The organism is Aquamicrobium ahrensii, assembly GCF_040545755.1.
GTDB classification, from domain to species: Bacteria; Pseudomonadota; Alphaproteobacteria; order Rhizobiales; family Rhizobiaceae; genus Mesorhizobium; species Mesorhizobium ahrensii.
Genome location: NZ_JBEPMN010000009.1, coordinates 1 through 54,927, shown reverse-complemented (window position 1 = coordinate 54,927; position 54,927 = coordinate 1). Strand labels below are relative to the sequence as shown.

Here is a 54,927-nt window from a genome sequence, read left to right as displayed (position 1 = left end):
GGATCGCGGTGTCTTCACGCCCTCGCCGGACGAGATGATGGTGCTCGGTCTTTCGGCCAAGGAGCTGGTGGTGCGAATGGCGCGGCTGCGTATCGCCGATGGAACGCCGCTGGCCATCGAGCGCGCCTGTCTGTCGGCCAGCATGCTGCCTGACCCCGAGCGCATCGGCGCTTCGCTCTATGCGGCGCTGGGCGAGACGGGCTATCGCCCGGTGCGGGCGATGCAGCGCATTTCGGCCGCCAATCTGAGCGGGCAGGATGCGGAATTGCTGAAGGTTCCGGTCGGGGCCGCTGGCCTGCGCATCGAACGCATCTCCTATCTTGCCAGTGGCAGGGTGGTGGAATTCACCCGCTCGATCTATCGCGGCGATGCCTATGATTTCGTGGCGGAGCTGCGCCTGAGCGGCCCTGCGGACGACAGTGGAGCGAATGCATGATGAGGGCCAGGACCCATATGCGAACCGAGATCGAGGAGATACCGCAGGCCGTCGCCCGTTTCCTCGACCGGTCGGACAGCGTGCTTGAAGACGTGGGGCAGGATTTGCGCCGTCGAGCGCCGGGCTTCGTCGTCACCGTGGCGCGCGGTTCGTCAGCGCATGCCGCGACCTATCTGAAATATGCGGTGGAACTGACCGCCGGATTGGCGGTTGCTCCGATCGGGCCTTCCATCGCCTCGATCTATGGAGCGAGGCTGCGTCTCGACCGCGCGGCATGCCTGGCGGTGTCGCAGTCGGGCAAGAGCCCCGACATCGTGGCTCTGGCGGAAAGCGCAGCGGAGCAGGGGGCGGTCACCATCGCCCTCACCAACACGGCGGGTTCGCCGCTGACGGGCGTTTGCGACCACGCCATCGATATCATGGCGGGGCCGGAACTGAGCGTCGCCGCTACAAAGACCTTCGTCAGTTCGGCCGTGGCGGGACTGGCCCTGATGGCGCACGCCGCCGGCGACGAAACGCTTCTGGCTGCGCTTCAGCAACTGCCAAAGTCGCTGGAGCAGGCGGTCGCCTGTGACTGGAGCGCCCTGATCGAGCCGTTCGACAGGCAAAGCTCCCTGTTCATCCTCGGGCGCGGTCCATCGAGCGCCATGGCCAGCGAAGCTGCGCTGAAGTTCAAGGAAACCTGCGGCGTCCATGCCGAAGCCTACAGCGCGGCCGAGGTGATGCACGGGCCGATGGCTATGGTCGGCCCCGGCTTCCCGGTCCTGGCGCTGGCTGCGCGCGACGCCGCCGAGCCGTCGCTGGTCGAGGCGGTCGATGCGCTGGCGGACAAGCAGGCCGCCGCCTTCGCGACCAGTGAGCGGGTGACGAGGGCCGCGCGGTTGCCGTTCGTTTCCACCGGCCACCCGCTGACCGACCCGCTGCCGCTGATTGTGTCGTTCTATGCATTCGTGGAGGCTTTCGCCCGGCACAAGGGCCTCAATCCCGATACGCCCCGCAATCTGCAAAAGGTGACGGAGACGATATGAGCGAACGTTTCGCCCTTTCCGGAGCCAGGATTTTCGACGGCGAGAGCTGGCATGACGAGGCGGCTCTCATTGTAGCCCATGGCGAGATCGAGGCGACTGTGCCGGTCGCTTCCATTCCAGCCGATGTGAAGCGGGTGGATGCCGGCTGCGCCATGCTGGCTCCGGGTTTCATTGACCTGCAGGTCAATGGCGGCGGCGGGGTGATGCTCAACGACCATCCGGACCTCGCCTCCATCGAAACCATCTGCGCCGCTCATGCGCCGTTCGGCACCACGGCCCTGCTGCCCACCCTGATCACCGACACACCGCAGATCACCGCAGCGGCCTTGGAGGCGGGCCGGCAGGCGGCCGCGAAGAAGGTTCCCGGTTTCCTCGGCCTGCATCTGGAAGGCCCGCATCTGTCGCTGGCTCGCAAGGGTGCGCATGATCCGAACCTGATCCGCAAGATGGAGGACGCAGATCTGGAGGCGCTGGTGGGGGCGGTTGACGCCATGCCGGTGCTGCTGACCACGATTGCGCCGGAATCGGTCAGCTCCGGGCAGGTGGAGGCGCTGGCGAAGGCGGGCGTCATCGTCAGCCTCGGCCATTCCGACACCACCTATGCGACGGCCAGCGCCTATGCGAAGGCCGGGGCCACCATAGCCACGCATCTCTTCAACGCCATGAGCCCGCTTGGCAGCCGGGAACCCGGACTTGCCGGCGCGGCCATCGACACGGGCGCTTTGTTCGCCGGGCTGATCGCCGATGGCGTCCATGTCGATCCGGCCACCATGGGTATTGCCTTGCGCGCCAAGCGCGGTCCGGCGAAGGTCTTCCTGGTTACAGACGCCATGGCGACGATCGGCACGCACATGTCCTCGTTCACGCTGAACGGACGCACCATCTACCGCAAGGATGGCAGCCTGCGGCTTGGAGACGGCACGCTGGCCGGCGCCGATCTCGACATGATCTCCGCCGTGCGCTTCATGCACCGCACCATCGGCCTCGAACTGGGTGAAGCCTTGCGCATGGCCTCGACCTATCCGGCGGAAGCGGTCGGGCAGGCGCAGCGCCTCGGCGGGCTGGCGAAGGGCATGCGCGCCAACATCGTCGCCCTGTCCGCCGATCTTGACGTGAGTTCCGTGTGGATCGACGGGGTGCGGGCGTTCAGGGCCTGAGGCGCAAGCCGATTTTACAAGACCGGGGCGCAAGCCGATACAAGACCGGGGCGCAAGCCGATTGGACGAGGCCGGAGCGCGAGCTTATTTGCGGGCCGCGTCCGCCGCCTGCCGGATCGCCTCGATATTGGCGCGGTAAGCGTCCACCGTGCCGCCCTTGAACACGGCCGCGCCCGCCACCAGCACGTTCGCGCCGGCGGCGGCCACCAGCGGTGCGGTTTCCGGCGTGACGCCGCCGTCGATCTGGATGTCGATGGGACGCTCGCCGATCATCGCCTTGACGCGCTTCACCTTCTCCACCACGGCCGGAATGAAGGCCTGCCCGCCGAAACCGGGATTGACGGTCATCAGCAGGATGAGGTCGAGCCGGTCGAGCACATATTCGATGACGTTTTCCGGAGTGCCGGGGTTGAGCGATACGCCGGCCTTCTTGCCGAGATTGCGAATGGTCTGCAGCGAGCGGTCGAGATGCGGACCGGCTTCGGCATGGACGGTGATGCCGTCGCAGCCGGCCTCGGCGAAGGCGGCCAGATAGGGATCGACCGGCGCGATCATCAGATGGGCGTCGAAATAGGCGTCGGTGCGGTTGCGGATGGCCTTGATGATGGGCGCGCCGAAGGTGATGTTAGGCACGAAATGGCCGTCCATCACGTCGAGATGCACCCAGTCCGCGCCGGCTTCGACGATGGCCTCGACCTCGTCGCCGAGCTTTGAGAAATCCGACGACAGAACCGACGGTGCGATCAGGGTCCTTGCGCTCATTCCTTGCACTCCTGCCTGTTGGGTCGAGCCCGAAAATTCTGACCTGCCTATAGCATCGGAACAGGAACGGGAAACCGCTTTTTGAATTTATCCGCGCTTGTTGCGGTCAAATCGCTGCACGGCCTACACAATGCCCAAATCCTGCCATAAGGCTTCGCGCATCGAGATTCGGAGGCGGGATTGTCGAGGTTGGTCGCAGCAGCGCGCTTTTGTGGTGTCGCCGGCATTGGCGTTATGCTGGCGGGGTGCGGCAACTCCCTGACCGAACGTCAGGATCAGGCGGTCGCCTCGGCGCTGCCCTATGACAGCGTGCCCTGCGAGACGCTTTTCATGCATCGTGACGCGCTGGCGGCCCAGTACGGCTTGCCGCAGAACGCCAGGCCCGTTTTCGTCAGGCAGCCCTATGGAATGGGACCGCTGACGCCGGATGTCCGGTCCGAGCGCCGCCGCAAGACCGAGGCCGCGCGCGGCGAGATCGACGCCATGAACCGCTCACTGACGCGCCGCAAATGCGCGGCGCCAACAACAGCGTTTTCTGCTCCCGTCGCGCCTCAATAGCCGGCTTCGCGGTCGATCAGGTTTTCCAGCTCCTCGCCCCGCTCATAGGCGGCCATCTGTTCCAGCATCACCGGCACCAGGTGTCGGGGGTCCGAGGTTGCTGCCGCATGCGGGGTGACGAACACTTTCGGATGGTTCCACAACGGACTGGTTTTCGGCAGCGGCTCGATCTCGAACACGTCGAGGCTCGCTTCCTTGAGCGTTCCGTCGTCGAGCGCGCGCAGAATGTCGGCTTCCTTCTGCAACCGCCCCCGTCCGGCATTGATGAGCACCGAACCGCCCAGCGCGTTGCGCCTGCGCAACTCCTTGAGAAGCTTGTAGTCGATGACGCCGGTCGTCGCCTTCGTCAGCGGCAGGAGGACCACCAGAATGTCGGTGGCGTTGAGGAAAGGCGTCAGTCCCTCCTCGCCCGCATAGGTGTTCACGCCGTCCATTTCGCGCGCCGAGCGTGACCAGCCATTGATGTGAAAACCGAGCGCCATGAGCGCGCTGGCGGCCGCACGCCCCAGATGGCCGAAACCCATGATGCCGACCGAGACGTCGCCGGCGTTACGCTGGTCGATGTCGTGCCAGGCGCGCAGACGCTGCTGCTCGCGATACTGCCGGCCCTGACGATGATGGTCGAGCACGCGCCACACGACATATTCGACCATGTGTCTTGTCAAATCTTCCGCGACCACCCGCACCACCGGAATGTCGGTGGGGATGGTCGCGTCCTCCATGATGTGGTCGACGCCGGCGCCGACCGAGAAGATAACCTTCAGGTTCGGCAGCCCGACAAGCAGGTTTGGCTTCTGCTTCCAAACCACCGCGTAGGTGATGGACGGATCGACGCCAGCCTCGCGCTCCACCGTTACATCCCTTTCGTTGCCGATCAGCTCTTGCCAGCGCTGGGGCTGGAACGCGTTGACCGCAAGCAGAACGCGGCCCTTTCCTGGGTTGCTCAAGATATCCTCCTCGCAATCATTCCGAAACCACGCCTTCGGGAGCGGTTTCGATCCGGAAGGCGGCCGAGATCAGCGCCTTCGTGTAGTCGGTCTGCGGTGCTTCGAAGATCTGCGTCGACGGGCCGGCTTCCACCACCTTGCCGTTGCGCATGACGATCACCTCATTGGCGAGCGCGCGCACCACCTTCAGGTCGTGGCTGATGAACATATAGGCGAGGTTGTGCTTCGCCTGCAGGTCTCGCAGCAGGTCCACCACCTGCGCCTGCACGCTCATGTCGAGCGCCGAGGTCGGCTCGTCCAGCATGACGAAACGCGGCTTCAGGACCATGGCGCGGGCAATTGCGATGCGCTGGCGCTGGCCTCCCGAAAACTCGTGCGGGTAGCGAAAGCGCGTCTCGGGATCGAGGCCGACTTCCTCGAGCACGTCGACCACGCGCTTGTCGCGCTCGTCGGCCGAAAGCTTCGGCTCATGGATCTCCAACCCTTCCTCGATGATCTCCGACACCGACATGCGCGGGCTGAGCGATCCGTAGGGGTCCTGAAACACGATCTGCAATTCGCGCCGCAGGGGGCGCATCTCGCTGAAGGACAGCGCATCGATGTCGCGGCCGTCGAAGCGGATCTTGCCGGTGGACGAGATCATGCGCGCCAGCGCCAGGCCGAGCGTGGTCTTGCCGGAGCCGGATTCGCCGACGATGCCCAGCGTCTGGCCTTCGCGCACGGTCACGTCGATGCCGTCCACGGCCTTCACATGGTCCACCGTCTTGCGGAAGAAGCCCTGTTTGATCGGGAACCAGACCTTCACGTCCTCGCCGCGCATCACAGGTTTTGCGTGCGGATCTGCGGCGGGCGGCCTTCCCTTGGGTTCGGCGGCCAGAAGATGACGGGTGTATTCATGCTGCGGATTGGCGAAGATCTCCTTCGTCGGCCCGGTTTCGACCACCTTGCCCTTTGTCATCACGCAGACCCGGTCAGCGATCTTGCGCACGATGCCGAGGTCGTGGGTGATGAACAGCATGGACATGCCGTTCTTTTTCTTCAGGGAATCGAGAAGAAGAAGAATTTGCGCCTGAACCGTCACGTCGAGCGCCGTGGTCGGCTCGTCCGCGATCAGCAGTTCGGGTTCGTTGGCGAGCGCCATCGCGATCATGACGCGCTGCCGCTGCCCGCCCGAGAGCTGGTGCGGATAGGCGGAAAGGCGCTTTTCCGGTTCGCGGATGCCGACCTCGTGGAGCAGGTCGAGGGTGCGCTTGCGCGCCTGGCCGTCGCTCATGCCGCGATGCAGCTTCAGCACCTCGACGATTTGCTGCTCGATCGTGTGCAGCGGATTGAGCGAGGTCATCGGCTCCTGGAAGATCATGGTGATCTTGTTGCCACGCACCTTGCGCAAGGCGTTCTCACCAAGCCGCATCAGGTCCTGCCCGCCAAACAGGATTTCTCCCGACGGGTGGCTAGCGGGCGGATAGGGCAGCAGTTTCAGCACCGACAGGGCCGACACGGACTTGCCAGAGCCGGATTCGCCGACCAGCGCCAGCGTCTCGCCCTTGGCGATGTCGAACGAAACATGATCCACGGCGAGCGAGGTCTTGCCGTTGGCCGAGAAGGCGACCGAGAGGTCGCGGACGGAAAGGAGGGGCGTGCTCACCTGAAGGTCTTCCTCGGGTCGAAGGCGTCGCGCGTGGCCTCTCCGATGAAGATCAGAAGCGACAGCATGATCGAAAGCGTGACGAAGCCGGTGATGCCGAGCCATGGCGCATTGAGATAGCGCTGGCCCTGCTTGAGCATCTCGCCCAGCGAAGCCGAGCCCGGCGGCAGGCCGAAGCCGAGGAAGTCCAGCGAGGTCAGCGTCGAGATAGATCCGTTGAGGATGAAGGGCAGGAAGGTCAGCGTCGCCACCATGGCGTTGGGCAACAGGTGACGAAACATGATGGTGCGGTTGGAGACGCCGAGCGCGCGGGCCGCGTTCACATATTCGAAGTTGCGCGCGCGCAGGAACTCAGCCCGCACCACGCCGACGAACGCCACCCATGAAAACAGCAGCATGAGGCCAAGCAGGATGAAGAAGCCGGGCGGCAGGACCGCCGCCACGATCAGCAGCAGGTAGAGCACGGGAATGGCCGACCAGATTTCGATGAAACGCTGGAACAGGAGGTCCACCCAGCCGCCGAAATAGCCCTGCACGGCTCCGGCCGAGACGCCGATCACGGCCGAGCCCAGCGTCAGCGTCAGCCCGAACAGCACCGATACGCGGAAACCGTAGATGACGCGCGCCAGCACGTCGCGGGCCTGATCGTCGGTGCCCAGCCAGTTCCAGTTGCCCGTGATGCAGTCGGGATCGGCCGCGCCCTGCGGATATTGTCCGCAGCGGGTGGCCGCATCGTAGCGCCATGAAGGCTTGGAGGGAGCGGCCTGTGGCACCGCATTGTTGACGGTGCGGTAGGAATAGCGGATCGGCGGCCAGATCATCCACCCGTTGGCCTCGATCTCGTCGCGGATCACCGGGTCGCGATAGTCGGTGACGGCATAGAATCCGCCGAATTTTTCTTCCGGATAGGCGACGAGGACCGGAAACAGGATCTCGCCCTTGTAGGAGGCTATGACCGGCTTGTCGTTGGCGATGAACTCGGCGAACAGCGAAGCGATGAACAGGAAAAGGAAAATCCACAACGACCAGTAGCCGCGCCGGTTGGCCTTGAAATTGGCCCAGCGCCGCTGGTTGAGTGGCGAGAGCCATGGCCTGCGCCTTCTGGCGGGAGCGGATTGCGCGTTGGTCTTCATCACCGCATCCGCCATCACACGTCCCTCCGCTCGAAGTCGATGCGGGGATCGATCCATGTGTAGGTGAGGTCGGAAATGAGGCTGACGAACAGGCCGATCAGCGAGAAAATATAGAGATTTGCGAAGACCACGGGATAGTCGCGGTCCACCACCGATTTGAAACCGAGGAGCCCCAGCCCGTCCAGAGAGAAGATGTTCTCGATCAGCAGCGAGCCGGTGAAGAAGGCGGAGATGAAGGCGCCGGGGAAGCCGGCGATGACGATCAGCATGGCGTTGCGGAACACGTGGCCATACAGCACGCGATGCTCGGAAAGCCCCTTGGCGCGCGCCGTCACCACATATTGCTTGCGGATTTCATCGAGGAAGGAGTTCTTGGTCAGCAGCGTGCTGGTGGCGAAGGCCGACAGCACCATGGCCGTCAGCGGCAGGGTGAGATGCCAGAAATAGTCGATGATACGGTCGGGCCAGGACATCTGCGACCAGTTGTCGGAGGTCAGGCCACGCAGCGGAAACCAGTCGTAAAAGGAGCCGCCGGCGAACAGGACCATCAACAGGATGGCGAACAGGAAGCCGGGAATGGCATAGCCGACGATGACGATGGCGCTGGTCCATGTATCGAAGGCCGAGCCGTCCTTCACCGCCTTGCGGATGCCGAGCGGGATGGAGATCATGTAGGAAATCAACGTGATCCATAAACCCAGCGAGATCGACACCGGCATTTTTTCCAGGATCAGGTCGATTACCGATATGTCGCGGAAATAACTCTCGCCGAAATCGAAGCGGGCGTAGTTCCACAGCATCAGGCCGAAGCGTTCGAGCGCGGGCTTGTCGAAGCCGAACTGCTGTTCGAGCTTGGCGATGAATTCGGGATCGAGCCCCTGCGCGCCGCGATATTTGGTGGAGATGGCGCCGCCGCCCGCCTCGAAGCCGCCGGCCGCGCCCATGTCGCCTCCGCCACCGGAGCCGAGCCGGTCGCTGGAATCGCCGCCCTGACCGGTCAGGCGCGCGATGACCTGCTCGACCGGCCCGCCGGGGGCGAACTGGATGACGACGAAGGAGATCGCCATAATGCCGAAAAGCGTCGGGATCATCAAAAGCAGCCGGCGCAGGATATAGGCACCCATCAGGCGCTTCTCCTCGTTGTTGAACCGTCAGCCCTTGCCAATCTTCGCAGCCTTCCCAGCATCGAACCACCACAGCGTCTCCACCGGGAACCCGTAGTCGGGCATCGGCTCGGGGAAGCCGAACATGTCCCAACAGGCGACCCGGTGATTCGCCAGATAGTATGTTGGAATCCAGTCGAGCCTTGCGCGCAAGACCCGGTCGAGCGCGCGCAGCGCCACAATCAGGTCGGCGCGGCTCCGGGCGTGGCCTGCCGCCTCCACCAGCGCGTCGATCGCCGGGCTCTTCGTGCCCGCATAGTTGCGGGTTCCCGGCCGGTCGGCTGCGCGCGAATGATAGATCGTCTCCAGCCCGGCGAACGCCGGCGTCGCGCCGATCTGAAACGCCAAGAGGATCATGTCGAAGTCGAAATCGGTCTGCCTCGCCTGATACTGGGCCGCATCCACCACGCGCACCGAGGCGTCGACGCCTACGGATTTCATGTTTTCCGCCCAGGGCAGGAAGATGCGCGCCAGTGAATCGTCATTGGCCAGCATCTCGGCCTTAAGCCGCTCGCCCCTGTCGTTGACGACGAACTGGCCCGATCGCTTCCAGCCGGCGTCGCCGAGCAGTTTCGCCGCCTGCCCGAGCATCTTGCGGTCGCGTCCGGAGCCGTCGGAAACCGGCTGCATGGCCGGCTCGGCGAAAACCTCCGGCGGAAGTTCGTCGCGGAAGGGCTTCAGCAGCGCGAGTTCCTGTGGGGATGGCAGGCCCTCCGCCTTGAAGTCGGACTTTTCGAAATTGGACTGCGAGCGGTCGTAAGATCCGGAAAACAGCGTGCGTTTCGTCCACTCGAAATCGAAGCACATGGCGATGGCCCGGCGCACGCGGATGTCGCGGAACTGCGCGCGCCGCTGGTTGAGCGCCATGGCCTGCATGGCCGGCCATTTCTCGCCGGGGAATTCGCGCTTGATGACGCGGCCACCGGCGATGGCCGGAAAATTATACTCCGAAACCCAGGTCCGCGCCGTGAACTCCTCGCGAAAATGGGTGTCGCCTTTCTTGAACGCCTCGAAGGCGGCGTTGCGGTCGCGGTAGAAATCGATGCGGATGCGGTCGAAATTGTAGTGGCCGCGATTGACCGGCAGGTCGCCGCCCCAATAGTCGGGCGCCCGCTCATACTCGATGAACTGGCCTGCCGTCACCCGTCCCACCTTGTAGGGGCCGGAGCCGAGCGGCGGCGCCATGCGCCCGGCCTCGAACTCGTTTTGCGTATAGTAGGTTCTCGACAGAATCGGCATTTCGGCCACCGTCAGGATGGCCTGTGGCGGCTGTTTGCCGGTGAAGGTCAGCCGCACAGTGTGCGTGTCCAGCGCTTCGGCGGCGGCCATCTCGACAAGCGGCAACGCCAGTTGCGGGTGTCCCTTGTCCTTGTAGAGCAGAAGGGTGAAGGCCACATCCGCGGCCGTCAGCGGGGACCCGTCATGCCAGCGGGCTTGCCTGCGCAGGTAGAAATCGAAGCTGTTGCGATCCTCAGAGATGGTGACGGCCTCGGCCAGCAACCCGTAGAGAGCGTCGGGCTCGTCCAGAGCGCGGGCCATCAGCGCATCGAAGCAGAACTCCATGCGCGGCGGCGCGTCACCGCGCAGGGTGAAGGAGTTGAGCGTGTTGAAGGTAAAAGGGCTCTGGTTGTACGCCCAGTTCGGGGGCGGGAAGTTGAATGTTCCGCCCTTTGGCGCATCGACGTTCACATAGTCGAAATGGGTGAAGCCAGCCGGGTATTTCAGTTCGCCGAAGGCGGACAGCCCGTGCAGCTTCCGGCCTGTCGGATTGTCGGCGAAGGTCCGGCCGGACAGAAGCGGCAGCGTGGCCGCCGCGCCGCCGAGGATGAGGAAATCGCGGCGGGAGAAGGCGGTCATCAGTTCGCGCTCTGGTGTTTTGCCGCCAGCGCCTTTTCCTTTTCCGGATCGATCCACCAGGAATCGATGTCGGCTCCGATATATTCGGGCTGCTTTTCCGGCATGCCGAACTTGTTCCAGTAGGCGAGCCACACATCCGGCCGGGTGAATTGCGGCACCACGTAATAATTCCACAGCAACACGCGATCAAGCGCGCGGGTGGCTGCGATCAGGTCGTCGCGGTCGCTGGCGAAGATCACACGGTCGACCAGCGCGTCGATCACCGGGTCCTTTATGCCGGAATAGTTGCGCGAGCCGGGGGTCTCCGCTGCACGCGCGCTCCAGTAGTCGCGCTGCTCGTTGCCGGGCGAATCCGACTGCGGCAGAACCATGGTGATCATGTCATAGTCGAAATCGTTCACCCGGTTGATGTACTGGCTGGTGTCGACGATGCGCAGCGTGGCGGTGACGCCAATCTTGCGCAGCATCTCGATGAAGGGGCTGATCGTCGGTTCGGCGTCCTGCCGCGTTTCGAGAATTTCGAAGCTGAACGGCTTTCCGGTTTCGACATTGACCATCCTGCCGTCGCGGATTTCCCAGCCGGCCTGTTTGAACAGCGCCACCGCGTCGCGCAGGATCTGGCGTTCGGCCTGCGGAGTGTCGAAGCGGGGCAGGGCGAATTCCTTCGTGAACAGCTCAGGCGGCAGCTTGTCACGATATTTTTCGAGAATTTCCAGTTCCTTGCCTTGCGGCAGTCCGCCCGAGGCGAAATCGCTGCCCATGAAATAGCTGTTGATGCGCGTGTTCAGTCCAAAGGACTGGGTGCGGTTTATGGTGTCGAAATCGAAAGCGTAGGACAGCGCCTCACGCACGCTCCGGTCCTGGAAGAGGGGGCGGCGCGTGTTCATGATGAAGCCCTGCATATTGGCGCGGGCGTTCGACTTGAATTCCTTCCTGATCACGTCGCCGGATTTCACCGCCGGGAAATCGTAGACCGTCATCCAGCGTCGCGCGCTGTTTTCGGAATTGACGTCCTCGAAGCCGCCCTTGGTGAAGGCTTGCCAGGCCGCGTTGTTGTCGAGGAAATAGCGATAGCGGCGTATGTCGAAATTCTCGCGGCCGACCTTTACCGGCAGCTTCGCGGCCCAATAGTCGGGCACGCGCTCCCATATGATTTCCGCCCCCGGCTTGAAGCTTTTGATGCGGTAGGCCGCCGAGCCGAGCGGCGGTTCCAGCGTCGAGCGGGTGATGTCGCGCTTGTTGCCCTTGGCGTCGGCGCCCTCCCACCAGTGTTTCGGCAGCACTGCGAGGTCGCCCATGATCTTCGGCAGTTCGCGATTGCCCTTCTGGTCGAAACGGAACTCGACTTCGCGGTCGGAGATCTTCACAGCTTCGGTGACGTTCTCGTAATAGCGGTTGTACATCGGGCTGTTGGCCTTCAGTGTCTGGAACGACCAGATCACGTCCTCGGCGGTGATCGGCTGGCCGTCATGCCAGCGCGCGCGCGGATCGAGTCGGTAGGTGGCGGTGGAGAAATCGTCCGGATATTTGTAGGCCTCCGCCACCAGCGGATGGCTGACGCTGCCCTCGTCGGTGGCCTGCTCCATCAGCGTGTCGTAGAGCAGCCCGCCGCCGAACTGAACAAGGCCGGCTGCTGGCGTGCCCTGCACGATGTAGGGGTTGAAGCTGTCGAACGTGCCGAGAACCGTGGAGTTCAGCGTGCCGCCCTTGGGCGCATCGGGGTTCACGTAATCGTAGCGCTCGAAGTTCTCGCCATATTTGGAGCCGCCGACGAGCGAGGAGGAGGTGTGCCATTCATCCGCCCGGGCGTCGTGGACGCCGAGCGCCAGAACGGCGCAGACCAAGCCCGAAACAAGCCCTGGAACCAGCATTGCCGACATCGACGCCCTGAGATGGTGAATGTTCATTCCGGTCCTTTCGCTAGCGCATTTTCCGCTTTCCCAAATCACGAAAACGCTTCCAACCCTTTGTTTCGACGCAATCCCGAACGCAAAACCGGGTCGCATTCCTGCTGGATTGCCCCAGGTGCAGGCATGCGCCGCGCCGGGCAATGTACTGGATTCCCGTCAGGAGGGAATCGGATTGTGGCGATAATGCCGCACCCGGTCCACAGTAACAAAAAAGCCGGGCTGAACCCGGCTTTTTCAAGGATGTGCAGATTACGATTTCGTTATTCGGCGGGCTGTTCAGCCGGCTGCTCCTCGCTGGGCGCCGCTTCGCCGGCGGGAGCCTGTTCGACAGGCGCGGCATCGGCGGGAGCCGCTTCAGGGGCGGCGTCTTCGGTGGCTTCACCTTCCGGCGCGGCGGTGCCGGCTTCAGGCAGCGGAACCGGGCTGTCGGCCTGTTCGCGCATATAGGCGATCAGGTTGGCGCGCTCGTCGTCCTTCTTGAGGCCGGCGAAACCCATGGCGGTGCCCCTCACGAAGCCCTTAGGGGAGATGAGGAAGTGGTCGAGATTGTCGAAGGTCCACTTCTCCTCGCCGCCCTTGGCGAATTCCTTCATGGCGCCGGAATAGGCGAAGCCTTCATGTGAGGCGACGGGACGGTCGACAATGGCCCACAGGTCCGGACCGACCTTGTTGGGGCCGCCCTTTTCGATCGAGTGGCAGGCCGCGCACTTCTTGAACACGGCCTCGCCGGCCTTGGCGTCGGCATTGGCGAGAAGGTCGGCGATCGGCACCGCTTCGGCCGCGCCGCCAGCGGCCGCGCCCGCGTCGCCTTCCGCGACCTCGATGACAAAGCCGGGCTTTTCGGGAGCGTGCGTGGCGAAAAGCGAATTGGAAACGATGCCGACCGAGAAAACGACAAAAACAGTACCGAGCAGACCGCCCAGGACCTTGTTGACCTCGAATGAATCCATACGCCCCAGACTCCCTTTTCCGGCGGACCTTCCTGTCCTCCGTCCGTCGGTAACATCCATGCTGCCCCGAAAAACGCAGAGCGGCCAAATCGCGCGGAAACTAGGTCTTTTGCTCGGCTCTTGCAACACCTATAAGAGCGCTTCCAGTGAGACCTTTTGACACTTTTCACCAGCCTTTTCACTTCGCCCGGCGCTCATGACCACACTCGTTCTCATCCCGGCCCGCATGGCCTCCACCCGCTTGCCGGGCAAACCGCTGGCCGACATAGCCGGCATGCCGATGATCGTGCATGTGGCGCGCCGCGCCGCCGAAACAGGGCTCGGCCGTGTCGTCGTGGCCACGGACACGGACGAAATCGCACAGGCCGTCAAGGCTCATGGCTTCGAGACGGTGATGACCCGGGCCGACCATGAATCGGGTTCGGATCGCATATTCGAGGCGCTGGCGGCGCTCGATCCACAGGCGAAGGTCGAGACGGTGGTCAATATCCAGGGGGATCTGCCGACGCTCGATCCCGGCATCGTCGCCGCCGCGCTGCGCCCGTTCGAGGACCCGTCGGTGGACATCGCCACGCTGGGCGTCGAAATCGTGCGCGAGGAGGAAAAGACCAATCCCGCCGTCGTCAAGATCGTGGGGTCGCCCTTGTCCGGGACGCGCATGCGGGCGCTCTACTTCACCCGTTGCACCGCGCCATGGGGCGAAGGCCCGCTCTACCACCATGTCGGGCTCTACGCTTACCGGCGCGCCGCTCTGGAGCGTTTCGTGGCGCTGGGGCCCTCGGCGCTGGAGAAGCGCGAGAAGCTTGAGCAGCTGCGTGCGCTGGAAGCCGGCATGCGCATCGACGTCGAGATCGTCAATTCCGTTCCGCTGGGCGTCGACACGCCCGAAGATCTGGAACGCGCCAGAACCATTCTTTCCAGCTGACAGGGCTCAAAATGCCAGAAAAGACCAACAGAATAGCCTTCCAGGGTGAGCCGGGCGCCAATTCGGACACCGCCTGCCGCAACGTCTATCCGGCCATGGAGCCGTTGCCGTGCCCGACCTTCGAAGACGCCTTCAACGCGGTGGAAACCGGCAAGGCGGATCTCGCCATGATTCCGATCGAGAACACCATCGCCGGCCGGGTGGCGGATATCCACCATCTGCTGCCCGAATCGAAGCTGCATATCGTGGGCGAATATTTCCTGCCGATCCACTTCCAGCTCATGGTGCTGCCGGGCGTGCGGCGCGATGAGATAAGCACCGTGCACAGCCATATCCATGCGCTTGGCCAGTGCCGTAAATACACCCGCAAGAACGGCTGGAAGCCGATGGTGGCCGGCGACACGGCCGGCGCCGCCAAGCTGGTGGCGGAAACGCAGGACCGCACCATGGCGGCCCTTGCGCCGCGTCTGGCGGCCGACCTCTACGGTCTCGACATCATCGAGGAGAATGTCGAGGACACCGAAAACAACATCACCCGCTTCGTGGTGCTGTCCAGGACAAAGAGCTGGGCGGAACGCCGTGACGGCCTGCCGATGGTCACGACTTTCGTCTTTCGCGTACGCAACGTGCCGGCCGCGCTTTACAAGGCCATGGGCGGCTTCGCCACCAACGGCGTCAACATGACCAAGCTGGAGAGCTATCAGCTGGGCGCTTTCACCGCCACGCAGTTCTACGCCGACGTGGAAGGCCATCCCGACGACCGGAGCCTGAAGAACGCTCTTGAAGAGCTGCGCTTCTTCTCGAAGGAAGTGCGTATTCTGGGCGTTTATCCGGCCAACGAATTCCGCGCCACGCAAGACGCCGACGCCTGACGGATTCCAAGCCGCTTCGAATACCAGCGGTCGGCATAGGGGTTGTCGTTGAAGCGGGCGACTTCCCCGTAGCCTTCCCGTTCGTAGAGGGACTGCGCTTCGGTGAGCGCGCGATTGGTGTCGAGACACGCCGTGCGTGCGCCCAGATCCCAAGCGATCGCCTCAAGCCGGCGCAGCATCCGCACCGCGAGGCCCATGCCGCGCGCTTGCGGTGAAACCCACATGCGCTTGATCTCGGCCGTCTCATCGTCGAGCAGGCGAACCGCGCCGCAGCCGATCGGAACGCCGTCAAGCCGGGCAAGCAGGAAAGCGCCGCGCGGGCGGGTGAACTCGCCACCGCTCGCCGTGCTTCCCTTTGCCGTGTCGAAGCCGTTTTCGAAGCGCGAAGCCACTTCGCCGACATAGAGTTCGAGGCAATGTCTTGCATCGGCGCTGTCGGGGTCTTCCTCGTCGATGGCGATGGAGGCGGCGGCCATCAGGCGCTCGACCTCGGCCATGGCGCCGACCATCCGCTCCTGCGCGGCCGGCGAAAGCGGCTCCAGCAGAGAATGCGCCTGATCGTCCGAGAGCGCGTCATAGGCGGCGTGCTCCGCAAGACCCTGTTCGGTCAGCACCGCGTATCTCGCGCGGGCATCGCTCTCCTGTGCGCCGACCGCAACGAGCCCCTGCGCCTCCAGCGAACGCAGCATCCGGCTGAGATAGCCGGAGTCGAGCCCAAGTCGCTGGCGCAGCGCGCCGAGCGCTATGCCTTCCGGTCCGATTTCGAACAGAAGCCGGGCCTCGCCGAGCGGCCTGCCACGGCTGAGATAGCTTTCCTCCAGCGCCCCGACGCGGCGGGTCACGGCGCGGTTGAAGCTGCGGATTTGAGCGACCTTGGTATTTTTCATCGCCTGACTTTAGTCAGACATTCATAGGGAGGCAATATTTATCTGATGCTGGTCAGCTATTCCGGCTGTTCCGCCCATGTCCGGATCAGCTGATGCGCGATCGCTCCCGCCGGGGGAACCACGAGCTGCTGGGGATGTGTGCGTTTCAGCATCGCCTGCACTTCGCCACGGGTAAACCAGCGGCAGTCCTCCAATTCGTCCATGTCGGCGCGGATGTCCTCGCTCAGCGGCTCGCCATAGCAGCCGATCATGAGTGAATGGGGAAAAGGCCAGGGCTGGCTGGCGTGATAGTCGACGCGGCCGAGGCGAATGCCGGCCTCCTCGAAGGTTTCGCGCCGTACAGCGTCCTCGATGGTTTCGCCGGGCTCGATGAAGCCGGCAAGCGCGGAATAGATGCCCGGCGCGAAATGCCGGCCTCGTCCCATCAGGCATTTTTCCGGCGTGACGGTGAGCATGATCGCCACCGGGTCGGTGCGTGGGAAATGATCCGTTCCGCAGGCGGGGCAGTGACGCCTGTAGCCACCGGCGCGCGTTTCGCTCTTCTGGCCGCAGCGCCCGCAAAACGCGTGCGAACGGTTCCATGTCAGAAGGGACGACGCCTGTGCGAGAGCGCCAAGTTCCGCCTCGCCGATCAGCCCCTGCACATAGACGGTGCGGTGTTCGAGCATCTCCAGCCCGTCGAGCGGCCGCTCCGGGTCGAGTCTGGCGTGAAGGGCCAGCGCCGGTCCGTGATCGGCAAGGCCGAGCAGGATCGAGGCGGCGGGATCGAAGCCGAGCCGCCCGCATTCGGCCACCGTGAACCACGGATCGAAACGCTCGCCATCGGGCCTGAGCAGCACGCGCCCGCCGCCCAGCACCATGATGCGCGCGGCGGTGTCTGTCAGCGCCCTGATCACGCAGTCGTCGGGGCGTCGTTCCGACTGGCGATCGATGCGATTGCCGGCGAAGCCGACGAATTGGCTGGGCTCGCGCAAGGGCGCATCGAAGAAGGGGAAGCTCATCGGCTGGCTTGTCCGGAAAACTGGCGGGAGGGCGCTTATAGCGCCGCCTTGACCATTTCGGCAAACCGGCGCAGCTCTTCGGCCCGATAAGGCTCGCGTGCGCCGTGGCCCCATACGGGGCCGGGCCATGCGGGGTCGTCCTCACGGCGGGCGATGACATGGACGTGGAGCTGGCGCACGATGTTGCCAAGCGCGGCCGTGTTGATCTTGGTGCAGTCGGTGACGCGCTTCAGCGCCTGCGCCACCATGTTCGTCTCGAAGGTGAGCATGGCCTGGTCGAGCGGGGCCATGTCGTGGATTTCCTCCGCGCCGGGCCTCTGCGGCACGAGGATGAGCCACGGCCAGCGGCGGTCGTTCATGACCCGCAATTCGCACAGGCCGAGCCACATCACCGGCTCGCTGTCGGTTTCGAGGCCTGCGTCGAGCGAAAACCCGGCCTTGAGCCCGTGCAGCATTCGCGTTCTCCCGCAGCCGGAACGGCCGGCGTTTGTGAATCGTCAGAGCCGGCGCGCCGGCGCATTCGTCGATGATGAGCGGCGACATCGCCCGTCAGGCTGAAACGGTATTGCGAGCTTGCCTGCACTGCAAGCGATTCCGGTTCGAGGGCGATAAGGATTTCGTTCTCGCCCTTGCATTTCGCAATCGAATTGCCGATATGGAAACCGGGAGGTTGGTGGTGGACGGTCCACTCGCCAACCGGGTCAGGTCCGGAAGGAAGCAGCCCTAACGAGCCCGGAACGGGTCATTGTTCCAGCCTCCCGCCTTTCTTCGCCAGCTCCGCGATAATGTCGGCGCATGCTCATTGACCGGGTCGAGGGGGACTGTGTCGGCGGGGCATGCGGGCGAAACTGGCTTTCGCAGACGGCCGCTTCCGGTCGCGGTCTTTTGATGCTTGCTTGGAGCAGAGCCGATCGATGAACGACGCCGGAACCAGCGACGCAGGCGTTTCCGGAGCCGGCAAGGCGCCCGGCGCCTATCGGGTTCTCGCCCGTAAATACCGGCCCTCGGATTTTTCCCAGCTCATCGGCCAGGAGCCGATGGTGCGCACCCTCACCAACGCCTTTTCGTCCGGCCGCATCGCGCAGGCGTGGATGCTGACCGGCGTGCGCGGGGTGGGCAAGACGACGACCGCGCGCATCCTCGCTCGCGCGCTCAACTACCGCACGCCCGAGATCGACAAGCCCTGGGTCGACCTGTCCGCGCCCGGCGAACATTGTCAGGCCATCATGGAAGGCCGCCATGTCGACGTGATCGAGATGGACGCCGCGTCCCACACCGGCATCGACGATATCCGCGATATCATTGACCGCGTGCGCTATGCGCCGGTGTCGGCGCGCTACAAGGTCTACATCATCGACGAGGTGCACATGCTCTCCACGCAGGCCTTCAACGGTCTGCTGAAGACGCTGGAAGAGCCGCCGCCGCATGTGAAATTCATCTTCGCCACCACCGAAATCCGCAAGGTGCCGATCACGGTGCTGTCGCGCTGCCAGCGCTTCGACCTGCGCCGCATCGACGCCGGACAGCTCGTGAAGCATCTGGGCAGCATCGCCGGAAAGGAAGGCGTCTCCATCGACGACGAGGCGCTGGCGATGATCGCGCGCGCTGCCGAGGGATCGGCGCGCGATTCGCTGTCGATCCTCGATCAGGCCATCGCCCATAGTGGTGGGACAATGGGCGGCGGCGCGGTCTCGGCCGAGGCGGTGCGCGCCATGCTGGGCGTTGCCGACCGTGGTCGCATCATCGACCTGTTCGAGCACCTGATGAAGGGCGATGTCGCCGCCGCGCTTGGCGAGTTCCGGGCGCAGTACGACACCGGCGCGGACCCGGCCGCGGTTCTTACCGATCTGGCCGAGTTCAACCATCTGGTCACGCGCCTGCGTTTCGTGGCCGATGCGGCCGAGGACGTATCGCTTTCGGAAGCCGAGCGGCGGCGTGGCGTCGAATTTGCCGCAGCGCTTTCGGTCAAGGTGCTGTCGCGCACCTGGCAAATGCTGCTCAAGGGCATACCGGAGGTGCAAAGCTCGAACCGGCCGGTCAGCGCGGCCGAGATGGTGCTGATCCGCATCGCCCATGCCGCAGACCTGCCGACCCTGGACGAGGCGCTGAAATCGCTTGATGGGCAACCTGCGCAGCGCGCGCCGGCCCCGCAACCGCGCGCCGCTCCGGCCGAGGCCGGAAATGGAGCTCCGGCGGGCGTCACGACCCCGCCGGCCACACCGGCCGTCATGCCCTCGTCCTCGGGCGGCGCGCAGACCATGCGGCTGGTGGAGGCCGCGCCCGACCCTGTTTCCTTCGCCCCGCCGCAGGTGCAGCCGGAACCGGAGCCGGCGCAGCCTCAGCTTTCCATCAAATCCCTCAACGACATCGTAGCGATCGCCGATTCGCATCGCGACGGGCTGTTCAAGGCCTTGATAAAACGTTGCGTGCGGCCAGTGCGCATCGAGCCCGGTCATGTCGAGGTCAGTCTGACCGAAGATGCGCCGCGCACGCTGCTCAACGACCTCACCGTCAAGCTGAAGCAGTGGACGGGTCGGCACTGGGTGGTGTCATTGTCGAAGGACGAGGGCGGCCAGACGCTTTCCGAGACGGAATCGGAGCGCCGTGAGACCGCGCTGCTCGATGCCCGCAGCGATCCGGCCGTGGCGGCGATACTGGAGCGTTTCCCTGGCGCGAGGATCATCGACGTGCGCATTCCGGATGCCTTGCAGGTGGAAGGAGCAGACGACGACACGCTGCCGGAACCCGAAGCCGACGAAGACGATTGATTCCAAACAGCCGGCATGCCGTCGGCGTATGCGCCGGCGATGGCGCCAACCAAACTTGAGGATACAGCGATGAAGGATCTGCTCGGCCTGATGGGCAAAGCCAAGGAAATGCAGGCCAGGTTCCAGTCCATGCAGGAGGAGATCGCACAGCTCGAAGCCTCCGGCCAGGCCGGCGGCGGCATGGTCGCCGTCACCCTGAGCGGCAAGTTCGAGATGAAGGCGCTCAGGATCGATCCTTCCCTGCTGAAGGAGGACGAAGCCGAAATCCTGGAGGATCTGATCCTCGCCGCGCACAACGACGCCAAGGCCAAGGTCGAGCAGGTGATGCAGGAAAAGACGAAGGAACTGACGGCTGGTCTGCCGATACCGCCCGGCATGAAACTGCCGTTCTGATCGTTCGCCGCGGCGGGAGCGGAGCCAGATTCCGGTCCCGCCGCCGGCAAAACGAGGCGGTCGCCATCATTTTGCCCGAAACTGTCTCATCTTAGCCACGATCCGGGGACGTGGCGGCGACAGGAAGAGGGGACGATTGTTGATCGTCATGCGATGGAAGACGCCTGCGTTGCTGGGCGTCGCTGGATCCCTGATGCTGCTTGCCGGTTGCAGCCAGACCACGCAAAGCCTTGCTTTGCATGACAAGACGGAAACCTCGCCGTCGAAAACCTACAGCTACCGCTATACGCAAAAGGATCGCGAATGCCTGCAGCGCGCGATCTTCTTCGAGGCCAACCGCTCCAGCCGCGAAGGCATGGTCGGCGTCGGCACGGTGGTGATGAACCGTCTTAAATCCGGCAAGCATGGCGATACGATCTGCCAGGTCGTCGGCGCGCCGCGCCAGTTCGCCCCCGGCGTGCTGACCCGCAAGATGAACTCGAAAGCCCTGCCCGATGTGGTGGCGGCGGCCGACGCCGTGCTCAAGGGCGAGCGCCACCCGAAGATGAAGAACGCCATGTTCTTCCACACCGCGGGCCTCAAATTCAAATACAACAACATGCACTATGTGGCGGTGGCCGGCGGCAACGCCTTCTACGAAAAGCGCGGCCGCAATTTCGAGCCGCTTCCGCCGGATTCCGAATTCCGCGTCGCGGCGGCGACCCCCGAAGCCATCAATCCGCCTGCCGCGATCGCAGCGAAGAAGGAAGAGCCTGTCGCCGCCTCGGTGGCGGTCGCTTCGGTCGCGCCTGCGCCGCAGTCGCCCGGACCCGTTCCCGATACGGACGCCATCATGACAGCCTCGGTCGCCGGCGCGGCGCAGCCGGTGATGGCCTTCGAGCAGACCCCGCAGGACACAAGCGCCGTCGGCTCGCTCATCGCCAGCCAGTCGCGGCCTTCGCCAGCTTACTGACGCCGCGTCGTCGACGCACGTCTCCCGTTTTGCGCGGACATGCTTTAAAACCCGGCTATGTCCAAGCGAATCGCCGGCCCTGAAATCGAACGCCTGATCCAGCTTCTCGCCAAGGTGCCGGGGCTGGGGCCGCGCTCCGCGCGCCGTGCGGCGCTGCATCTCATAAAGAAAAAGGACCAGTTGCTTGGTCCGCTGGCCGCGGCCATGGGAGAGGCGCTGGACAAGGTGCGCGTCTGCTCCACCTGCGGCAATGTCGACACGTCCGACCCCTGCACCATCTGCGGCGATCCGCGCCGCGACCCGGCGACCCTGATCGTGGTCGAGGATGTTTCGGATCTCTGGGCGCTGGAACGCGCGTCGGCCATGAACGTGCGCTACCATGTGCTGGGCGGCACGCTCTCGCCGCTCGACGGCGTCGGCCCCGACCAGTTGAACATCCGCTCGCTGGTGGATCGGGTCACGGGGGGCGAGGTGAAGGAAGTCATCCTCGCCGTCAACGCCACGGTGGAAGGCCAGACCACCGCGCACTACCTCACCGACCAGCTTTCCGGTCTGGACGTGAAGGTGACGCGCCTCGCCCATGGCGTGCCGGTGGGCGGCGAACTGGATTATCTCGACGAAGGCACACTGACGGCGGCGCTGAGATCGAGGACGGTGTTTTGACCCGGAGGGGTACGCGATGAAGCATGGATTGGCCGCGCTCTGCGCCGGTGCGTTTGCGGTTCTTCTAGGCTTGGCGTCCGTGGCCGCCGCGCCGGTCGACGACCAGTTTCGCGCCTGGCTGGCGAACGATCTGTGGCCGGAGGCAAAAGCGAAGGGCGTTTCGAAGAAGACTTTTGACGCCGCCTTCTCCGGGGTTAAACCCAATCTCAAATTGCCCGATCTCGTCACGCCGGGCGAGCAGCCCAAAACGCCGAAGACACAGCATCAGGCCGAATTCGGAGCGCCCGGCGCTTACTTCGCCGAAAAGACGGTGGGCGGGGTGACCGCCGGCGGTCGTGCGCGGGCCGCCGCCCATGCCCGCACGCTGGCCGAGGTCGAGCGCCGTTTCGGCGTGCCGGGTCCGGTAGTGCTGGCGATCTGGGGCCGCGAATCCGGCTTCGGGGCTGCGCGCATGCCCTACGACGCCTTCGAGGTGCTGGGCACCAAGGCGTTCATGGCCACCCGCAAGGACATGTTCCGCAAGGAGGTGCTGGCGGCCCTCGCCATGGTCGAGCGCGGTGCGGTGAAGCGGGACGCGATGAAATCCTCATGGGCCGGCGCGCTCGGCCAGCCGCAATTCCTGCCCACTTCCTTCCTGGAACATGCGGTGGACATGGACGGCGACGGCCGCGCCGACATCTGGAACTCGACGCCGGATACGCTGGGCTCCATCGCCAATTATCTCGCCCATCACGGCTGGCGGAAGGGCCGCGACTGGGGCTTCGAGGTGGTGGCGCCGGACAATGTATCCTGCGCTCTGGAGGGGCCGGACATCGGCCGGCTAATCTCGCAATGGGCAGCAATGGGCGTCAGACGCGTCAGCGGCAAACCGTTCCCGGCTCATGAAGCGAACGCGGAAGGCTTCCTTTTGATGCCGGCCGGGCGCAATGGGCCGGCCTTCATCGTCACGCCAAATTTCTACGTCCTCAAGGACTACAATATGAGCGACCTCTACGCTCTGTTTATCGGCCATGCGGGAGATCGCATCGCCTACGGCGACAGGGGCTTCGCCGGGCGCTGGGGTTCGGTGGACAAGCTCTACCGCTCCGACATCGCCGGTTTGCAGCGGGCGCTGGAGAGCAAGGGTTATGATGTCGGCGGAGCTGACGGCCTGCCCGGCTTCAAGACGCGGCGCTCCATCGGCGACTGGCAGGCGAAGAACGGCCGCGCGCCCACCTGCTTTCCCGACGCCGGGCTGGTGCGCGCGCTGAAATAACCAGCGGTCGCCTTCAGCAAGGCGCTACGCGGCCTTTGCCAGTTCGCGATGCTGTTCAGCGAGAATCTCGAACGAGCGAACCCGCGCCGCATGATCGAAAACCTGCGCCGTCACCATCAGCTCGTCCGCCCCCGTGCGGCGGATGAAGGCGTCGAGCCCGAGACGTATTTTCTCGGGCGAACCGACGATGGCGCAGGAGAGCGCATTGTTGAGCACGACGTTTTCCTGTGCGCCGATCCGGGCGGTGTAATTCTCCTCCGGGCGTGGCAGCTTGCCCGGCCGCCCGCTGCGCAGATTGACGAAAGCCTGCTGGAGCGATGAGAACAGATAGCGGGCCTCGTCGTCGGTGGGCGCGGCGACGACATTGAGGCCAAGCATGACATGCGGCTTGTCGAGATGCGCCGACGGTTCGAAGCGCGAGCGGTAGAGCTCCAGCGCGCGCTCCATCTCGGCGGGCGCGAAGTGCGAGGCGAACGCGTAGGGCAGGCCGAGCATGGCCGCGAGTTGCGCGCCGTAAAGGCTGGAACCGAGGATCCAGACGGGCACACGCTCGCCTTCGCCCGGAACGGCGCGCACGCGCTGGCCTTCGGCTGCGGGCTCGAAATAGGCCATCAGCTCCACCACATCGCGCGGGAAATTGTCGACGGAGGCGTCGAGATTGCGGCGCAGCGCCTGTGCGGTCAGCATGTCGGTGCCGGGCGCCCGGCCAAGACCGAGATCGATGCGGCCAGGATGCAGCGCCGACAGCGTGCCGAACTGTTCGGCGATGATCAGAGGCGCATGATTGGGCAGCATGACGCCGCCCGCACCCACCCGGATCGAGCTGGTTCCGGCTGCCACATGGGCGATGACCACGGAAGTGGCGGCGCTGGCGATGCCCGCCATGTTGTGGTGCTCGGCCAGCCAGTAGCGCTTGTAGCCGAGCCGCTCGGCGTGGCGGGCGAGGTCCAGCGTGTTGGCGAGCGATTGCGCGACCGTGCCGCCCTCGGTGACGGGCGACAGGTCGAGGACGGAGAGTGAGGTCATATCGTGTTTCCGTGTCAGGTCCCGCCGGATATAGGGAGCGGGTCCGCACACCGCAAACGCTCCATGAACAAGTGTCGTCGCAGTGCAACATACCGGGATTTCATGGCAGGCATGCTGTTTTGGTGCTTGAAGTCTGGCGTTTGACCCGTATGTAAGGCACGCGAACCGATTTCAGGGAAGTAAAGTTGGCTATATACAGGGAAAAAGACATTTTCGAGCGGCGCAACGCCGCTAATGATGCAAAGAAGGCTCTTCTCGAGCGTTTCAAGCAGCGTCCGGCGGAAGACGATCCGCGCGTTCTGGCCCGCAAGGCCGAGCGCGAGGCGATTCTCGCCGCCCGCGCCGAGCGGGAGGCCGAGAAAGCCGTTCTGAAGCAGGCAAAGCTGGCTCGTGAAGCAGCCGAGCGCGCCGAAGCCGAACGCATCGCCGCCGAGCAGGCCCGCATCCGCGAGGCCGAGGAAGCCGAGCGCGTCGCCGCCGAACTGGCTGTCGAGGCCGAACGCAAGGCCAAGCGCGACGCCCGTTACGCGGCCCGCAAGGCCCGCGGCGGTCGTTTGCCGCCGGGCTTCTCCGGCCGCTGAACGCGATACAGTTGGAATCTTGAAAGGCCGGCCCCGAACGGGGACCGGCCTTTTGGGGTTTTTCCAGAAAAAGCCGCAAGCAGTTCTCCCTCTGGAATTGCGTGAAGGCAGGATGTGGATCGTTTCACCGTTTCCGTGAAACGATCCATAGCTTCTTTGTGATGTGAATCAGGCCGCCAGCTTGAGGCCGATGATGCCGCTGACGATCAGTGCAATGCAGCCGAGTCTTGCCGCGGTGGCCGGCTCGCCCAGCAGGAAAACGCCGAGCAGCGCGGTGCCAACCGTGCCGATGCCGGTCCAGACGGCATAACCCGTCCCGACCGGCAGGTGCTTGAGCGCAAAGCCCAGCAGCACCATGCTGATCACCATGGAAAGAACAGTCAGAACCGTCGGCAGCGGCTTCGAGAAGCCATCCGTGTATTTGAGGCCTATCGCCCAGCCCACCTCGAACAGACCGGCGATGAAAAGCAGGAACCAGCTCATGGAACGCTCCGTCATATGGCGGGTCGTCCCGGCCGGAAACAGGGATTTCAGGCCTCCAACCGGTCCTGAAACCATGGGGTCGTCCCCACCATCCGGGACATAAGGCGGGATCGGGACGGGATCAAGCGCCGCTATGGCATTGCAGCAATGCGGGGAACGCGGAGCGCGGAAATGTCCGGGCGTTCCGGCTCAGCTACGCTTGCTCCACAGCTCTTCGGGAGATCGGCCGCCGCCAGACCACGGGTTCCGACCCGTCTTTCGGCTCCCGGGAACGGGCGGCGGATTCCGGTAAAGGGCAGCTTCCGCCCGAAATCTCAAATGGTCCCGCCTATTCGGCTTCCTCGACAATCCGCAGCCGCAATTGCCCGGTCCTGGAAGCGGCCACGGGGCCGGCTTCATGGTCATCCTTGCCGGCAGCCGCTTCAGCGGCGGCGCCTCCAACTTCCAGCGCCTCGATCTTCTGGCCGCGCCGCGTCACCTTCGACGTGGAGACGAGAATGTCGTCGATGTCCTTCGACGCCTGTCCGAAATGCGTTTGCAGCTTGCGCACCCGCTCGTCCAGCCGGCCCACATCCTCCATCAGCCGGACCACCTCGCCCTGGATGACATGCGCCTGCTCGCGCATGCGGGCATCCTTGAGGATCGCCTGTATGACCTGGATCGACAGCATCAGAAGGGATGGGGAAACGATGACGATGCGCGAGCGGTGCGCGCGCTGCACCAGCGCTTCAAAATTTTCGTGGATTTCGGCGAAAACAGATTCAGACGGCACGAACATGAAGGCCGTGTCCTGCGTTTCCCCCCGCAGGAGGTATTTGCCGGCGATGTCGCGGATGTGAATTTCAACGTCGCGCCGGAAAGCCTGCGCCGCCGCTTTCTGCATCTCGCCCGTTTCGGCGGCGCGAATTGCGTTCCAGGCCTCCAGCGGGAATTTGGCGTCGATGACCAGCGAGGGCGCGTCGTTGGGCATTTTCACAAGGCAATCCGGCCGGTTGCCGTTGGACAGGGTGGCCTGGAATTCATAGGAGCCCATCGGCAGCCCGTCGGCGACGATCGCTTCCATGCGCGACTGGCCGAATGCGCCGCGCGTCTGCTTGTCGGAGAGGATCGCCTGAAGCTGCACCACCTGTCCGGCCAGCGCCTGTATGTTGTTCTGCGCGCTGTCGATGGTGGCCAGCCTCTCCTGCAATCTGGCGAGGTTCTCATGTGTGGCGCGGGTCTGCTCGCTGATGGTCTGGCCCAGCCGTCCGCTCATGGCGTCGAGGCGCTGGCCAAGCGATTGCGTCAGCTCCGCCTGCCGGGAGCCGAACACTTCGGCGATCGCGCCCATGCGACCCTGCATCTCGGCCTGACTGCGCATGATTTCGGCCATGCGCGTTTCCGCGTCGCGGGCGTTGTCGGCCGCTTCCGCCGCGGCTTCGGTACGAGCCTTCGATGCGCGCCACAGCGCGGCGATCATCGCTGCCAGAAGAATGGCGAAGAGAAGAACGACGAAAGTCAGCAATTGCCCGAGCGTGAACGTGCTTGCGCCGAGCCGCGCGATCGGCAGGGAAAAAGGACTTTGCAGGTCGTTCATCCACGCACCATAGCAGATTCGCCTTTCGCGACCAGATCAAAACGTGAACACGCGCCAACCTTCCCGGTTGACGGGGAACTGGCGAGGTCTTACGTGAGCGCAATGACCATCAAGCCGCTCATCATTCTTCCCGATCCCTTGCTGCGACAGGTGTCCAGACCGGTCGAGCGTGTCGACGAATCGCTGCGCAAGCTGGCCGACGACATGCTGGAGACGATGTACGACGCGCCGGGCATCGGCCTCGCTGCAATCCAGGTCGGCCTGCCGCTGCGGCTTCTGGTGATCGACCTCGCCAAGGAAGACGACGAGCCGGCTCCGCATGTTTTCGTCAACCCGGAAATCCTGCACAGCAGCGACGAGCGCTCCGTTTACGAAGAGGGCTGCCTGTCGATCCCGGAATATTACGCCGAGGTCGAGCGGCCCGCCTCCGTGCGGGTGAAATATGTCGATCGGGACGGAGAGGCGCGGGAAATGGCGGCGGAGGGGCTGATGGCGACCTGCCTCCAGCACGAGATCGATCATCTCAACGGCGTGCTGTTCATCGACCACATCTCCAAGCTGAAGCGCGATATCGTCATGCGCAAGTTCCGCAAGCTGGCCCGCGACAAGCCGGCCGGCCGTCTCGTCGGCTGAACCATGGCGTTGCGCGTCGTTTTCATGGGCACGCCGGATTTCTCCGTGCCCACCCTGCGCGCTATCGCCGAAGCGGGCCACGAGATCGTTGCGGTCTATACGCAGCCGCCGCGCGCGGCCGGGCGGCGCGGGCTGGAACTTACCCCTTCGCCGGTTCAGCGTGAGGCCGAAAGGCTGGGCATTGCGGTTTTCACACCGCTTTCGCTTAAGGGAACGGACGAGCAGGTGGCCTTGCGGGCGCTGAACGCCGATGTGGCGGTTGTCGTCGCCTATGGCCTGCTCCTGCCCCGCGCCATTCTCGATGCGCCCCGGCTTGGTTGTCTCAACGGCCATGCGTCGCTTCTGCCGCGCTGGCGCGGCGCGGCTCCCATCCAGCGCGCGATCATGGCCGGGGACACGGAAACCGGCGTCATGGTGATGCGCATGGAGGAAGGGCTGGACACCGGCCCGGTGGGGCTGGCCCACAGGATCGCCATCGGCGCGGACATGACCGCTGGTGAGTTGCACGACGCCCTGATGCCGGCTTGCGCCGGGCTGATGGTGGAAGCGCTGGCGAAGATGGAGGCGGGAACGCTGGCCTTTTCCCCGCAGCCGGAAGACGGGGCTCTCTACGCGAAAAAGATAGGCAAGGCGGAAACGCGGATTGACTGGAGCCGTCCCGCGCAGGAGGTGCACGATCACATACGCGGCCTGTCTCCGTTTCCGGGTAGCTGGTGCGAGTTCGGGACGGGCGGCAGGCCCGAACGCCTGAAGCTGCTGCGCTCGACGCTGACGGCAGGGGCGGGCGAGCCGGGCACAGTGCTCGACGATGCGCTCGCCGTCGCCTGCGGCGAGGGCGCGGTGCGGCTTATCGAAGTGCAGCGTGCGGGCGCGCGTCCTGTTTCCGCCGGCGAGTTTCTGCGCGGCGCGCGGCTCGTCCCCGGTGGGAAGCTCTCATGAGCACCATCCGTACAGTCCGGCCGGGCGATCGCGCAGCCATCCGCATGGTCGAGGCAAGCGCTTTTGGCCGTGACGACGAGGCCGATCTGGTCGATGCGCTGGTGGCCGCCGGCGATGCGGTGCTCGAACTGGTCGCAGAGCAGGACGGGCAGATCGTCGGCCATATTCTGTTCACCCGGCTTGGCGTGAGGGGTCATGCGCAAGACGCCAGCGCCGTCGCACTTGCGCCACTGGCTGTTCTGCCGCAATTCCAGAACGGCGGCATCGGCGGCGCGCTGATCAAAGAGGCGCACGGGCTTTTGCGGGGCCGGGGCGAAAGCCTTTCGGTGGTGCTGGGAGATCCCGCCTATTATGGCCGCTTCGGCTATCGTCATGACCGCGCCTCGCGGTTCGATAGTGTTTTCCAATGCAAGGAGCTGATGGCGCTGGCCTGGGGCGAAGCCCCGGTAGGCGGCCGGCTCGTCTATCCACCGGCCTTCGGCCCCGAAGCGTCCGCCTGAGCGCCGCCATGCCGCGCTACAGGATCGATCTCGAATATGACGGCGGGCCATATGCGGGCTGGCAGCGGCAGGCCGACCTGCCAACCGTCCAGCAGGCGGTTGAGGAGGCCATTTTCAGGCTAAGCGGCGAAACGGTTTCGATCCGCGGCGCGGGCCGCACCGATGCCGGTGTGCATGCGACTGCGCAGGTCGCCCATGTCGATCTTGTCAGGGAATGGCGTGGCGATACGGTGCGCGACGCGCTGAACGCCCATCTCCGGAAGGCGGGCGAACGCGTGGCGGTTCTCAAGGCGGCCAGGGTGAGCGCGGATTTTGACGCGCGCTTTTCGGCGGTCGGCAGGCATTACCTCTACCGGATTTCCAACCGTCGCGCACCGCCGGCGCTGGGCAAGGGCAAGGTTTGGTGGGTCCCCAAAACACTCGACGCCGGGGCCATGCACGAGGCCGCGCAGTTCCTCCTCGGCCGGCACGACTTCACCACCTTCCGCTCGGCGCAGTGTCAGGCCAGCAGCCCGATACGCACGCTTGACCGGCTTGACGTGACGCGTCTCGGCGACGAGATCGAAATCAGGGCTTCCGCCCGCTCCTTCCTGCACAATCAGGTGCGCTCCATGGTCGGCTCGCTGAAACGTGTGGGCGACGGCGCGTGGAGCGCCGCCGATCTCAAGGCGGCGCTGGAGGCGGCGGCGCGTGCCGCCTGCGGGCAGGTCGCGCCTCCCGACGGGCTCTATCTGATCGGGGTGGATTATCCGGCAGACTGAGGATTTATCCCGGAACCACGATCCCCAGCAGCGACTGCAGGGTGAACAACACGATCAGCGACGCCACGAACATGCCGGCGAACACCGCCGAGCCGATTGGCGCTCCCTTGCCGATGGCGGCATTGGTCATGCGCCATGTAAGCACCAGCGAGGCGATGAACAGGAGCAGGGAAACGAGGGTGGCGGCATCGGTCGCCGAGGGCAGGAACAGCCGGAGCAACGCCGGTGGCAAAAGCAGCCATGCGATGATTGCCGAGGCCCAGTTGCTCGCCACGACATAATGCACGAAGCGATTGGCGATGCCGGCATGTTGCGCCACCAGAGCCAGCCCCACAAGCGGCAGCACCCAGCTTCCGAGATCGACCAGCGCCAGCCGCGCCACCATTGAAAAGCGGCCGGACGCCGCCACGGGATCGCCAATCTCGTTGGCGACGCCGACCCAGCCGACGATCAGCGCAGGCGCCGCCACGATTATGGCCTGGAACGAGCTCCAGAAGCCTTCGGCGGAAAGGTCCAGCAGGCGAAAGCCATCCGGTTTGCCCATCATCAGCCGCCATGCGCCGGCAAGCGATGTCTGGATTTCGTCTGCCGACAGCATGATCTTCACTGCTCTCCGAACCAGTTGCCGATGAAGCGCCGGTAGATTTCGGTCAGCATTTCCAGATCGGTGAGCGCGACCCGCTCATCGACCATGTGCATTGTCCGGCCGACCAGCCCGAATTCGACCACCGGGCAATAATCCTTGATGAAACGCGCATCCGACGTGCCGCCTGACGTGGACAGGGCTGGACGGACGCCGGTCACCGCCTCGACCGAGCGCGAAAGCGTGCCGACCAGCTTCTCATCATGGGTGAGGAACACATGGCTTGGGCTCTCGCGCCAGGAAAGCTCGAACTCGACCGGCTCCGTGCGGCCCTTGCGATATTTGCGGCGGCGGCTGGCGGCGTCGAGGCGGTTGTGAATCTCTGCTTGCAGGCTTTCTGCCGACCATGTGTCGTTGAAGCGCACGTTGAAGGCGGCGGTTGCCCGCGCCGGGATGACGTTGGCGGCGGTGTTGCCGACATCGACGGAGGTTACTTCCAGATTCGTCGGCTGGAAGCGTTCGGTGCCGGCATCGAACGGCGGGCCGTGCAGGGCGTCGAGCAAGGTCATCAGGCCGCGCATCGGATTGTCGGCAAGATGCGGATAGGCGACATGACCCTGCCGCCCCAGAACGGTGACGGCGCCCGACAGGGAACCGCGCCGGCCTACCTTGATCATGTCGCCGAGCCTGTCCGGATTGGTCGGTTCGCCGAGCAGGCAGGCGTCCCAGCGCTCGCCCCTTGCGGTGGCCCATTCCAGCAGCTTGACGGAGCCGTTGACGGCCGGACCTTCCTCGTCGCCGGTGATCAGCAGCGAAACCGAACCCTTCGGGCCGCCGGTCGCCTCGACATGTCTTGCAAGGGCGGCCACGAAGCAGGCGATTCCGCCCTTCATGTCCACCGCCCCGCGGCCATACATCACGCCGTTGGCGATCTCGGCGGCGAAGGGCGGATGCGTCCACGCTTTCTCGTCGCCCACGGGCACCACGTCGGTATGGCCGGCGAACATCAGGTGCGGCCCTTCGGCGGAACGGCGGGCATAGAGATTTTCGACGTCTGCTGTTGCGTCTTGCGAAAACACCGGTCGCTCCACCGCGAAGCCGAGCGGTGCGAGCATCGCCTCCAGCGCCGTCAGCGCACCGCCTTCGGCGGGGGTGACGGACGGGCAGCGGATCAGGGCGGCGAGGTTGTCGGCGGGATCTGTCGGCAGTTTCATGTCACAGCGATAGTCCAAAGAATGCGCTCTGTCACCGGGAGCGCTGATTCTCAGCGCCGGTGGTTGGTCTGGTCGCCATGGCGGTTGGGCCCGGGAGTGCCGGGCATGAGAGCGAGGACGAAGATGGCCAGGAGATCCAGCAATATCGTCGGGATCGCCCAGCCTCCCGGAAGGTCGCAATCGTGCAGCCGCTTGATCGACAGCATGACGTTGCTCCACAACGACAGAATGATCGTCGCCAGCATGATCGTGGCCCAGGCCACGCTCGGCTCCCCCTCCGTCGAATAACGGACGAACTGATAGGCGGCGAAGAATCGGGCCATGTAGGAGAGGGCGCAGGCCATCGCGTAGACGCGGCGGTTGATGCGCCCGGATGCGCCGAAGAAGAGCCAGAGAAGATTCTGTGAGCTGTTCAAGGGTCAGTCCCTGAGCAGTTCGTTGATCGAGGTTTTCGAGCGGGTCTTTTCATCGACGCGCTTGACGATCACCGCGCAATAGAGGCCCGGACCCGGCTCGCCACCGGGCAACTGCTTGCCCGGCATGGCGCCGGCCACCACCACCGAATAGGGCGGCACCTCGCCGTAGAACACTTCACCTGTGGCGCGGTCGACGATCTTCGTCGACTTGCCGATGAACACGCCCATGCCGAGCACCGAGCCTTCGCGCACGATGCAGCCCTCAACCACCTCGGAGCGCGCGCCGATAAAGCAATTGTCCTCGATGATTGTGGGGCCGGCCTGCATCGGCTCCAGCACGCCGCCGATGCCGACCCCGCCCGACAGATGCACGTTCCTGCCGATCTGGGCGCAGGAGCCGACCGTCGCCCAGGTGTCGACCATGGTTCCGGCGTCGACATAGGCGCCGAGATTGACGAAGGACGGCATCAGCACCACGCCGGGCGCGATGTAGGCCGAGCGACGCACCACGCAATTGGGCACGGCGCGGAAGCCGGCCTTCTCGAAATCGACCGCGCCCCAGCCGTCGAACTTGGAGGGGACCTTGTCCCACCAGCCTGATTCGCCGGGCCCGCCCCTGATGATCTCCATCGGATTCAGCCGGAACGAGAGAAGCACCGCCTTCTTCAGCCACTGGTTCACATGCCAGGCGCCGTCGGCCTGTTTTTCGGCCACTCGCGCTTCGCCGCTGTCGAGCAATCTCAGCGATGTCTCCACGGCGTCGCGGATCTCGCCGCGTGTCGAGGTCGAAACCTGATCCCGCTGTTCGAACGCCTGGTCAATTGTCGTTTCGAGGTTTGCCAGATCGGGCTGCGGCATCTATTGCTCCTGCGCAAGCTTTGTGGGGCAGTTCTTAACGGGATGGAAAGCCGCGCGGACCCTATTTCAAGGGATGGTGAGGGTCAATCGCGGCCGTTCATTCCGGCTGCTGACAATTTGGGATATCGCATGATGAATCCGGAAGAAAAGACAGGCTGGACGCCTCTGCCGCATTCGGACGAGGACCTTGAGCGGATGCGAAGCGTGCCCGACACGCCCCAGACCCGCGCCGCAACCTATCGCCTTGCCTGGAACGACGAGGAGTTCATGACGAGGCGCGAGTTGCGCCCGGTGCGTCTCCAGCTCGAATTGCTGAAGCCGGAAATGACGCTGGCCGAGCGCGGCATCCGCTCCACGGTGATTCTGTTTGGCGGCGCCCGCCTGCCAGAGCCCGGCGGCGACGCCTGGGCGGCCAAGAACGAGACGCAGAAGCGCAACCTTGAACTCAACAGCGTCTATTATGACGAGGCGCGCAAGTTCGCCCGCCTTTGCTCGGAGCATTCCGCGGCCACCTATTATCGCGAATTCGTGGTGGTGACCGGTGGCGGACCGGGCGTCATGGAGGCGGGAAACCGCGGCGCCGACGATGTCGGCGCCCCCTCGATCGGCCTCAATATCGTGCTGCCCCACGAGCAGGCGCCCAACCCCTATGTGACGCCGGAGCTGTGCTTCAATTTCCACTATTTCGCCATCCGCAAGATGCACTTCGTCATGCGCGCCAAGGCGGTTGCGGTTTTTCCCGGCGGCTTCGGCACCATGGACGAGTTGTTCGAGACGCTGACGCTGATACAGACCGGCCGCATGGAGCGGGTTCCCGTCATCCTGTTCGGCAAGGAATTCTGGCGGCGCGCCGTCGATCTCGACTATCTGGCCGAGCAGGGCACGATCAGCCCCGGCGACCAGGATATCATCGATTTCGTCGATACGGCCGACGAGGCCTGGGAACTCGTCCGTAAATTCTACAGGCTCTGAGCGCTCACGCGGTTTCCCCGGCTTTGCCGGCCACGTCCCGGGGCTCTTCCTGCGCGATGTAGGGCCGGGGCCGGTGGACGAGCGTCACCAGCACGACCGATATGATCATCAAAAGGTACCAGGAACCGAGCTTTCCGGGGGAAACCGGCACCCATGCGCCGTGCTGGTCGGGATAGATCCATGCCCGCGACCATGTGCCGATGTTCTCGGCAATCCAGATGAAGAGCGACGTCAGCAGGAAGGCGACGAGCAGCGGCATTTTGTGCCGGAACCGGAAGACGCGGTAGTGCATGGTCGTGCGCCAGTACAGTGCGAACGTCGCCGCAAATAGCAGCCAGCGCATGTCCCACACGAAGTGGTGCGAGAAGAAGTTGACGTAGATCGCGCCGGCCAGAACGATGGTCGCCCACAATGGCGGATAGCGGTTCAGCCGGATGTCGAAGATGCGGTTGATGCGCGCCATGTACGAGCCGACCGCGGCGTACATGAACCCCGAAAACAGCGGCACCCCGCCGATGCGGAAAAGGTTCTCTTCCGGGTAGACCCATGAGCCGGCATGGGTCTTGAACACTTCCATCGCCGTGCCCACGACATGGAAGATGAGGATGACCCTGGCTTCCTCCCATGCCTCCAGCCTGAAGACGAGCATGGCAAGCTGGATGACAAGGGCGGCAAGGAACAGGAAATCGTAGCGGGCGATGAAGCCCGCGCCGCCTTCCGGCCACAGCCAGCGGGTGAGGATGATGAGGCCCAGCATCGCCCCGCCGAACAGGCATGCCCAGGCCTGCTTCAGCCCGAAGACCAGAAATTCGACCAGCGAGTCGACGACGCGATGTCGGGGCAGACTGGCGAGGAACCGGTGTGCGGCCTCGTCGATGCGCCGTTCCAGGCCGGTGAAATGCCTATCTGTCGGCAACTATTCTTTCCAGAAATCCGGCGAGATCGTCGGTCACGTAGTCGACGTCGTCCTCGTGGTCGGGGTCGCTCTCCCAGATTTCGGAGAAGGTCGGCTCGAAATTGTTGGGAACGATGAGAACCGTGGTCATGCCCATCTTTTTCGGTACCGCGAGATTGCGGGCGATATCCTCGAACATCACCGCATTCTCCCCGATAACCGAATGCAGGGCGGTGAACTTTTCGTAGGTCGCATGCGCAGGCTTCGGCGTCAGGTCCGCCGCGACGATGTCGAAGATATCGTCGAAATGGTCGAGGATGCCGAGCTGGCGCGCGGCGCGCTCGGCATGGGTGCGGTCGCCATTGGTGAAGATGAACCGTCGACCCGGAAGCTGGCGAATGGCCGCGCCCAGAACCGGGTCGGGCACCAGCCAGGAATAGTCGATGTCATGCACTTTCATGAGAAAATCGTCGGGATCGATGCCGTGGAGGTTCATCAAGCCGTTGAGTGTGGTGCCGTATTCGCGGTAAAGTTGCTTTTGCAATGCGCGCGCATCCTCACGCGACAGCGTCAGCAGTTCCGAGACATAGGCGGTCATGCGTACGTCGATCTGCGAAAACAGATTCGTATGGTGGGGGTAGAGCGTGTTGTCGAGGTCGAAAACCCAGTCGGTGACGTGGGCGAATCGGGAGGCGTCTGGAATCTGAGTCATGGCCGGCTTATCGCATGAAAATCTCGCTTTGGCTTCTCATTCATCGCCCGTTCAGGGACGCTCAGGTCCATAGCGGCCGGGCTGAAGTATTTCGTCGCCGGGAAACGCAAATTTCAGGTTTTGCGGCTTAGTGGGCGCGAATGGGGGTGGATATGACGCGTGTGATCTTCAAGGCGTTCTGGGTGGCGATCGCCTCGGCGGCGGGCTCCGTGCTGCTTGCCATGATGGTCCTGCCGTTCTTCGACGCCACCATCGGAGAGCTGGGCTTGCTCATGTGCATCGTATGCCCGCTCGTCATCGCATGGCCGGCAAGCGGCTACATGTTCTGGCAGAACGACAGGTTGCGGGCCACGCATAATGAGCTGTCACGCGCTCATGCGCAGCTTGCCGCCGCCCATCTGCGTTTGGCGGAAAAGGCGCGCCACGACGACATGACGGGAATGCTCAATCGCGAAAGCTTCCTCGGCGTGCTGGAGCGTTCGCGCCGCAAGACCGACTCGGGCGCGCTGCTCATCATCGACGCCGATCATTTCAAGTCGGTCAATGACCGGTTCGGCCATCTGGCGGGAGACGAGGCCTTGCTTCAGATCGTCGGCGCGCTGCGCGGTGGCGTGCGCTCCGGCGATGTGCTCGGCCGCATCGGCGGCGAGGAATTCGGGGCGTTCCTAGTTGGCGCGAACGAGAAAGAGGCCTTCCGCGTCGCCGAGCGTATCCGCCAGAAGGTGGAGATGATCCGTTTTCGGGTCGATGACGAGCGCATCCTGCCGCTGACGGTCTCGATCGGCGGCACCATATGCGAGCCGGGCGCGACCGTTTCGGAACTCATGCGCAGCGCCGACCGGCGGCTCTATGAGGCCAAGAATCGCGGCCGCAATCTGGTGATATTCGGCAACGACAAGAAGGACACGCAGGCGGCCTGAGCGGCCGCTCGCGTGTTTCATGGATGCTCAGGGAACGATCAGCGTTCCCGCGCCATGTTCGGTGAAGAGCTCAAGCAGCACCGAATGCGCGGTTTTGCCGTTGAGGATGACGACCCCTTCCACGCCGCGCTCGATCGCCTCGATGCAGGTCTCGACCTTCGGGATCATGCCGCCCGAAATGGTGCCGTCGGCAATGAGCTTGCGCGCCTGCGACACCGTGAGTTCGTCGATCAGCTTCTTGTCCTTGTCGAGCACGCCCGGGACATCCGTCAGGAACAGCAGGCGCGTGGCGTTCAGCGCCCCGGCGATCGCGCCGGCAAAAGTGTCGGCGTTGATATTGTAGGTGTGGCCGTCGCGACCGGGAGCCACCGGGGCGATGACCGGGATCACCTCGGAGCGCGCCAGCAGGTCGAGCAGGGTGCGGTCGACCTCCACCGGTTCGCCGACGAAGCCGAGGTCCAGAACGCGCTCGATGTTGGAATCCGGGTCCTTGACAGTCTTGCGGGCCTTCTGGGCGAAGACCATGTTGCCATCCTTGCCGCACAGGCCGATGGCCCATTCGCCCTCTGCGTTGATGAGCGCGACGATCTCCTTGTTGATGGAGCCGGCTAGCACCATCTCGACGATCTCGACCGTCTTCTGATCGGTGACGCGCAGGCCGCCCTCGAACTTGGATTCGATGCCCATGCGCTCCAGCATCGAACCGATCTGAGGACCGCCGCCATGCACGACGATGGGATTGACGCCTGACTGTTTGAGCAGCGCGATGTCGCGGGCGAAGGCGCGGCCGAGCTCGGTGTCGCCCATGGCATGGCCGCCATATTTCACGACCACCGTCTTGTTCTCGTAACGCTGCATGTAAGGCAGCGCTCTGGAGAGAAGCGCCGCCTGCATCTCGGCGCTGGCGTCCTGTTCCGTCATCGCTCAAATCCCGTAGCTGGAGAGGTCGGCGCGTCTTAGCCGGAAAGTGGGACGCGGGCAAATGTCCTGAACGGTTGCCCGCACCGTCTCACGCCGCCCGGCGGGCGGAACTGTCAGCTCCAGTTGAATTCGAGCGTTTCGCGGAAAGCGAAGCGCGCGATATGGGCTTCCACGACCTTGTTCAGTTCGGGCAGGCGGGCCGCGTCGTCCGCTTCGATGCGGATGTCGAGCTTGTCGGGTTGGACGGTCAACTCGATCACCTCCCCCTCTGCGAACTTGATGCGCCCCTGCTGCGGGTCGAAGTCCACCTCGAAACGGTGGGACCAGTGTTTGCACAGCTGTTGCAGATATCGGCTTCCGTTCCCGGTGGCTACGGTTGCTCTGGATATGGGCATGAAGGGCCTTTCTTCGTTCATGAACAGTCGGTTTCCCCAATAGATGCGTACGTAATCTTTTCCGGGGCGGCTTCAATCGAATTCGATAAAGATAACTATTGCCGTGCGGGCGTGATACGCACATCTTCCAGGTAACGGTCGGGAGCGTGCATGATCAGCGAGGAGCAATTGCTGACGTCGGTGTTCTGGGCGCAGGAATTGCCGCTCGCGGAGCAGGAGCGCGCCCGGCGCGGCATCACGCTGCGCACTGTCGAGGCGGGCGCCTATCTCATCCATCGCGGCGACCGCATCGACAACTGGATCGGCGTGGTCAGCGGTTTGCTGCGGCTGGGTTCCATCACCACCTCCGGCAAGGCGGTGACCTATGCCGGCCTGCCGCCGAGCTGCTGGTTCGGGGAGGGCTCGCTGCTCAAGGACGAGCCTCGCCAGTATGACGTGCTGGCCCTGAGGCGCACGCAGGTCGCCCTTCTCAACCGCGCGACGTTCCACTGGCTCTATGAGAACAGCGTCGCTTTCGACCGGTTGCTGGTGCGGCTCATCAATGAACGGCTCGGGCAGTTCATCGCGCAGGTCGAGCATGACCGCACGCTTGATTCGACCGGCAAGGTGGCGCGCAGCCTCGCGTCGCTGTTCAATCCGGTGATCAGCCCCTTCATGGGCTCGCATATCGACATCAGCCAGGAGGAGATCGGCCTGCTGGCGGGCGTGTCGCGGCCCGTCGCCAATCGCGTCCTGCAAGAGCTGGAAAAAGCCGGATTGCTGCGCAACGAAGGCGGCGGCGTGACGATCGTGGATCTGGAGAGATTGCGCCGCTACGGCGAATGATCCGTCGTCGGCGACGGGGCAGGCGCCCTGCGAATTCGCCTTATTGCCAATGGGCAAACACAACGCCGTAAGAATACATTCAACAAGCCTTCCTGTCTGTCAAGGCGGAAGTTGAAAAAGGACGGCCACCCCTGCAAGCTCCGTCCAGCAAGCCGGGATCAACACCGGTGTCAAATAAATCGGGAGGAGTCGCTTTGGCACCAGGGAGTGAGATGCCAATGCTCGATACGTTCGCCAAGCTCTTGTGCGAGCACGCTCGCGCGCGGGCTGACCGCCCCGCGATGCGGCACAAGGATCTGGGAATTTGGCGCACATGGACATGGCGCGAGATGGCCGAAACCATTCGCGCCTATGCGGCGGGCCTGCGCGACCTCGGCCTTGAGCGCGGCGCGACCGTCGCCGTGATCGGCGAGAACCGGCCGGCCATGTACTGGACCATCCTCGCCGCCCAATGGCTGGGGGCCATTCCGGTGCCGGTCTATGCCGACGCCGTCGCCGACGAGATGGCCTATGTGCTCGGCCATGCCGAGGTCGGCTTCGCCGTCGTGCAGGATCAGGAGCAGGTCGACAAGCTGCTGGCGATACAGGACCAGGCGCCGAAGCTGCGCACCGTGCTCTATGACGAGCCGCGTGGCCTGCGCGACTACGATCACACCCGCCTTCACGCCGTTGCCGACATCATCGAAAAGGGGCGGGAGCTGCTGGCGTCGGACCTGGCGGTCGCGGCCGCTATCGACGCCGAGCGCGACCGCGGTGATGGCGGCGACATCTCCATCATTCTCTACACCTCCGGCACCACTGGCCGTTCCAAGGGCGTGCTCCTGTCGGCCGGCCGCTCCATCGCGGCGGCGCGCGACACAGTGGAATTCGACAAGCTGACCGACCGCGACGAGGTGCTTGCCTATCTGCCGCTGGCATGGGTGGGCGACCACTATCTCAACTACGCGCAGTCGCTGGTGTCGGGTTTCTGCGTGGCCTGTCCCGAAAGCCGCGAGACGGTGGAGACGAACCTTCAGGAAATCGGGCCGACCTTCTATTTCGCCCCGCCGCGCGTGTTCGAGGCGCTGCTCACCCGCGTCACCATCCGCATGGAAGACGCCGGCGCGCTGAAGCGGCGCATGTTCAAATATTTCATCGGGCTGGCGCGCCGCTGGGGCGAGAAGATCCTCGACGGCGAAAAAGCGCCGCTCAGCGCGCGGCTCGGCTACGCCATTGGCGATCTGCTCGTCTATGCGCCGCTCAAGAACGTGCTCGGCTTCTCGCGCATCCGCGTCGCCTACACGGCCGGCGAGGCGATCGGGCCCGACCTGTTCTCCTTCTACCGCTCGCTTGGAATCAACCTGAAGCAGCTCTACGGCCAGACCGAGGCCTTCCTCTATGTCACCGCCCACCCGGACGGCCATATCAGGGTCGGCACGGTGGGGCCGGCGACGCCGAATGTCGAAATCCGCATCACCGAGGAGGGCGAGGTGCTCTACCGCTCGCCCGGCCAGTTCATCGGCTACTACAAGGACGAGGAGCGCACTGCCGAGACCGTCACGCCGGAGGGCTATGTGCGCACGGGCGACGCCGGGTTTTTCGATGAGGACGGCCACCTCACAATCATCGACCGCGCGAAGGATGTCGGCCGGCTGCGCTCGGGCGCGCTGTTTGCGCCGAAATATATAGAGAACAAGCTGAAGTTCTATCCCAACATCAAGGAAGTGGTGGCTTTCGGGCAGGACAGCGACTTCGTCACCTGCATGCTCAATATCGACCTGACGGCGGTCGGCAACTGGGCCGAGCGCAACAACATTCCCTACGCTTCCTATCAGGAACTGGCGCAGCGCCCCGAGGTCTACGCCATCTGCGCCGGGCATGTGGCCGAGGTGAACCGGGCGCTGGCGGCGGAGCCGCGCATGGCGGCGGCGCAGATCCGCCGCTTCCTCATCCTGCACAAGGAGCTCGACGCCGACGATGGCGAGATGACCCGCACCCAGAAGGTGCGGCGCGGTTTCATCGCCGAGCGCTACAAGCCGCTGGTCGACGCGCTCTACAACGGCGCGGAAGCAGCCGACATTTCGACAGAGGTGACCTTCGAGGACGGCCGCAAGGGCGTGATCTCGGCGCGGGTGAAGATCGCCGACGCCGAGACCAGTGAAGCTGCCGGACTGGAGGCGGCGGCATGAGCGGCGCTGGCGAAGCCAAGGGCGAAACCCTGCTCGCGGTGGACGGCGTGTCGCTCGCCTTCGGCGGCGTGAAGGCGATCACCAACGTCTCCTTCGACATCCGCAAGGGTGAAATCCGCGCCATCATCGGCCCCAACGGCGCGGGCAAGACCTCGATGCTCAACGTCGTCAACGGCTTTTACCATCCCCAGCAGGGCCAGATCACCTACAAGGGCCAGACCCGCTCGCGCATGCGCCCCTATCGGGCGGCGAGCCAGGGAATCGCGCGCACCTTCCAGAACGTGGCGCTGTTTCGCGGCATGACCACGCTGGACAACATCATGGTCGGCCGCACGCTCAGGATGCGCCGGGGCCTCTTCTGGCAGATGCTGCGCTACGGTCCCGCCATGCAGGAGGAGATCGCGCACCGGCGCGTGGTGGAGGACATCATCGATTTTCTCCAGATCGAGGCGATCCGCAAGACGGCGGTCGGCAAGCTGCCCTACGGCTTGCAGAAGCGGGTGGAGCTGGGCCGGGCGCTGGCTATGGAGCCGGAGCTGTTGCTGCTCGACGAGCCGATGGCCGGCATGAACATGGAGGAGAAGGAGGACATGTGCCGCTACATCCTCGATCTCAACCGTCACTTCGGCACCACCATCGCGCTGATCGAGCACGACATCGGCGTGGTCATGGACCTGTCCGACCGGGTGGTGGTGCTCGAATACGGACACAAGATCGCGGACGGAACGCCGGAGGAGGTGAAGGCGGATCCGAAGGTTATCGACGCCTATCTGGGCGTCGGGCACTGAAACAAGAGGATACGGCGCTCTAACGTCGATCAGGGAGGATCGATGCTCTACAACATCTTCATCGACCCGTTCGTGCAGATGGCGCAAATGCCCGATCTGCTGGTGCAGACCCTGTGGGAGGGGCTGGTCTCGGGCGTGCTCTACGCGCTGATCGCGCTGGGCTTCGTGCTGATCTTCAAGGCGTCCGGCGTCTTCAACTTCGCGCAGGGCATCATGGTGGTGTTTTCCGCGCTCACGCTGGTCGGCTTCTACGCGAAATTCTCCTCATGGGGCTTTTCGGGGCATGTGGCCGCCTTCCTCGCCCTGCTCCTTGCCGCCGGCGTCATGCTGGTGCTGGCCATGCTGGTCGAGCGGGTGGTGCTGCGCCCGCTGGTCAACCAGCCGGACATCATCCTGTTCATGGCCACCTTCGGCATTACCTATGTGTTGATCGGCTTCGGCGAGATCGTATTCGGCGGCGATCCGAAGCAGATGATCGCCAACGAACTGTTCCTGCCGAGCGGGGCGGTCGACATCGAGATGCTTGGCGGACTTGTCAGCCTCCAGAGGATCGACATCGCGGCCGCCGTCATCGCCTCGCTGATGATCGTGGGACTGGCGCTGTTCTTTCAGAAGACGCGCATCGGCCGCGCCCTCCGCGCCGTCGCCGACAGCCACAAGGCGGCCCTTTCGGTCGGCATCTCGCTCAACCAGATCTGGGTGATCGTGTGGTTCGCCGCCGGCCTCGTCGCGCTGGTGACGGGCATTATGTGGGGCGCACGTTCCGATGTCTCCTTCGCGCTGGAGATCGTGGCGCTGAAGGCCCTGCCGGTGCTGGTTCTGGGCGGCTTCACCTCGGTGCCCGGCGCCATCGTCGGCGGCCTCATCATCGGCATCGGGGAAAAGCTCGGCGAGTTCTACTGGGGGCCGCTGCTTGGCGGCGGCATCGAGAGCTGGCTCGCCTATGTGATCGCCCTGCTGTTCCTGCTCTACCGGCCGCAGGGCCTGTTCGGCGACAAGATAATCGAGCGGATCTGAGACGATGTTCTATCGTGAAACCGGCCAGTTCAAACAAAGCTACGCCGCTGACTCCGCGGTCTTTCCGATCCTCCAGGATCGCTACGGCCTCGCCGTCATAATGGCCATCGCCTTCGTCGCCATCCCGCTGTTCGGCAGCGAGTTCCTGCTAGCCTCGGTGATGATCCCGTTCCTGATCCTGTCGCTGGGAGCGATCGGACTGAACATCCTCGTCGGTTATACCGGGCTTCTGTCGCTCGGCACCGCCGGGTTCATGGGGGTTGGCGCCTATGCCGCCTACAAGCTCTCGACGCTCTTTCCGCAGGTCAACATTTTGGTGTGGATCCTGTGCTCGGGCTTCTTCGCGGCCGGCATCGGCGTGGTCTTCGGCCTGCCCTCGCTGCGCATCAAGGGCTTCTATCTGGCTGTCGCCACGCTTGCTGCGCAGTTCTTCCTGCAGTGGTGCTTCGTGCGCGTGGCCTGGCTCTACAACTACAATCCCTCCGGCGCCATCGAGGTGCCCGGCCGAACCCTGTTCGGCATCGCCATCACCGGGCCGATGGCTACCCCGGTCAACCGCTATTACGTGGTGCTGGGCGTCGTCGTCGTGATGACGCTGATCGCCTCCAACATCGTCCATGGCCGTATCGGGCGGACATGGATGGCGGTGCGCGACATGGACATCGCCGCGCAGCTCATGGGCATCCGCCTGCTGCCGGCCAAGCTGCTCGCCTTCGCCGTCTCGTCCTTCTATTGCGGCGTCGCGGGCGCGCTGATGGTGTTCCTGTGGCTGGGCGCGGCCGAACCGTCGGCTTTCGACATCAAACTGTCCTTCCTGCTGCTGTTCATGGTCATCATCGGCGGGCTGGGGTCGCTGGTCGGCAGCTTCATGGGCGCGGCGCTGATCCATATCCTGCCCATCTTCATCCGCGCCCTGCCGGAATCTCTGGGGCTGCCGGTCGCGGCGGCCACGGTGGAGCATCTGACCTATCTGATCGTCGGGGCGCTCATAATCTTCTTCCTCATCGTAGAGCCGCACGGTCTGGCCCGGCTTTGGCAAATCACGAAACAGAAGCTTCGCGTGTGGCCGTTCCCCTATTGAGGGCGGCTCGCGCGGTGGGAATGGAAACTGGAGGAGAACGAAATGTTGCTTAGAAAACTGGTATATGCGCTTTCGGCCGCGTCGATGCTGGCCATTCCGGCCATGACCACGGCACAGGCCGAGGAGTCCATCTATGTGCCCCTGTTCACGTATCGGACCGGCCCGTTCGCCGGCTCGGGCGCGCCCATTGCGGACGGCATGCATGACTATCTCACCATGCTCAACGAGCGCGATGGCGGCATCGGCGGCGTCAAGCTGGTGATCGAGGAGTGCGAGACAGGCTACGACACCAAGAAGGGCCTTGAATGCTACGAGGCGGTGAAGCCGAAGAAGCCGGTGATGGTCAATCCGTGGTCCACCGGCATCACCCTGCCGCTGATTCCAAAAGCTGCGGTCGACAAGATTCCGGTGCTGTCCATGGCCTATGGTCTCTCGGCCTCGGCCCGCGGCGACATCTTCCCGTGGATATTCAACCCGCCGGCCACCTATTGGGACGGTTTCACCCAGATCCTGAAATATATCGCCGAACAGGAAGGCGGCGGCATCGAGAAGCTGCAAGGCAAGAAGATCGGCTATATCTATCTCGACGCCAGTTTCGGACGCGAACCGCTGCCGCTGATCGAACAGCTTTCAAAGGAACTGGGCTTCGAGGCCAAGCTCTACCCGGTGGCCGCCGCCGACATGCAGAACCAGTCCTCGCAATGGCTGAGCGTGCGCCGCGACCGGCCCGACTACATGATCCTGTTCGGCTGGGGCGCGCTGAATTCCACCGCCGTCAAGGAGGCCGTGAAGACCAACTTCCCGATGGAGAAGTTCATCTCGATCTGGTGGCCGGGCGAGGATGACGCGCGTGGCGGCGGTGAGGGGGCCAAGGGCTTCAAGACCCTCAACTGGCACGCTGCCGGCGACGATTTCCCGCTGATCGAGGACATCAGGAAACATGTCGTCGACGCCGGCAAGAGCCAGGTGTCGGACAAGTCGAAGGTCGGCCAGGTCCTCTACAATCGCGGCGTTTACAACTCCATGCTGATCGCCGAGGCGATCCGCACCGCGCAGGAACTCACCGGCAACAAGGCGGTGACCGGCGAGGATGTGCGGCGCGGTCTGGAGAATCTCGATATTGACGAGGCGCGGCTGAAGGAGATCGGGCTGGAAGGCTTCACCTTGCCGGTCAAGCTCACCTGCGCCGATCATAACGGCCACTTCGCGACCTTCGTGCAGAGCTGGAACGGGGCCGCCTTCGAGAAGATTTCCGACTACATCACGCCGATGAGCGACAAGGTCGGGCCTCTGCTTGAGGAAGACGCCAGGGCCTATGCGGAGAAGAACGCGCCCTGGCCGGAGCGCGCCGAGGCTTGTGACGCACCGTAAGGTTCTCCATTGCAAGCTTCCCTCTCCCGTTCGCGGGGGAGGGACCACAATCCGGAGCTCGCTTGATGTCTGACCCTGCTTCCACCGATCACGCGTTGCACGCGCCTGAACCGGCGCGGCCGATCCTGTCGGTCAACAATATCGAGGTGATCTACGATCACGTCATCCTCGTGCTCAAGGGAGTGTCGCTGACCGTGCCGCAGGGCGGCATCGTCGCCATCCTCGGGGCCAACGGGGCCGGCAAGACCACCACGCTGAAGGCGATATCCAACCTGCTCCATTCCGAGCGCGGTGAGGTCACCAAGGGCTCGATCGAGTTCGACGCAGCGCGCGTCGACCGCCTCAGCCCCCACGAACTGGTGCGGCGCGGCTGCATTCAGGTGATGGAGGGCCGCCATTGCTTCGGCCATCTCAGCATCGAGGAGAACCTTCTGACAGGGGCCTTCACCCGCCGCGACGGCCGCGCCGCCATCCGCGACGATCTGGAGATGATCTACACCTATTTCCCGCGCCTGAAACAGCGGCGGACAGCGATGGCCGGCTACACCTCCGGCGGCGAGCAGCAGATGTGCGCCATAGGTCGCGCCATGATGAGCCGGCCCAAGATGATCCTGCTCGACGAGCCCTCCATGGGTCTCGCCCCACAGGTGGTCGACGAGATATTCGAGATCGTCAGGGACCTCAACACAAGGCAGGGCGTGTCCTTCCTGGTGGCGGAGCAGAACACCAACATGGCGCTGAAATACGCCACCTATGGCTACATCCTCGAGACCGGGCGCATCGTCATGGACGGCGCCGCCGAGGCGCTGCGCGACAATGAGGACGTCAAGGAATTCTACCTCGGCATTGGCGGGGAAGGCCGTAAATCGTTCCGCAACGTGAAGAGCTACAAGCGCCGCAAGCGCTGGCTGAGCTGAGAGCCGCCCGCCATCCCGGACGAAACCCCTCTACGGAAGCGATGTCATCCATGCCTGCACATTTCGATGCCGAGGAAATCCGGGCTCCCGAAATCCGGGAGAAAGCCCTGTTCGAGACGCTGCGCGCCCTGCTTGCCGGCGCGGCGGAGACGACGCCGGCCCTGAAGCGGCAACTTGACGGCGTTTCCATCGATGCGCTTGCGGATCGCGCCGCCCTGCAACAGGTGCCGGTGATCCGCAAGGGCGATCTCGTCGCCTTGCAGGCCAAGGCGCCGCCCTTCGCCGGTCTCACCTCGGTTGCGGCAGGCAAGATGAAGCGGTTGCTGGTTTCGCCCGGACCCATCTTCGACCCGGAAGGCCACGGCAAGGACTGGTGGGGCTCGGCGCGCGCCCTGTTCGCGGCGGGCATGCGCGAGCACGACATCGTCCACAACGCCTTCAGCTATCATCTGACGCCGGGCGGATACATCATGGAATCGGGCGCGCATGCGCTGGGCTGCGCGGTCATCCCGGCCGGCGTCGGCAACACCGAGCAGCAGATCGAGGCGATCGCGGCGCTCCGCCCGTCGGGCTATCTCGGCACGCCGGATTTCCTGAAAATCCTGCTGGACAGGCTGTCCGGGGCCGGCATCGACAATCCCATAAAGCGCGCCTTGGTTTCAGGTGCGGCCTTTCCGCCGTCTCTGCAACAGGAGGTGGCGGCGCGGGGCGTCGATGCCTATCAGGCCTACGCCAGCGCCGAACTCGGGGTCATCGCCTTTGAGACGCCGGCGCGTTCGGGACTGGTGGTCAATGAAGGCCTGATCGTGGAAATCGTGCGCCCCGGCGCTGATCAGGCTGTGCCCGAGGGCGAGGTCGGCGAGGTGGTGGTGACGCGTCTCAGCGCCGAATATCCGCTGTTGCGCTTCGGCACCGGCGACCTGTCGCGTATCGTGGCGGGGCGGAGCCCGTGCGGGCGCACCAACCAGCGGCTGGCCGGCTGGATGGGACGCGCCGATCAGCGCACCAAGGTCAAGGGCATGTTCGTCGATCCAGCCCAGATCGCGGCGATCGCGAAAAAATTTCCCGAACTCGGCCGGCTGCGCTTGGTGGTGACGCGCGCCGGAGAACAGGACCAGATGGTGTTGAAAGCGGAAGCGGTCTCGCCTGACAGCGATCTTTCGGGCGCTCTGGAACAGGCGTTGCAGGCCTCGACCAAGATGAAAGGCAGGGTGGAGATCGTTTCGCCGCACAGCCTGCCGAATGACGGCAAGGTCATCGCCGACGAGCGACCTGCGAGCTGAACGCTTGCCGGGAAGGGCGGAATCCGGCCTCGTCTGGGCTTGCATAGAGCAAGCGATGGCTCAGGCTCAATCTTGAGCTGATTTGTCCACTTGATTGATGTTCGTTCCTGTCGGATGTTCGGCCCGAACAGACTGATCATCTTGCTGCGCCCCTGTGCAGGCGTGGCGGTGGGAAGGGCGATTTCAGAAAAAGTGCGGAGCGGTTTTGCGCCCGGGATTGCCTGAAGTCGAAGAAAAGGAGCGTTTTCGCGGTTCAGGGAAACGGAAATGCTCCAGGCCGAACGCAGGACGCGACAAATGCCATCACCCGCTGCTGCCCACGCCGTCGCTGCGCGTACCTGCTTACATGGGGCGAGGGCGGTATGACCTTGCCGGACGAGAAGCTGAGCAAAGCGTCGCCGCCGGTCTCCGCGCCTGTGCGGGGGCTGTTCCTCGCGCTCGGGTTCTTCTTCGTGGCGCTGGGTTTTGTAGGTGCTTTCCTTCCGGTGCTGCCGACAACGCCGTTCCTTATCCTTGCCGCCGCCTGCTTCGCCAAATCGTCGCGCCGGCTGGAGCTCTGGCTCCTGGATCACCCGCGCTTCGGGCCTACATTGCGCGAATGGCGCTTGCGCGGCGCCATCCCCCGCAAGGCCAAGATGATGTCGCTGGCGGGCAGCAGCCTCGGCTTCCTGCTGTTCTGGCTGGGCAGCGATCCGGGGCCGCTGCTGATGGTGTCGGTCGCAGCGCTGATGCTTGTGGGTGTGGTCTACGTGTTTTCGCGCCCGTCCTGAGCGGACGTTCGATTGAGCAGGAGCTCTGCGCCGTCGAGCAGGAGGGCGAGTTTGCGCCGCCACCACTGCTCCGGGTCCTCTGAAAGCACTTTCGTTATCGCCTGTATCCGGGACGCAAGCGACGAACTGTCTTCGGGTCCCTCGTCCCCGGCTCGCGCCAGCGCGGCGCCGGCGCGGTCCATCCGCGCCATTCGCCGCCAGCTCGAAGCGGAATCGACGGTCATGTCCATGATGGAGTCGAGCACCAGAACCGCATCGGGTTGCGAGAATCCGAGAGCCTGCAATTGTGCCGTCGCCTCGGCAAAGCCACGGATCGCCGAGGGTGGCGTCGTGTCCAGGCTGCGCATCGCATCCGCCAGACCCGGATATCGCTGGTACAGGGACCAGACTGCGACGGCCAGCGTTTCCACATAGGGGCGCCAGTGCGTTGCGCCGTCGCGCCATTCGAGGCGCAGTATGGCAAGGTCCGCTGCGGCCAGAAGAAGGTCGCTTCGCTTGCGCACATGCCGATAGAGCGAAGAGTGGTCGACGCCGAGCCTTTCGGCGACCGCGACCATGGTCAGCTTGTGAAAGCCGACTTCGAGAGCGGCCTCAGCGATGGTCTTGTGCGAGATTCGCGGTGGCCGTCCGGGTTTTCCAGTCGGGGTGGCTATGCGCTGCCTCCTTTTCTGTCTCTGGATCGTAGTTCTTATACAGCAGCCGTTGCGGCAACGGCTGCTGCAGGTCGATCTTTTCCAACGCCGCCTGCAGGACCGGACCGGGCATGCAGGCATGCGGGCAAACCGACATGAGGTAATGTCCCGGTTCCCTCCGGCCTTGCATGTCTCACGCCAAAGTCGCGGCTCCCTTCATGGCGGGTCGACAATCATCCGGGGGGAGGGGTGGCAAGGTCAAGTCATGACTTTGAGAGGGGGCGTCATACCGAGGTTGCATCCGCTTTTCGGACGATCCTGATTTTCAAACCGGACGCTGAATCGCTGGTTGCGCTTTTGGATGGGGCTCATTGCTCCGGTGAGGGAGAAATGGAAGGATTGACGTTGCGTCATGTGAACAAAGCCGGTGCGATCGCAAATTATTCTACAAAATTAGTAGACAAGGCTTGAACCTCGAATGCCGGAGCCTTATCTGGGCTGCGTGTCGGGCGTTCTCCTCCCATTGCGCCCGATGCGTTCCCCTCTGGAAGGTTTCAACTTTCCATGCTTGGCCGGACCTTTTGGTCCGGCCTTTTTTCTTCCGTCCCCTCAAAAATAGAAAACGGCGCCGAAGCGCCGTTTCAAAAAGATCTGTCCTGATCCGGTCAGTTGCGGGCGTCGGAGAAGTGTCCGCACCAGTCGCTGGCCGTCACCACGGGCCACAGTCCTCGCGCGTTCGGGTCCGGCTGGGTGACAGGCGGGTTGAAGCGGCACAGGCCTGCATGCTCTGCAACCTTGGTGCTGTTGGCGATATGATCTTCGTAGTAGGCGCAGCTGTTGCACGAAACTGACTGGGACATCTCATTTTCCTTCTTGCAGATGCGGATTTAAAGTTGAGCCTTTAAATCCAAATTTAGAATGATTCTAAACTGTAACGTTGCTCGCGTGCAAGCGCTCTTTTCCCAGGTGCGACAAGAAAGACAGGCCGAACCTGCGTCAGCCTTCCGCACACGCCCCGTCTGCCGTTCTGCTTGTCGTATTTATGCGAGGCCAGGAGATTTCCCTGACAGCAAAATGCTATCGAAGTGCGGGCTTGGTTCTGTCGCAAACCTCGCTTGCCGTTTGCACATCACAGGCGCCCCTGCATGAGAGACTGATTCCGGCATCGCCATCGACTTGAGCCGAGCCTCGGCTGGAACCGGCGCTGGGTGAGAGCGTTGGAGCGAACAGGCGAGGCCGGGTGGCCCCGACGCACAATCAAGGCGTCCGGACGTTCTTGTGCGGCGGGATGGACGCGCAGAGCCCTAGCCGGCGCGCCTGCGGCCCTTTTTCGCGGGCCTCACGTAGATTTCCAGCTTGTGGCTGACGATATCGAAACCGTGCTGGCGAGCGATTTCTTCCTGCAGGCGCTCGATCTCATCGGAGCGGAATTCGATCACGTCGCCGGTCTCGATGTTGATGAAGTGATCGTGATGTTCCTGATCGGCGCTTTCGAAGCGCGCGCGGCCATCCCCGAAAGTATGCTTTTCCAGAACGCCTTTTTCTTCCAGCAGCGCCAGCGTGCGATAGATGGTGGCGATCGCGACCCCCGGGCTGATTTCGCTCACGCGCCGATGGAGCTCCACCGCGTCCGGATGATCCGACGAGTCGGCCAGCACCTGCATGATGACCTTGCGCGGTTCGGTCAGGCGAAGCCCGTGCTCTTTGCACAGGGTAGCGATGTCCTTGCTGAATTTCATGTCCGCTCTTCGCGCTGCCCTCACTCTGGCCTTGCGGCGCTCGTCATAGCCCTAACCCGGAAATGGAGTCGTTTCCAGTGACGGGAGGTTCAACGGGGTGAGATGCCCCAAAGAGAAAGGCCCCTTTTGAGGGGCCTTTCCGGATGCATTTTCCCTGGCGCGCTATTCCGCCGGCTTGGGTTTCTTTCGGAACAGTCCCGCAAGATTGTCCCACAACTCGATCTTCACGCCCTGGCGCTTCATGATCACCGCTTGCTGGAGGATCGAGAGCAGGTTGTTCCAGGCCCAGTAGATGACCAGACCTGCTGGGAAGCCGGCCATCATGAAGGTGAAGATGACGGGCATCCAGTTGAAGATCATGGCCTGCGTCGGGTCCGGCGGGGCCGGATTCATACGCATCTGCAGGAACATGGTCACGCCCATCAGGAGCGGCCAGATGCCGATATGAAGCATGGCCGGCACGTCGTAGGGCAACATGCCGAAGAGGTTGAACAGCGAGGTCGGATCGGGCGCCGCCAGATCGTGAACCCAGCCGAAGAACGGCGCATGCCGCATCTCGATGGTGATGTAGAGCACCTTGTAGAGCGCGAAGAAGACCGGAATCTGGATCAGAACCGGCCAGCAGCCGGCGATCGGATTGATCTTTTCGGTCTTGTAGAGCTCCATCATGGCCTGCTGCTGCTTCATCCGGTCGTCCGCGTATTTCTCGCGGATTTCCATCATCTTCGGCTGTACCTTCTTCATGTTGGCCATCGAGGCGTAGGACTTGTTGGCCAGAGGGAAGAAGATAAGCTTGACGACGACGGTGGTGGCGAGGATCGCCAGGCCAAAATTGCCGAGCATCTTGTAGAGCGTGTCGATCAGCCAGAACATCGGCTTGGTGATGAAGTGGAACCATCCCCAGTCGATGAGCAGATCGAAGCGGCGGATGCTGCGCTCCTTCTCGTAGGTGGTGATGGTTTCAACTTCCTTGGCGCCAGCGAAGACCAGCGATTCGACCGTGGCCGACTGGCCGGCGGTGACCGGAATGGCGTCGCTGAGGAAATCCGCCTGATAGCGGGGGCGACCGTCCTCGAAATAGGCGAAACGCGGCTGGAAAGGCTGTTTGGCGGTCGGCACAAGCGCCACCGCCCAGTACTTGTCGGTGATGCCCAGCCAGCCGTCGCTGGATTTGCCGGGCGTGTACTGCTTGTCGTCCTCCATCGCGGAGTATTTGTGCTCCTGCAATCCTTCCTCGCCGGTGACGCCGATCAGGCCTTCATGCAGAACGTAGATCGAGGCCGTCGTCGGCTTGTCGAAGCGCGTGACGCGGCCGTAGCTGAACAGGGTGATGTCGCCCGCCCCGCCATTTTCCACCGTGTCGGACACGGTGAACATGTAGTGTTGGTCAAGCGAATAGGTGCGCCGGAAGGTGACGCCCTTCTCGTTGGTGTAGGTGAGCGTGACCGGAGTGGCCGGGGTCAGCGTCGCATCGCCATCGACCTTCCATTCGGTCTGCGGGCCCGGCACCGTGCCCGTCGCCTCGCTGCCGACGAACCCGATCTCGGCGTAATAGCCGTTGGGCAAGGCCGCGGGGTTGAGCAGTTCGATCTCGGGTGAATTATTGTCGACTGTCTCGTGATAGTCCTTGAGCCGGAGGTCGTCGAGCCGCCCGCCGATGAGGTTGATCGAGCCCTCGACGCTCGGCGTGTCGATCTTCACACGCGGCGTTCCCGCCAACGCCTGCGCGCGGCTTGCCGGGACGGCGACGCCGTCAGGTCCGGCCGACCCGGGTATGGCGGCCTGTCCAGGTGCGGTCTGGCCGGGCGCCGGAAGCTCGTTGCTTTGCTGCGTCTGTTCCTGGCGCGCCTGCTCGACGCGGGCGGCTTCGCGCTGCGCCTCGATGCGGGGGTTCATGTAGAAGACCTGCCAGACCAACAGGATCAGCACCGACAGCGCAATGGTTATGAAGAAATTGCGATTGTTTTCCATCCTGAACCCTATCGTGATCCGCGGATCCGCCGGGAAAGCTCGACCTTGAGCTGGTCGAATGTGGCGCCGAGCACATCATGGCGTCCGACGATCACATAATCGTTGCCGGGCGTCATGTCATGTGCGGCATGGGTGCGCACGGCTTCTTTCAGCCGCCGCCTGACGCGATTGCGCACAACCGCGTTGCCGACTTTCCTGGTGACTGTATAGCCGACGCGCGGCGCCTTGTCGTCGCCGCGATCGAGCACTTCAACGAGGAAAAGCCGTCCGCGGCGTTTTTCACCACGCCGCACGGTCAGAAATTCCGCGCGTTTGAGAAGCCGTCCGGGCTGTGGTCCCGAAGGCTTGCCGGCGTCGGGCAACGAACTCGTTTCCGTCAGGCGCTCAGCCGCTTGCGACCACGATTGCGGCGGGCTGCGATGACGGCGCGGCCGCCATTGGTGGCCATGCGCGCACGAAAGCCGTGACGGCGCTTGCGAACGAGCTTGGAGGGTTGGTAGGTACGCTTCATTTATTTAATACCGCGGTGTGCGGCCCTTCTTGATTCTGCCATGGATACGACAGGAGCTGTGCCCGGCCAATGTGGCGTGGCCAAACCCGTGGCGCGACCGAAACCGCGCCGGGAGGGCAGGCCCGAGCGTGAGCGGCTTATATGGATTGAGGCCGGTGGAGTCAATTGGCGTGCGGGTTTCGCCTGCCCCGGTCAGCGCAGACAGAAAGAGTCTTTTCCTCTATCCTGCCCGTACACGCAAAAGACTATCATCGCCAGGAAAGCATGACGGAAAAGGTGCGGCAGGAGGATTTTCAGGAGCCCGCGGCGGCTGCGGTCCCCCTTGCGCGCGGTCTTTCCACCAAGCTCCTGCTGCTCACCATCATTTTTGTGCTTCTTGCCGAGACGTTCATTTTTCTGCCTTCGGTCGCCAGTTACCGCATAAGCTGGTTGCGCGACCGGCTGACGACGGCCGCCGCGGTGTCCATCGTGCTGGTGCAGGGCGACCCCGCCGCGCTGTCGCGCGAGGCGCAGGACGACGTCCTCATGGCCATCGGGGCCAGGGCGATCGCCATGACCGATGGCGGCGTCTCGCGCCTGTTGGTGGTGGCCGACATGCCTCCGGAAGTGGACAAGCACATCGACATGGCCAATGTGGGCATGTTCGGCGAGATTTTTGGCGCGCTCGACACGCTGCTCAATGGCGGCGACAGGATGCTGCGTGTTTATGGGCCGGCCGGAGAGGACGGGCGCGAATTCGAGCTCATAATGCCCGACAACGCCCTGCGCGCGGCCATGCTGACCTATGCCAGAAACGTCGCGCTGCTGTCGCTGCTCATCTCGATCTTCGCGGCCATGCTGGTTTATGCGGCCATGGACCGCATCATGGTGCGGCCAATGCGCAGGCTTGCCCATTCCATGCTGTCCTTCTCGCAGGCGCCGGAAGATCCGACCCGCATCATCAGCCCGGCCGCGCGCGCCGACGAGATCGGCTTTGCCGAACGCGAACTGTCCCACATGCAGGAAAGATTGCAGAAGATGCTGGCGGAACGCCGCCATCTCGCCGATCTTGGTCTGGCCGTTTCCAAGATCAATCACGACATGCGCAACATGCTGGCTTCCGCCCAGCTCATTTCGGATCGGCTCTCCACGTCGAAGGACCCGACCGTACAGTCCTTCGCGCCCCGGCTGCTTCGGGCGCTGGATCGCGCCGTCTCCTATTCGGAGGGTGTGCTGGCCTACGGTCGCACCCAGGAGCCGACGCCGGCGCGCCGGCTGGTGAGGCTTCATTCACTGGTCGAGGACCTGCGCGATATCGTCGGTGCGGACAGCGGCGTCGAATTCGTCAACGCCGTGCCGCCGGATTTCGAGATCGACGCCGACCCGGATCAGCTCTTCCGCGTGCTGACCAACCTGGTCCGGAATGCGGTGCAGGCGATGGCGTCAGAAACGGACAGGGCCAGCGTACGCCGGCTGACCGTTTCGGCGGAGCGGCAGGGGAGCGTATGCCGCATCGTCGTCAACGACACAGGCCCCGGCCTGCCGCCCAGAGCGCGCGAAAACCTGTTCTCGGCCTTCCGCGGCGCGGCGCGGCAGGGTGGCACCGGGCTTGGCCTGGCCATCGCGCAGGAACTGGTGCGCGCCCATGGCGGAACCTTGGAGCTTGTCGGCAGCGAGAGCGGCAACACCACTTTCGCCGTAACGATAGCGGATCGTCCGCTGCCCTTCGGGCAGGCGTTGGACGGCTTGCGCAGGCATGGCTGAAACCGGCTGGGCCCGACGTTCTGGGAGCAAGATTGAGAAAACTTCAAATGCCGGCTTGCATTTCGCAAAATCAGTCGCTAGTGAAGCGGCACGTTCGCGGCCGGCACCAGAAGCCGGACGCTGGCAGGGTCGATTGAATCGACCTGACGCGCGCCCGTAGCTCAGCTGGATAGAGCACCAGACTACGAATCTGGGGGTCAGAGGTTCGAATCCTTTCGGGCGCGCCATTTCAGTACAGAACTATGAACGCCGAACGCCGCCGTTTCTACGCTAGAAGCGGCGACCAGCGTTCGCAGCAATTCTGACTTCGATCCCATGATACGAACCTCGTCGTCGGCGACCTCGACACGTTGCGCCAGCGCGCGCAGGTGGTCGCGTCGGTAGCCGCCATCATCGAGTCGTATCCGTTCGCGGGCTTTGCGGGCGAAGCCCTTGAGCATATCGGGGCTGACGCCCTGATTGCC

General features: G+C 63.9%; 57 protein-coding genes, 1 tRNA gene, 1 other RNA gene and 1 pseudogene (1 of these 60 only partly in view). 30 read left to right on the top strand and 30 right to left on the bottom strand.

Annotated features, from left to right (window positions below; translation table 11 throughout):
• The 3 genes in view from ABID44_RS12545 to nagA are tightly spaced (each overlapping or abutting the next) and all read left to right on the top strand, a layout consistent with a single transcriptional unit that may run on beyond the window.
• Positions 1–436 carry the 3' portion of a GntR family transcriptional regulator gene (locus ABID44_RS12545; RefSeq protein ID WP_354152049.1) on the top strand. Its footprint begins 350 nt before the window's first position, so the window shows 436 of its 786 coding nt (coding positions 351–786); its start codon lies off the left edge, out of view; it ends in the stop codon at positions 434–436.
• A complete protein-coding gene (locus ABID44_RS12540) occupies positions 433–1,464 on the top strand; it encodes an SIS domain-containing protein (protein ID WP_354152048.1) in 1,032 nt (343 codons plus the stop codon). The genes ABID44_RS12545 and ABID44_RS12540 overlap by 4 nt, the downstream gene beginning before the upstream one ends.
• Complete coding sequence (gene nagA / locus ABID44_RS12535) at positions 1,461–2,621, top strand: N-acetylglucosamine-6-phosphate deacetylase (protein WP_354152047.1); 1,161 nt, start codon at positions 1,461–1,463, stop codon at positions 2,619–2,621. Before ABID44_RS12540 ends, nagA begins: the two co-directional genes overlap by 4 nt.
• An 84-nt stretch (positions 2,622–2,705) precedes the next feature.
• On the opposite strand, the gene rpe is transcribed toward nagA, so the two are convergent.
• On the bottom strand, positions 2,706–3,383 hold the full coding sequence (rpe, locus tag ABID44_RS12530) for a ribulose-phosphate 3-epimerase (RefSeq protein WP_354152046.1): 678 nt from the start codon (positions 3,381–3,383) through the stop codon (positions 2,706–2,708).
• Between the two features lie 180 nt (positions 3,384–3,563).
• Here rpe and ABID44_RS12525 point away from each other — a divergent pair, with 180 nt between their 5' ends.
• A complete protein-coding gene (locus tag ABID44_RS12525; RefSeq protein WP_354152045.1) occupies positions 3,564–3,941 on the top strand; it encodes a hypothetical protein in 378 nt (125 codons plus the stop codon).
• Here the strand turns inward: ABID44_RS12525 and ABID44_RS12520 are convergent.
• The 7 genes from ABID44_RS12520 to ABID44_RS12490 all read right to left on the bottom strand — a co-directional run bounded on the left by ABID44_RS12520 (position 3,935) and on the right by ABID44_RS12490 (position 13,546).
• On the bottom strand, positions 3,935–4,888 hold the full coding sequence (locus ABID44_RS12520; RefSeq protein ID WP_354152044.1) for a 2-hydroxyacid dehydrogenase: 954 nt from the start codon (positions 4,886–4,888) through the stop codon (positions 3,935–3,937). The two genes, ABID44_RS12525 and ABID44_RS12520, sit on opposite strands and share 7 nt — an antisense overlap.
• 16 nt (positions 4,889–4,904) lie before the next feature.
• Complete coding sequence (locus tag ABID44_RS12515; protein WP_354152043.1) at positions 4,905–6,533, bottom strand: ABC transporter ATP-binding protein; 1,629 nt, start codon at positions 6,531–6,533, stop codon at positions 4,905–4,907.
• Positions 6,530–7,681 carry an ABC transporter permease gene (locus ABID44_RS12510; protein WP_354152042.1) on the bottom strand — a complete coding sequence of 384 codons (1,152 nt, stop codon included), beginning with the start codon at positions 7,679–7,681 and terminating at the stop codon, positions 6,530–6,532. Before ABID44_RS12510 ends, ABID44_RS12515 begins: the two co-directional genes overlap by 4 nt.
• Positions 7,681–8,790, bottom strand: coding sequence for a microcin C ABC transporter permease YejB (locus ABID44_RS12505; RefSeq protein ID WP_354152041.1), 1,110 nt, complete (start codon positions 8,788–8,790; stop codon positions 7,681–7,683). The genes ABID44_RS12510 and ABID44_RS12505 overlap by 1 nt, the downstream gene beginning before the upstream one ends.
• 27 nt (positions 8,791–8,817) lie before the next feature.
• The gene (locus tag ABID44_RS12500) at positions 8,818–10,686 is read right to left on the bottom strand and encodes an extracellular solute-binding protein (RefSeq protein WP_354152040.1); all 1,869 of its coding nucleotides are present in this window, start codon (positions 10,684–10,686) and stop codon (positions 8,818–8,820) included.
• On the bottom strand, positions 10,686–12,593 hold the full coding sequence (locus ABID44_RS12495; RefSeq protein ID WP_354152039.1) for an extracellular solute-binding protein: 1,908 nt from the start codon (positions 12,591–12,593) through the stop codon (positions 10,686–10,688). Before ABID44_RS12495 ends, ABID44_RS12500 begins: the two co-directional genes overlap by 1 nt.
• Before the next feature lie 263 nt (positions 12,594–12,856).
• On the bottom strand, positions 12,857–13,546 hold the full coding sequence (locus ABID44_RS12490) for a c-type cytochrome (RefSeq protein ID WP_354152038.1): 690 nt from the start codon (positions 13,544–13,546) through the stop codon (positions 12,857–12,859).
• A gap of 196 nt (positions 13,547–13,742) precedes the next feature.
• On the opposite strand from ABID44_RS12490, the gene ABID44_RS12485 reads away from it, so the two are divergent.
• Both ABID44_RS12485 and ABID44_RS12480 read left to right on the top strand, forming a co-directional pair.
• A complete protein-coding gene (locus ABID44_RS12485) occupies positions 13,743–14,471 on the top strand; it encodes a 3-deoxy-manno-octulosonate cytidylyltransferase (RefSeq protein WP_354152037.1) in 729 nt (242 codons plus the stop codon).
• An 11-nt stretch (positions 14,472–14,482) separates the two neighbouring features.
• On the top strand, positions 14,483–15,343 hold the full coding sequence (locus tag ABID44_RS12480; protein ID WP_354152036.1) for a prephenate dehydratase: 861 nt from the start codon (positions 14,483–14,485) through the stop codon (positions 15,341–15,343).
• Here ABID44_RS12480 and ABID44_RS12475 read toward each other — a convergent pair.
• Genes ABID44_RS12475 through ABID44_RS12465 form a run of 3 tightly spaced genes read right to left on the bottom strand, consistent with a single transcriptional unit; the run spans position 15,298 to position 17,686 of the window.
• On the bottom strand, positions 15,298–16,230 hold the full coding sequence (locus ABID44_RS12475) for a bifunctional helix-turn-helix transcriptional regulator/GNAT family N-acetyltransferase (protein WP_354152035.1): 933 nt from the start codon (positions 16,228–16,230) through the stop codon (positions 15,298–15,300). The genes ABID44_RS12480 and ABID44_RS12475 overlap by 46 nt on opposite strands.
• A gap of 56 nt (positions 16,231–16,286) precedes the next feature.
• Positions 16,287–17,231: an NAD(+) diphosphatase gene (gene nudC / locus ABID44_RS12470; RefSeq protein ID WP_354152034.1), complete on the bottom strand. Its 945-nt coding sequence runs from the start codon at positions 17,229–17,231 to the stop codon at positions 16,287–16,289.
• Positions 17,232–17,266: 35 nt separating this feature from the next.
• Positions 17,267–17,686 (bottom strand): HIT domain-containing protein, encoded by a 420-nt coding sequence (locus ABID44_RS12465; protein ID WP_354152033.1) that lies wholly within the window; start codon positions 17,684–17,686, stop codon positions 17,267–17,269.
• Positions 17,687–17,896: 210 nt separating this feature from the next.
• On the opposite strand from ABID44_RS12465, the gene ffs reads away from it, so the two are divergent.
• The 6 genes from ffs (at position 17,897) to ABID44_RS12435 (ending at position 23,262) form a co-directional block, all read left to right on the top strand.
• Positions 17,897–17,993: signal recognition particle sRNA small type (gene ffs, locus ABID44_RS12460), an RNA gene on the top strand.
• A 152-nt stretch (positions 17,994–18,145) separates the two neighbouring features.
• Positions 18,146–19,999, top strand: a complete 1,854-nt coding sequence (locus ABID44_RS12455; RefSeq protein ID WP_354152032.1) for a DNA polymerase III subunit gamma/tau — start codon at positions 18,146–18,148, stop codon at positions 19,997–19,999.
• Between the two features lie 69 nt (positions 20,000–20,068).
• The gene (locus ABID44_RS12450; RefSeq protein WP_354152031.1) at positions 20,069–20,392 is read left to right on the top strand and encodes a YbaB/EbfC family nucleoid-associated protein; all 324 of its coding nucleotides are present in this window, start codon (positions 20,069–20,071) and stop codon (positions 20,390–20,392) included.
• Positions 20,393–20,531: 139 nt separating this feature from the next.
• Positions 20,532–21,344: a cell wall hydrolase gene (locus ABID44_RS12445; RefSeq protein ID WP_378226366.1), complete on the top strand. Its 813-nt coding sequence runs from the start codon at positions 20,532–20,534 to the stop codon at positions 21,342–21,344.
• 57 nt (positions 21,345–21,401) lie between these two features.
• Positions 21,402–22,007 (top strand): recombination mediator RecR, encoded by a 606-nt coding sequence (gene recR / locus ABID44_RS12440; RefSeq protein ID WP_354152030.1) that lies wholly within the window; start codon positions 21,402–21,404, stop codon positions 22,005–22,007.
• 16 nt (positions 22,008–22,023) lie between these two features.
• Positions 22,024–23,262: a lytic murein transglycosylase gene (locus ABID44_RS12435; protein WP_354152029.1), complete on the top strand. Its 1,239-nt coding sequence runs from the start codon at positions 22,024–22,026 to the stop codon at positions 23,260–23,262.
• A 24-nt stretch (positions 23,263–23,286) separates the two neighbouring features.
• Here the strand turns inward: ABID44_RS12435 and ABID44_RS12430 are convergent, their stop codons facing one another.
• Entirely contained in the window at positions 23,287–24,288 is a 1,002-nt protein-coding gene (locus tag ABID44_RS12430; protein ID WP_354152028.1) for an LLM class flavin-dependent oxidoreductase, read from the bottom strand.
• A gap of 185 nt (positions 24,289–24,473) precedes the next feature.
• On the opposite strand from ABID44_RS12430, the gene ABID44_RS12425 reads away from it, so the two are divergent.
• Positions 24,474–24,869 (top strand): DUF6481 family protein, encoded by a 396-nt coding sequence (locus tag ABID44_RS12425; protein WP_354152027.1) that lies wholly within the window; start codon positions 24,474–24,476, stop codon positions 24,867–24,869.
• 168 nt (positions 24,870–25,037) lie between these two features.
• Here the strand turns inward: ABID44_RS12425 and sugE are convergent, their stop codons facing one another.
• Together sugE and ABID44_RS12415 are read right to left on the bottom strand one after the other, a co-directional pair.
• Positions 25,038–25,352, bottom strand: coding sequence for a quaternary ammonium compound efflux SMR transporter SugE (gene sugE / locus ABID44_RS12420; protein ID WP_354152114.1), 315 nt, complete (start codon positions 25,350–25,352; stop codon positions 25,038–25,040).
• Positions 25,353–25,680: 328 nt separating this feature from the next.
• Positions 25,681–26,928, bottom strand: a complete 1,248-nt coding sequence (locus tag ABID44_RS12415) for a DNA recombination protein RmuC (RefSeq protein WP_354152026.1) — start codon at positions 26,926–26,928, stop codon at positions 25,681–25,683.
• A gap of 102 nt (positions 26,929–27,030) precedes the next feature.
• Between ABID44_RS12415 and def the strand changes: the two genes are divergently transcribed.
• Genes def through truA form a run of 4 tightly spaced genes read left to right on the top strand, consistent with a single transcriptional unit; the run spans position 27,031 to position 29,761 of the window.
• The gene (def, locus tag ABID44_RS12410) at positions 27,031–27,561 is read left to right on the top strand and encodes a peptide deformylase (RefSeq protein WP_354152113.1); all 531 of its coding nucleotides are present in this window, start codon (positions 27,031–27,033) and stop codon (positions 27,559–27,561) included.
• A 3-nt stretch (positions 27,562–27,564) separates the two neighbouring features.
• Positions 27,565–28,500: a methionyl-tRNA formyltransferase gene (fmt, locus tag ABID44_RS12405; RefSeq protein ID WP_354152025.1), complete on the top strand. Its 936-nt coding sequence runs from the start codon at positions 27,565–27,567 to the stop codon at positions 28,498–28,500.
• Positions 28,497–29,000, top strand: a complete 504-nt coding sequence (locus ABID44_RS12400; RefSeq protein ID WP_354152024.1) for a GNAT family N-acetyltransferase — start codon at positions 28,497–28,499, stop codon at positions 28,998–29,000. Before fmt ends, ABID44_RS12400 begins: the two co-directional genes overlap by 4 nt.
• An 8-nt stretch (positions 29,001–29,008) precedes the next feature.
• Entirely contained in the window at positions 29,009–29,761 is a 753-nt protein-coding gene (truA, locus tag ABID44_RS12395; RefSeq protein ID WP_354152023.1) for a tRNA pseudouridine(38-40) synthase TruA, read from the top strand.
• A gap of 4 nt (positions 29,762–29,765) precedes the next feature.
• Here the strand turns inward: truA and ABID44_RS12390 are convergent, their stop codons facing one another.
• The 4 genes from ABID44_RS12390 to dapD are packed head-to-tail and all read right to left on the bottom strand — an operon-like array spanning position 29,766 to position 32,832.
• Positions 29,766–30,359 carry a transporter gene (locus ABID44_RS12390; protein ID WP_354152112.1) on the bottom strand — a complete coding sequence of 198 codons (594 nt, stop codon included), beginning with the start codon at positions 30,357–30,359 and terminating at the stop codon, positions 29,766–29,768.
• A gap of 5 nt (positions 30,360–30,364) precedes the next feature.
• On the bottom strand, positions 30,365–31,558 hold the full coding sequence (gene dapE / locus ABID44_RS12385; protein WP_354152022.1) for a succinyl-diaminopimelate desuccinylase: 1,194 nt from the start codon (positions 31,556–31,558) through the stop codon (positions 30,365–30,367).
• A gap of 50 nt (positions 31,559–31,608) precedes the next feature.
• Positions 31,609–31,974, bottom strand: a complete 366-nt coding sequence (locus ABID44_RS12380) for a DUF805 domain-containing protein (RefSeq protein WP_354152021.1) — start codon at positions 31,972–31,974, stop codon at positions 31,609–31,611.
• Between the two features lie 3 nt (positions 31,975–31,977).
• Positions 31,978–32,832: a 2,3,4,5-tetrahydropyridine-2,6-dicarboxylate N-succinyltransferase gene (gene dapD, locus ABID44_RS12375; protein WP_354152020.1), complete on the bottom strand. Its 855-nt coding sequence runs from the start codon at positions 32,830–32,832 to the stop codon at positions 31,978–31,980.
• Between the two features lie 132 nt (positions 32,833–32,964).
• Between dapD and ABID44_RS12370 the strand changes: the two genes are divergently transcribed.
• Positions 32,965–33,804, top strand: a complete 840-nt coding sequence (locus ABID44_RS12370) for an LOG family protein (RefSeq protein WP_354152111.1) — start codon at positions 32,965–32,967, stop codon at positions 33,802–33,804.
• 4 nt (positions 33,805–33,808) lie between these two features.
• On the opposite strand, the gene ABID44_RS12365 is transcribed toward ABID44_RS12370, so the two are convergent.
• Positions 33,809–34,720, bottom strand: coding sequence for a DUF817 domain-containing protein (locus ABID44_RS12365; protein ID WP_354152019.1), 912 nt, complete (start codon positions 34,718–34,720; stop codon positions 33,809–33,811).
• Positions 34,707–35,411: a pyrimidine 5'-nucleotidase gene (locus tag ABID44_RS12360; protein WP_354152018.1), complete on the bottom strand. Its 705-nt coding sequence runs from the start codon at positions 35,409–35,411 to the stop codon at positions 34,707–34,709. Before ABID44_RS12360 ends, ABID44_RS12365 begins: the two co-directional genes overlap by 14 nt.
• A gap of 152 nt (positions 35,412–35,563) precedes the next feature.
• Between ABID44_RS12360 and ABID44_RS12355 the strand changes: the two genes are divergently transcribed.
• Positions 35,564–36,331, top strand: a complete 768-nt coding sequence (locus ABID44_RS12355; RefSeq protein ID WP_354152017.1) for a GGDEF domain-containing protein — start codon at positions 35,564–35,566, stop codon at positions 36,329–36,331.
• Between the two features lie 27 nt (positions 36,332–36,358).
• Here the strand turns inward: ABID44_RS12355 and argB are convergent, their stop codons facing one another.
• Together argB and ABID44_RS12345 are read right to left on the bottom strand one after the other, a co-directional pair.
• Positions 36,359–37,252: an acetylglutamate kinase gene (gene argB, locus ABID44_RS12350; RefSeq protein WP_354152016.1), complete on the bottom strand. Its 894-nt coding sequence runs from the start codon at positions 37,250–37,252 to the stop codon at positions 36,359–36,361.
• A gap of 113 nt (positions 37,253–37,365) precedes the next feature.
• Positions 37,366–37,647 carry a DUF2218 domain-containing protein gene (locus tag ABID44_RS12345; RefSeq protein ID WP_378226379.1) on the bottom strand — a complete coding sequence of 94 codons (282 nt, stop codon included), beginning with the start codon at positions 37,645–37,647 and terminating at the stop codon, positions 37,366–37,368.
• 150 nt (positions 37,648–37,797) lie between these two features.
• On the opposite strand from ABID44_RS12345, the gene ABID44_RS12340 reads away from it, so the two are divergent.
• The 9 genes from ABID44_RS12340 to ABID44_RS12300 all read left to right on the top strand — a co-directional run bounded on the left by ABID44_RS12340 (position 37,798) and on the right by ABID44_RS12300 (position 47,867).
• Positions 37,798–38,472 (top strand): Crp/Fnr family transcriptional regulator, encoded by a 675-nt coding sequence (locus ABID44_RS12340; RefSeq protein ID WP_354152014.1) that lies wholly within the window; start codon positions 37,798–37,800, stop codon positions 38,470–38,472.
• 218 nt (positions 38,473–38,690) lie between these two features.
• Entirely contained in the window at positions 38,691–40,640 is a 1,950-nt protein-coding gene (locus tag ABID44_RS12335; protein ID WP_354152013.1) for an AMP-binding protein, read from the top strand.
• Positions 40,637–41,428, top strand: a complete 792-nt coding sequence (locus tag ABID44_RS12330) for an ABC transporter ATP-binding protein (RefSeq protein WP_354152012.1) — start codon at positions 40,637–40,639, stop codon at positions 41,426–41,428. The genes ABID44_RS12335 and ABID44_RS12330 overlap by 4 nt, the downstream gene beginning before the upstream one ends.
• Positions 41,429–41,470: 42 nt before the next feature.
• Complete coding sequence (locus ABID44_RS12325; protein ID WP_354152011.1) at positions 41,471–42,445, top strand: branched-chain amino acid ABC transporter permease; 975 nt, start codon at positions 41,471–41,473, stop codon at positions 42,443–42,445.
• Between the two features lie 4 nt (positions 42,446–42,449).
• Positions 42,450–43,526: a branched-chain amino acid ABC transporter permease gene (locus ABID44_RS12320; RefSeq protein WP_354152010.1), complete on the top strand. Its 1,077-nt coding sequence runs from the start codon at positions 42,450–42,452 to the stop codon at positions 43,524–43,526.
• A 42-nt stretch (positions 43,527–43,568) separates the two neighbouring features.
• The gene (locus tag ABID44_RS12315) at positions 43,569–44,897 is read left to right on the top strand and encodes an ABC transporter substrate-binding protein (RefSeq protein WP_354152009.1); all 1,329 of its coding nucleotides are present in this window, start codon (positions 43,569–43,571) and stop codon (positions 44,895–44,897) included.
• Between the two features lie 65 nt (positions 44,898–44,962).
• On the top strand, positions 44,963–45,814 hold the full coding sequence (locus ABID44_RS12310; RefSeq protein ID WP_354152008.1) for an ABC transporter ATP-binding protein: 852 nt from the start codon (positions 44,963–44,965) through the stop codon (positions 45,812–45,814).
• A 50-nt stretch (positions 45,815–45,864) separates the two neighbouring features.
• Positions 45,865–47,097: a phenylacetate--CoA ligase family protein gene (locus ABID44_RS12305; protein ID WP_354152007.1), complete on the top strand. Its 1,233-nt coding sequence runs from the start codon at positions 45,865–45,867 to the stop codon at positions 47,095–47,097.
• Between the two features lie 362 nt (positions 47,098–47,459).
• Positions 47,460–47,867, top strand: a complete 408-nt coding sequence (locus ABID44_RS12300; protein ID WP_354152006.1) for a YbaN family protein — start codon at positions 47,460–47,462, stop codon at positions 47,865–47,867.
• Here ABID44_RS12300 and ABID44_RS12295 read toward each other — a convergent pair.
• The 7 genes from ABID44_RS12295 to rpmH all read right to left on the bottom strand — a co-directional run bounded on the left by ABID44_RS12295 (position 47,843) and on the right by rpmH (position 52,720).
• Positions 47,843–48,466 carry a TetR family transcriptional regulator gene (locus ABID44_RS12295; protein WP_354152110.1) on the bottom strand — a complete coding sequence of 208 codons (624 nt, stop codon included), beginning with the start codon at positions 48,464–48,466 and terminating at the stop codon, positions 47,843–47,845. The two genes, ABID44_RS12300 and ABID44_RS12295, sit on opposite strands and share 25 nt — an antisense overlap.
• Complete coding sequence (locus tag ABID44_RS12290; RefSeq protein ID WP_354152119.1) at positions 48,459–48,656, bottom strand: hypothetical protein; 198 nt, start codon at positions 48,654–48,656, stop codon at positions 48,459–48,461. Before ABID44_RS12290 ends, ABID44_RS12295 begins: the two co-directional genes overlap by 8 nt.
• 508 nt (positions 48,657–49,164) lie before the next feature.
• Positions 49,165–49,359: a hypothetical protein gene (locus tag ABID44_RS12285; protein ID WP_354152005.1), complete on the bottom strand. Its 195-nt coding sequence runs from the start codon at positions 49,357–49,359 to the stop codon at positions 49,165–49,167.
• 444 nt (positions 49,360–49,803) lie between these two features.
• On the bottom strand, positions 49,804–50,238 hold the full coding sequence (locus ABID44_RS12280; RefSeq protein ID WP_354152004.1) for a Fur family transcriptional regulator: 435 nt from the start codon (positions 50,236–50,238) through the stop codon (positions 49,804–49,806).
• 162 nt (positions 50,239–50,400) lie between these two features.
• The gene (gene yidC, locus ABID44_RS12275) at positions 50,401–52,209 is read right to left on the bottom strand and encodes a membrane protein insertase YidC (protein ID WP_354152003.1); all 1,809 of its coding nucleotides are present in this window, start codon (positions 52,207–52,209) and stop codon (positions 50,401–50,403) included.
• Positions 52,210–52,217: 8 nt separating this feature from the next.
• Positions 52,218–52,571: a ribonuclease P protein component gene (gene rnpA, locus ABID44_RS12270; protein ID WP_354152002.1), complete on the bottom strand. Its 354-nt coding sequence runs from the start codon at positions 52,569–52,571 to the stop codon at positions 52,218–52,220.
• A gap of 14 nt (positions 52,572–52,585) precedes the next feature.
• The gene (rpmH, locus tag ABID44_RS12265) at positions 52,586–52,720 is read right to left on the bottom strand and encodes a 50S ribosomal protein L34 (RefSeq protein ID WP_035029411.1); all 135 of its coding nucleotides are present in this window, start codon (positions 52,718–52,720) and stop codon (positions 52,586–52,588) included.
• A gap of 264 nt (positions 52,721–52,984) precedes the next feature.
• Between rpmH and ABID44_RS12260 the strand changes: the two genes are divergently transcribed.
• Together ABID44_RS12260 and ABID44_RS12255 are read left to right on the top strand one after the other, a co-directional pair.
• Positions 52,985–54,463 carry a sensor histidine kinase gene (locus tag ABID44_RS12260; protein ID WP_354152001.1) on the top strand — a complete coding sequence of 493 codons (1,479 nt, stop codon included), beginning with the start codon at positions 52,985–52,987 and terminating at the stop codon, positions 54,461–54,463.
• Positions 54,464–54,613: 150 nt separating this feature from the next.
• Positions 54,614–54,690: transfer RNA gene (locus ABID44_RS12255), tRNA-Arg, on the top strand.
• Here ABID44_RS12255 and ABID44_RS12250 read toward each other — a convergent pair.
• A pseudogene (locus ABID44_RS12250) lies at positions 54,661–54,927 on the bottom strand (recombinase family protein); the annotation flags it as partial. The gene ABID44_RS12255 and the pseudogene ABID44_RS12250 overlap by 30 nt on opposite strands.

Excerpts from the sequence above, each read along its gene's own strand:
- ABID44_RS12310 (WP_354152008.1), top strand. The coding sequence starts at position 44,963 with ATGTCTGACCCTGCTTCCACCGATCACGCGTTGCACGCGCCTGAACCG.
- ABID44_RS12335 (WP_354152013.1), top strand. The coding sequence starts at position 38,691 with ATGCTCGATACGTTCGCCAAGCTCTTGTGCGAGCACGCTCGCGCGCGG.
- def (WP_354152113.1), top strand. The coding sequence starts at position 27,031 with ATGACCATCAAGCCGCTCATCATTCTTCCCGATCCCTTGCTGCGACAG.
- yidC (WP_354152003.1), bottom strand. The coding sequence starts at position 52,209 with ATGGAAAACAATCGCAATTTCTTCATAACCATTGCGCTGTCGGTGCTG.
- ABID44_RS12325 (WP_354152011.1), top strand. The coding sequence starts at position 41,471 with ATGCTCTACAACATCTTCATCGACCCGTTCGTGCAGATGGCGCAAATG.
- ABID44_RS12490 (WP_354152038.1), bottom strand. The coding sequence starts at position 13,546 with ATGGATTCATTCGAGGTCAACAAGGTCCTGGGCGGTCTGCTCGGTACT.
- ABID44_RS12400 (WP_354152024.1), top strand. The coding sequence starts at position 28,497 with ATGAGCACCATCCGTACAGTCCGGCCGGGCGATCGCGCAGCCATCCGC.
- ABID44_RS12415 (WP_354152026.1), bottom strand. The coding sequence starts at position 26,928 with ATGAACGACCTGCAAAGTCCTTTTTCCCTGCCGATCGCGCGGCTCGGC.
- dapD (WP_354152020.1), bottom strand. The coding sequence starts at position 32,832 with ATGCCGCAGCCCGATCTGGCAAACCTCGAAACGACAATTGACCAGGCG.
- rpe (WP_354152046.1), bottom strand. The coding sequence starts at position 3,383 with ATGAGCGCAAGGACCCTGATCGCACCGTCGGTTCTGTCGTCGGATTTC.
- dapE (WP_354152022.1), bottom strand. The coding sequence starts at position 31,558 with ATGAAACTGCCGACAGATCCCGCCGACAACCTCGCCGCCCTGATCCGC.
- ABID44_RS12450 (WP_354152031.1), top strand. The coding sequence starts at position 20,069 with ATGAAGGATCTGCTCGGCCTGATGGGCAAAGCCAAGGAAATGCAGGCC.
- argB (WP_354152016.1), bottom strand. The coding sequence starts at position 37,252 with ATGACGGAACAGGACGCCAGCGCCGAGATGCAGGCGGCGCTTCTCTCC.
- recR (WP_354152030.1), top strand. The coding sequence starts at position 21,402 with ATGTCCAAGCGAATCGCCGGCCCTGAAATCGAACGCCTGATCCAGCTT.
- nudC (WP_354152034.1), bottom strand. The coding sequence starts at position 17,231 with ATGAGCTTCCCCTTCTTCGATGCGCCCTTGCGCGAGCCCAGCCAATTC.
- truA (WP_354152023.1), top strand. The coding sequence starts at position 29,009 with ATGCCGCGCTACAGGATCGATCTCGAATATGACGGCGGGCCATATGCG.
- ABID44_RS12465 (WP_354152033.1), bottom strand. The coding sequence starts at position 17,686 with ATGCTGCACGGGCTCAAGGCCGGGTTTTCGCTCGACGCAGGCCTCGAA.
- ABID44_RS12360 (WP_354152018.1), bottom strand. The coding sequence starts at position 35,411 with ATGACTCAGATTCCAGACGCCTCCCGATTCGCCCACGTCACCGACTGG.
- ABID44_RS12280 (WP_354152004.1), bottom strand. The coding sequence starts at position 50,238 with ATGAAATTCAGCAAGGACATCGCTACCCTGTGCAAAGAGCACGGGCTT.
- ABID44_RS12500 (WP_354152040.1), bottom strand. The coding sequence starts at position 10,686 with ATGACCGCCTTCTCCCGCCGCGATTTCCTCATCCTCGGCGGCGCGGCG.
- ABID44_RS12510 (WP_354152042.1), bottom strand. The coding sequence starts at position 7,681 with ATGGCGGATGCGGTGATGAAGACCAACGCGCAATCCGCTCCCGCCAGA.
- sugE (WP_354152114.1), bottom strand. The coding sequence starts at position 25,352 with ATGAGCTGGTTCCTGCTTTTCATCGCCGGTCTGTTCGAGGTGGGCTGG.
- fmt (WP_354152025.1), top strand. The coding sequence starts at position 27,565 with ATGGCGTTGCGCGTCGTTTTCATGGGCACGCCGGATTTCTCCGTGCCC.
- ABID44_RS12340 (WP_354152014.1), top strand. The coding sequence starts at position 37,798 with ATGATCAGCGAGGAGCAATTGCTGACGTCGGTGTTCTGGGCGCAGGAA.
- ABID44_RS12390 (WP_354152112.1), bottom strand. The coding sequence starts at position 30,359 with ATGCTGTCGGCAGACGAAATCCAGACATCGCTTGCCGGCGCATGGCGG.
- ABID44_RS12370 (WP_354152111.1), top strand. The coding sequence starts at position 32,965 with ATGAATCCGGAAGAAAAGACAGGCTGGACGCCTCTGCCGCATTCGGAC.
- ABID44_RS12435 (WP_354152029.1), top strand. The coding sequence starts at position 22,024 with ATGAAGCATGGATTGGCCGCGCTCTGCGCCGGTGCGTTTGCGGTTCTT.
- ABID44_RS12345 (WP_378226379.1), bottom strand. The coding sequence starts at position 37,647 with ATGCCCATATCCAGAGCAACCGTAGCCACCGGGAACGGAAGCCGATAT.
- ABID44_RS12485 (WP_354152037.1), top strand. The coding sequence starts at position 13,743 with ATGACCACACTCGTTCTCATCCCGGCCCGCATGGCCTCCACCCGCTTG.
- ABID44_RS12315 (WP_354152009.1), top strand. The coding sequence starts at position 43,569 with ATGTTGCTTAGAAAACTGGTATATGCGCTTTCGGCCGCGTCGATGCTG.
- rpmH (WP_035029411.1), bottom strand. The coding sequence starts at position 52,720 with ATGAAGCGTACCTACCAACCCTCCAAGCTCGTTCGCAAGCGCCGTCAC.
- ABID44_RS12290 (WP_354152119.1), bottom strand. The coding sequence starts at position 48,656 with ATGTCGGTTTGCCCGCATGCCTGCATGCCCGGTCCGGTCCTGCAGGCG.
- ABID44_RS12260 (WP_354152001.1), top strand. The coding sequence starts at position 52,985 with ATGACGGAAAAGGTGCGGCAGGAGGATTTTCAGGAGCCCGCGGCGGCT.
- ABID44_RS12305 (WP_354152007.1), top strand. The coding sequence starts at position 45,865 with ATGCCTGCACATTTCGATGCCGAGGAAATCCGGGCTCCCGAAATCCGG.
- nagA (WP_354152047.1), top strand. The coding sequence starts at position 1,461 with ATGAGCGAACGTTTCGCCCTTTCCGGAGCCAGGATTTTCGACGGCGAG.
- ABID44_RS12455 (WP_354152032.1), top strand. The coding sequence starts at position 18,146 with ATGAACGACGCCGGAACCAGCGACGCAGGCGTTTCCGGAGCCGGCAAG.
- ABID44_RS12480 (WP_354152036.1), top strand. The coding sequence starts at position 14,483 with ATGCCAGAAAAGACCAACAGAATAGCCTTCCAGGGTGAGCCGGGCGCC.
- ABID44_RS12495 (WP_354152039.1), bottom strand. The coding sequence starts at position 12,593 with ATGAACATTCACCATCTCAGGGCGTCGATGTCGGCAATGCTGGTTCCA.
- ABID44_RS12430 (WP_354152028.1), bottom strand. The coding sequence starts at position 24,288 with ATGACCTCACTCTCCGTCCTCGACCTGTCGCCCGTCACCGAGGGCGGC.
- ABID44_RS12300 (WP_354152006.1), top strand. The coding sequence starts at position 47,460 with ATGACCTTGCCGGACGAGAAGCTGAGCAAAGCGTCGCCGCCGGTCTCC.
- ABID44_RS12540 (WP_354152048.1), top strand. The coding sequence starts at position 433 with ATGATGAGGGCCAGGACCCATATGCGAACCGAGATCGAGGAGATACCG.
- ABID44_RS12505 (WP_354152041.1), bottom strand. The coding sequence starts at position 8,790 with ATGGGTGCCTATATCCTGCGCCGGCTGCTTTTGATGATCCCGACGCTT.
- ABID44_RS12330 (WP_354152012.1), top strand. The coding sequence starts at position 40,637 with ATGAGCGGCGCTGGCGAAGCCAAGGGCGAAACCCTGCTCGCGGTGGAC.
- ABID44_RS12475 (WP_354152035.1), bottom strand. The coding sequence starts at position 16,230 with ATGAAAAATACCAAGGTCGCTCAAATCCGCAGCTTCAACCGCGCCGTG.
- ABID44_RS12355 (WP_354152017.1), top strand. The coding sequence starts at position 35,564 with ATGACGCGTGTGATCTTCAAGGCGTTCTGGGTGGCGATCGCCTCGGCG.
- ABID44_RS12285 (WP_354152005.1), bottom strand. The coding sequence starts at position 49,359 with ATGTCCCAGTCAGTTTCGTGCAACAGCTGCGCCTACTACGAAGATCAT.
- ABID44_RS12320 (WP_354152010.1), top strand. The coding sequence starts at position 42,450 with ATGTTCTATCGTGAAACCGGCCAGTTCAAACAAAGCTACGCCGCTGAC.